The 42868-nt window shown below is 72.4% G+C and carries 44 protein-coding genes and 2 pseudogenes; 25 read left to right on the top strand and 21 right to left on the bottom strand.

What is annotated here, in order from left to right; genetic code table 11:
- Positions 1–1576, top strand: a pseudogene (locus J7E93_RS25090) (hypothetical protein); the annotation flags it as partial.
- A gap of 82 nt (positions 1577–1658) precedes the next feature.
- Here the strand turns inward: J7E93_RS25090 and J7E93_RS25085 are convergent.
- Positions 1659–1883 (bottom strand): hypothetical protein, encoded by a 225-nt coding sequence (locus J7E93_RS25085; RefSeq protein WP_215072205.1) that lies wholly within the window; start codon positions 1881–1883, stop codon positions 1659–1661.
- Between the two features lie 170 nt (positions 1884–2053).
- Between J7E93_RS25085 and J7E93_RS25080 the strand changes: the two genes are divergently transcribed.
- Positions 2054–2959, top strand: a complete 906-nt coding sequence (locus J7E93_RS25080; protein WP_215072204.1) for a hypothetical protein — start codon at positions 2054–2056, stop codon at positions 2957–2959.
- Between the two features lie 162 nt (positions 2960–3121).
- Here J7E93_RS25080 and J7E93_RS25075 read toward each other — a convergent pair whose 3' ends face one another.
- The gene (locus tag J7E93_RS25075) at positions 3122–3958 is read right to left on the bottom strand and encodes a transglutaminase-like domain-containing protein (RefSeq protein WP_308368776.1); all 837 of its coding nucleotides are present in this window, start codon (positions 3956–3958) and stop codon (positions 3122–3124) included.
- Positions 3955–4956: a GNAT family N-acetyltransferase gene (locus J7E93_RS25070; RefSeq protein WP_215072203.1), complete on the bottom strand. Its 1002-nt coding sequence runs from the start codon at positions 4954–4956 to the stop codon at positions 3955–3957. Before J7E93_RS25070 ends, J7E93_RS25075 begins: the two co-directional genes overlap by 4 nt.
- A 112-nt stretch (positions 4957–5068) precedes the next feature.
- Between J7E93_RS25070 and fdxA the strand changes: the two genes are divergently transcribed.
- Positions 5069–5389 (top strand): ferredoxin, encoded by a 321-nt coding sequence (gene fdxA / locus J7E93_RS25065; RefSeq protein ID WP_003985062.1) that lies wholly within the window; start codon positions 5069–5071, stop codon positions 5387–5389.
- Between the two features lie 83 nt (positions 5390–5472).
- Positions 5473–6579: a bifunctional succinyldiaminopimelate transaminase/glutamate-prephenate aminotransferase gene (locus J7E93_RS25060; protein ID WP_215072202.1), complete on the top strand. Its 1107-nt coding sequence runs from the start codon at positions 5473–5475 to the stop codon at positions 6577–6579.
- A 66-nt stretch (positions 6580–6645) separates the two neighbouring features.
- On the opposite strand, the gene J7E93_RS25055 is transcribed toward J7E93_RS25060, so the two are convergent.
- Both J7E93_RS25055 and J7E93_RS25050 read right to left on the bottom strand, forming a co-directional pair.
- Entirely contained in the window at positions 6646–7026 is a 381-nt protein-coding gene (locus J7E93_RS25055; RefSeq protein ID WP_215072201.1) for an ATP-binding protein, read from the bottom strand.
- A gap of 400 nt (positions 7027–7426) precedes the next feature.
- Entirely contained in the window at positions 7427–8350 is a 924-nt protein-coding gene (locus J7E93_RS25050; RefSeq protein WP_374105429.1) for a hypothetical protein, read from the bottom strand.
- A 29-nt stretch (positions 8351–8379) separates the two neighbouring features.
- On the opposite strand from J7E93_RS25050, the gene dapE reads away from it, so the two are divergent.
- Together dapE and J7E93_RS25040 are read left to right on the top strand one after the other, a co-directional pair.
- Entirely contained in the window at positions 8380–9474 is a 1095-nt protein-coding gene (dapE, locus tag J7E93_RS25045; RefSeq protein ID WP_215072200.1) for a succinyl-diaminopimelate desuccinylase, read from the top strand.
- Between the two features lie 84 nt (positions 9475–9558).
- Entirely contained in the window at positions 9559–10308 is a 750-nt protein-coding gene (locus tag J7E93_RS25040; protein WP_215072199.1) for a TIGR00730 family Rossman fold protein, read from the top strand.
- Positions 10309–10339: 31 nt separating this feature from the next.
- On the opposite strand, the gene folP is transcribed toward J7E93_RS25040, so the two are convergent.
- A complete protein-coding gene (gene folP / locus J7E93_RS25035) occupies positions 10340–11200 on the bottom strand; it encodes a dihydropteroate synthase (protein WP_215072198.1) in 861 nt (286 codons plus the stop codon).
- A 102-nt stretch (positions 11201–11302) separates the two neighbouring features.
- On the opposite strand from folP, the gene J7E93_RS25030 reads away from it, so the two are divergent.
- Positions 11303–11638, top strand: coding sequence for a DivIVA domain-containing protein (locus tag J7E93_RS25030; protein ID WP_215072197.1), 336 nt, complete (start codon positions 11303–11305; stop codon positions 11636–11638).
- Positions 11635–12222 (top strand): DNA-3-methyladenine glycosylase I, encoded by a 588-nt coding sequence (locus J7E93_RS25025; RefSeq protein WP_215072196.1) that lies wholly within the window; start codon positions 11635–11637, stop codon positions 12220–12222. Before J7E93_RS25030 ends, J7E93_RS25025 begins: the two co-directional genes overlap by 4 nt.
- A 151-nt stretch (positions 12223–12373) precedes the next feature.
- Here the strand turns inward: J7E93_RS25025 and J7E93_RS25020 are convergent, their stop codons facing one another.
- A complete protein-coding gene (locus tag J7E93_RS25020) occupies positions 12374–13177 on the bottom strand; it encodes an enoyl-CoA hydratase/isomerase family protein (protein WP_215072195.1) in 804 nt (267 codons plus the stop codon).
- A gap of 334 nt (positions 13178–13511) precedes the next feature.
- On the opposite strand from J7E93_RS25020, the gene J7E93_RS25015 reads away from it, so the two are divergent.
- Positions 13512–13679: a DUF3117 domain-containing protein gene (locus J7E93_RS25015; protein WP_006346801.1), complete on the top strand. Its 168-nt coding sequence runs from the start codon at positions 13512–13514 to the stop codon at positions 13677–13679.
- A gap of 175 nt (positions 13680–13854) precedes the next feature.
- On the opposite strand, the gene J7E93_RS25010 is transcribed toward J7E93_RS25015, so the two are convergent.
- Complete coding sequence (locus J7E93_RS25010) at positions 13855–14520, bottom strand: O-methyltransferase (RefSeq protein ID WP_215072207.1); 666 nt, start codon at positions 14518–14520, stop codon at positions 13855–13857.
- A gap of 139 nt (positions 14521–14659) precedes the next feature.
- On the opposite strand from J7E93_RS25010, the gene sigE reads away from it, so the two are divergent.
- The 5 genes from sigE (at position 14660) to J7E93_RS24985 (ending at position 19384) form a co-directional block, all read left to right on the top strand.
- Positions 14660–15418: an RNA polymerase sigma factor SigE gene (sigE, locus tag J7E93_RS25005; protein WP_215072194.1), complete on the top strand. Its 759-nt coding sequence runs from the start codon at positions 14660–14662 to the stop codon at positions 15416–15418.
- Positions 15415–16365, top strand: coding sequence for an anti-sigma factor (locus tag J7E93_RS25000; protein WP_215072193.1), 951 nt, complete (start codon positions 15415–15417; stop codon positions 16363–16365). The genes sigE and J7E93_RS25000 overlap by 4 nt, the downstream gene beginning before the upstream one ends.
- Before the next feature lie 75 nt (positions 16366–16440).
- On the top strand, positions 16441–18075 hold the full coding sequence (locus tag J7E93_RS24995; protein WP_215072192.1) for a trypsin-like peptidase domain-containing protein: 1635 nt from the start codon (positions 16441–16443) through the stop codon (positions 18073–18075).
- 91 nt (positions 18076–18166) lie between these two features.
- On the top strand, positions 18167–18661 hold the full coding sequence (locus J7E93_RS24990; protein WP_215072191.1) for a sec-independent translocase: 495 nt from the start codon (positions 18167–18169) through the stop codon (positions 18659–18661).
- 93 nt (positions 18662–18754) lie between these two features.
- The gene (locus J7E93_RS24985) at positions 18755–19384 is read left to right on the top strand and encodes a hypothetical protein (RefSeq protein ID WP_215072190.1); all 630 of its coding nucleotides are present in this window, start codon (positions 18755–18757) and stop codon (positions 19382–19384) included.
- Between the two features lie 49 nt (positions 19385–19433).
- Here the strand turns inward: J7E93_RS24985 and J7E93_RS24980 are convergent, their stop codons facing one another.
- From J7E93_RS24980 to J7E93_RS24970, 3 genes are read right to left on the bottom strand one after another with little or no spacing between them, the layout of a single operon-like run.
- Entirely contained in the window at positions 19434–20567 is a 1134-nt protein-coding gene (locus J7E93_RS24980; RefSeq protein WP_215072189.1) for an Mrp/NBP35 family ATP-binding protein, read from the bottom strand.
- Positions 20568–20611: 44 nt separating this feature from the next.
- Complete coding sequence (locus J7E93_RS24975; protein WP_215072188.1) at positions 20612–21196, bottom strand: DUF1003 domain-containing protein; 585 nt, start codon at positions 21194–21196, stop codon at positions 20612–20614.
- A complete protein-coding gene (locus tag J7E93_RS24970; RefSeq protein ID WP_215072187.1) occupies positions 21186–22457 on the bottom strand; it encodes a magnesium transporter MgtE N-terminal domain-containing protein in 1272 nt (423 codons plus the stop codon). The genes J7E93_RS24975 and J7E93_RS24970 overlap by 11 nt, the downstream gene beginning before the upstream one ends.
- 224 nt (positions 22458–22681) lie before the next feature.
- Here J7E93_RS24970 and J7E93_RS24965 point away from each other — a divergent pair, with 224 nt between their 5' ends.
- On the top strand, positions 22682–23446 hold the full coding sequence (locus J7E93_RS24965; RefSeq protein WP_215072186.1) for a hypothetical protein: 765 nt from the start codon (positions 22682–22684) through the stop codon (positions 23444–23446).
- A 9-nt stretch (positions 23447–23455) separates the two neighbouring features.
- Here the strand turns inward: J7E93_RS24965 and J7E93_RS24960 are convergent, their stop codons facing one another.
- On the bottom strand, positions 23456–23965 hold the full coding sequence (locus J7E93_RS24960) for a hypothetical protein (RefSeq protein WP_215072185.1): 510 nt from the start codon (positions 23963–23965) through the stop codon (positions 23456–23458).
- A gap of 24 nt (positions 23966–23989) precedes the next feature.
- A complete protein-coding gene (locus J7E93_RS24955) occupies positions 23990–25117 on the bottom strand; it encodes a magnesium and cobalt transport protein CorA (RefSeq protein ID WP_215072184.1) in 1128 nt (375 codons plus the stop codon).
- A 413-nt stretch (positions 25118–25530) separates the two neighbouring features.
- Here J7E93_RS24955 and J7E93_RS24950 point away from each other — a divergent pair, with 413 nt between their 5' ends.
- Positions 25531–26115 carry a suppressor of fused domain protein gene (locus J7E93_RS24950; RefSeq protein ID WP_215072183.1) on the top strand — a complete coding sequence of 195 codons (585 nt, stop codon included), beginning with the start codon at positions 25531–25533 and terminating at the stop codon, positions 26113–26115.
- A gap of 44 nt (positions 26116–26159) precedes the next feature.
- Here J7E93_RS24950 and J7E93_RS24945 read toward each other — a convergent pair whose 3' ends face one another.
- Complete coding sequence (locus J7E93_RS24945; protein WP_215072182.1) at positions 26160–27395, bottom strand: MFS transporter; 1236 nt, start codon at positions 27393–27395, stop codon at positions 26160–26162.
- 158 nt (positions 27396–27553) lie between these two features.
- Between J7E93_RS24945 and J7E93_RS24940 the strand changes: the two genes are divergently transcribed.
- From J7E93_RS24940 to J7E93_RS24930, 3 genes are all read left to right on the top strand, one after another.
- The gene (locus J7E93_RS24940) at positions 27554–28192 is read left to right on the top strand and encodes a DUF6758 family protein (RefSeq protein ID WP_215072181.1); all 639 of its coding nucleotides are present in this window, start codon (positions 27554–27556) and stop codon (positions 28190–28192) included.
- 121 nt (positions 28193–28313) lie between these two features.
- On the top strand, positions 28314–29174 hold the full coding sequence (locus J7E93_RS24935) for a PHP domain-containing protein (protein WP_215072180.1): 861 nt from the start codon (positions 28314–28316) through the stop codon (positions 29172–29174).
- A 561-nt stretch (positions 29175–29735) separates the two neighbouring features.
- Positions 29736–30341, top strand: coding sequence for a MarC family protein (locus J7E93_RS24930; protein ID WP_215072179.1), 606 nt, complete (start codon positions 29736–29738; stop codon positions 30339–30341).
- A gap of 103 nt (positions 30342–30444) precedes the next feature.
- Here the strand turns inward: J7E93_RS24930 and J7E93_RS24925 are convergent, their stop codons facing one another.
- Positions 30445–30597, bottom strand: a complete 153-nt coding sequence (locus J7E93_RS24925; RefSeq protein ID WP_215072178.1) for a hypothetical protein — start codon at positions 30595–30597, stop codon at positions 30445–30447.
- A 175-nt stretch (positions 30598–30772) separates the two neighbouring features.
- Between J7E93_RS24925 and J7E93_RS24920 the strand changes: the two genes are divergently transcribed.
- Complete coding sequence (locus J7E93_RS24920; protein ID WP_215072177.1) at positions 30773–31699, top strand: NYN domain-containing protein; 927 nt, start codon at positions 30773–30775, stop codon at positions 31697–31699.
- A gap of 18 nt (positions 31700–31717) precedes the next feature.
- Here the strand turns inward: J7E93_RS24920 and J7E93_RS24915 are convergent, their stop codons facing one another.
- Together J7E93_RS24915 and J7E93_RS24910 are read right to left on the bottom strand one after the other, a co-directional pair.
- Positions 31718–32575 carry an alpha/beta fold hydrolase gene (locus J7E93_RS24915; protein ID WP_215072176.1) on the bottom strand — a complete coding sequence of 286 codons (858 nt, stop codon included), beginning with the start codon at positions 32573–32575 and terminating at the stop codon, positions 31718–31720.
- Between the two features lie 96 nt (positions 32576–32671).
- Positions 32672–34777 carry a DEAD/DEAH box helicase gene (locus tag J7E93_RS24910; protein ID WP_251067044.1) on the bottom strand — a complete coding sequence of 702 codons (2106 nt, stop codon included), beginning with the start codon at positions 34775–34777 and terminating at the stop codon, positions 32672–32674.
- Between the two features lie 487 nt (positions 34778–35264).
- On the opposite strand from J7E93_RS24910, the gene J7E93_RS24905 reads away from it, so the two are divergent.
- A complete protein-coding gene (locus tag J7E93_RS24905) occupies positions 35265–35999 on the top strand; it encodes a ferritin-like fold-containing protein (protein ID WP_215072175.1) in 735 nt (244 codons plus the stop codon).
- 38 nt (positions 36000–36037) lie between these two features.
- Here J7E93_RS24905 and J7E93_RS24900 read toward each other — a convergent pair whose 3' ends face one another.
- The 4 genes from J7E93_RS24900 to J7E93_RS24885 all read right to left on the bottom strand — a co-directional run bounded on the left by J7E93_RS24900 (position 36038) and on the right by J7E93_RS24885 (position 37868).
- Positions 36038–36307: a hypothetical protein gene (locus tag J7E93_RS24900; protein ID WP_215072174.1), complete on the bottom strand. Its 270-nt coding sequence runs from the start codon at positions 36305–36307 to the stop codon at positions 36038–36040.
- Between the two features lie 176 nt (positions 36308–36483).
- A complete protein-coding gene (locus J7E93_RS24895) occupies positions 36484–36711 on the bottom strand; it encodes a DUF3107 domain-containing protein (RefSeq protein WP_215072173.1) in 228 nt (75 codons plus the stop codon).
- A gap of 135 nt (positions 36712–36846) precedes the next feature.
- Positions 36847–37506 carry a TetR/AcrR family transcriptional regulator gene (locus J7E93_RS24890; protein WP_215072172.1) on the bottom strand — a complete coding sequence of 220 codons (660 nt, stop codon included), beginning with the start codon at positions 37504–37506 and terminating at the stop codon, positions 36847–36849.
- A 146-nt stretch (positions 37507–37652) separates the two neighbouring features.
- Positions 37653–37868 (bottom strand): hypothetical protein, encoded by a 216-nt coding sequence (locus J7E93_RS24885; RefSeq protein ID WP_215072171.1) that lies wholly within the window; start codon positions 37866–37868, stop codon positions 37653–37655.
- A 135-nt stretch (positions 37869–38003) separates the two neighbouring features.
- Between J7E93_RS24885 and J7E93_RS24880 the strand changes: the two genes are divergently transcribed.
- The 4 genes and pseudogenes from J7E93_RS24880 to J7E93_RS24865 form a co-directional block, all read left to right on the top strand.
- Complete coding sequence (locus tag J7E93_RS24880; RefSeq protein WP_215072170.1) at positions 38004–39074, top strand: alpha/beta fold hydrolase; 1071 nt, start codon at positions 38004–38006, stop codon at positions 39072–39074.
- Between the two features lie 8 nt (positions 39075–39082).
- Positions 39083–40315, top strand: coding sequence for a DUF3152 domain-containing protein (locus J7E93_RS24875; RefSeq protein ID WP_215072169.1), 1233 nt, complete (start codon positions 39083–39085; stop codon positions 40313–40315).
- Between the two features lie 263 nt (positions 40316–40578).
- On the top strand, positions 40579–42216 hold the full coding sequence (locus J7E93_RS24870; protein ID WP_215072168.1) for a DUF3492 domain-containing protein: 1638 nt from the start codon (positions 40579–40581) through the stop codon (positions 42214–42216).
- A 13-nt stretch (positions 42217–42229) separates the two neighbouring features.
- A pseudogene (locus tag J7E93_RS24865) lies at positions 42230–42868 on the top strand (hypothetical protein); the annotation flags it as partial.

The raw sequence follows: 42868 nt of genomic DNA, 5'->3' as shown, positions 1-42868 counted from the left end.
GCGCAGGCCCGGCGGCGGGGCTCCGGCCCGGGGCTCCGGTTTCGCCGGCCCCGCGACCGGCGGCATCCCGACGGTCGGCGGCGCCTCGATCGCGGCCACCCCGGCGGGCGGTACGCCGATGTTCCTGAACACGCCGCCGCAGGACGAGGCCGCGTACGGCCCGGACGGCGACCCCTACTTCGGGGGCGGTCCGCAGGCCCCCAGCGGCCCGACGAGCGGCCCCGTCACCGGCAGCAGCCCGATCGGCTCCGGTCCCGCGGGACCCGGACCCGTGGGCTCCGGTCCTGCGGGCTCCGGTCCTGCGGGCGGCAGGCCGCCCGGCGGCGGTGCCCCCGGCGGCGGTCCCTTCGGGGGCGATCCCTTCCGTGCGCCCCGCATGTCCGACGACACGGCCGTCCTGACGCCGCAGAGCCCCGGCCCGGTCGCCCCCGCCCCGCCGGCCGGCGGTCACGTCTCCGGTGACACGCTCACCAGCGGCATCCCCGTCGTTCCCTCCGGGCCCACGGGCGGCCCCGACCTGAACCCGAGGCGCCAGGAGGGGTTCTCGACCCCCGAGTTCGTCGGAGGGCAGCCGGCTCCGGCCCCCGGGCCCCGCCGTCCCGCTCCCACCTCCTCCGCCCCGGCGAAGAAGGGCCGCTCCAAGCTCCTCCTCGCGGGCGTCGGCGTGTTCGTCCTCGCCGGCATCGCCTACGGAGCGGGCCTCCTGCTCAACCACTCCGACGTCCCCAAGGGCACGACGGTCCTCGGAGTCGACATCGGCGGCGGTACGAAGGAAGAGGCGGTCAACAAGCTGGAGGCCGCACTCGGGAAGCGGGCCCACGCCCCGCTCCAGCTCAGCGTCGACGGGAAGCGGGTCGCGCTCTCCCCGGACAAGGCCGGCCTCTCCCTCGACAGCCAGGAGACCGTCCGCGCCGCAGCGGGCAGCGACTACAACCCCGTCTCCGTGATCGGCTCGCTCTTCGGCGGCGAGCGCGTCGCCGAGCCGAAGTTCCCGATCGACGAGGAGAAGCTGGCCGTCGCCCTGAGGGACGTGTCCGGCACGTCCGGCTCGGCGACCGAGGGCACGATCGTGTTCTCCCCGGGCAAGGCCACCGCCGTGGAGGGCAAGCCGGGCAAGGGCCTGGACGTCGGCCGTTCGATGATCTTCGTCAGGGACGCGTACCGCGCCCAGGTCGAGACCGGACAGACCAAGGCCGTCGAGCTGCCCGTCGTCACCCGCGAGCCGACGATCACCAAGGCAGAGCTGGACCGGGCGATGAACGAGTTCGCCAAGCCGGCCATGTCCGACCTGATCACGATCAAGGCGGGCACGAAGGAGATCAAGTTCGGCCCGGCGAGGTCCCTGCCGAAGATCCTCTCCATGAAGGCGGTCAACGGCCGCCTGGTGGAGGTCTACGACAAGAAGGCGATCGACGAGCTCCTCGACGGCGTCTTCGACGGCATCATGATCACCAAGGCCGACGGCAAGAAGCACCAGGTCTCCGCCGACGACGTCGCCTTCGTGATGCACGACGCCCTGAAGGGCAGGACCACGGCCGAGCGGACGAAGGTCATCGACCTGGACGGCCAGGGCTGACGCTCCCCGACCCTGCGCGAAGCCCCCACCCCGAAGGACCGGGTGGGGGCTTCCGCGTGGACGGATCACCCACGGAGTCCGATCACCACGTGCCCCCGTACCGCTGCCGCTTCGCCCGCAGCCACTCCTGGATCTCCTTGGTCTCGCGGGGCGAGGCCGGGCGCAGATCCGCGGCGCGCACCGTCGCCACGAAGTGCACGAACCGCACCCGCCGGTGGATGCCGTCCGCTCCGATGACCTTGCCGGGGCCGTAGACGTCGGTGCCCGTATGGGCGACGTACGTGCCCGGGCCGTAGGCGGTGTTCAATCCCGTACCTTTCGCTCTGCGTAGGGAGCCGGTCACACAGTGGCGTGGGTCACGTTACGCGCGGGACGGGCCGGGGGCTCCGAGCCTCCCCGCCCGCACCTGGTCGGTTCCCGCGGGCGCTCGAACTCCACCCGGTCGCGGTGTCGGTGACGTGGGGTTGAATCGGCGCCATGACCGAAACCGCGGCGCCGGCCGATGCCTGGGTGGACCTCGGGGCGGTGACCGCCCCGTCCGGGGTCCTCGTCCTCTGCATGGCCGGCTGGATCGACCACTGGCCGGAGGTGGGCCGACCCCTCTCCGAGCGTGCGCGGGAGGCGGCCACGCACGGCGGCGGCCACCTGTACGGGCCCGAGGGCACGGACAGCCGGCCGGAGGCCTGGACGTGCGAGGCGATCGCCGTCCCGGCGGCCGCCGACCGCGTGCTGCCGGTACGGGCCCGGACCTCCCCGTCCCCGTTCGACGGCGAACCGACCGTCTCCGTCCTGGAGGTGGATCTCGGCCTGCCCCGGCCCGAGGGCCGAGGCCCCGAGCCGGTGCTCCTGGGGGACCTGCCGGTCGACCGGTGCGGCATGGTCCTCGGCGACGCCCGGGCCCTGGACTCCTTCGTCGGCCTCGGCGGCCCGTCCCTCGACGGACTGGCCGATCTCACCTACTGGGGCAGGCACGAGGAAGAGGCGCACGCCGAGTTCGGCGGCGAGCGCATCCCGCAGACCTCCTGGGGTGATGGGCCGTACGGCCGGCTCGATCTCCCGCTGGCCGAGGCCGAGGCGATGGCCGAGCGTCTGGAGGCCTGGCTGGACGCGGGGCCGGGCAAGGGCCTCGTGTGGTCGGTCGAGCCGCACACCCACCTCTACCGGCTCCAGCGCGCCGGATGGCCCCGCCCCCTCCTCGACGGCCTGATCGACCTCGCCGGCTGCCGGGTGCTGGGCCTCGGCTGGGACGCCGGAGATCACTCCGTACGCCACCATGCCGAACGGGCCGGCGGCGGGGTCTTCCCGGCGACCCTGGAGGCCCATGCGGGCACCACGGTCCTGCGCTGGACCATCCCGCCCTGGTCCGACGACGACGAGGAGTGAGCCTCACGGGAGGCCGGGTTGCGCCCTGCCGGTCCCGCCGGGTTTCCGGCGTCCGGGTCCGGCCCAGCCCGCTGGGATCCGATCCGATCGGCCTGTTCAGACCTGTTCAGACCTGTTCTCGCCTGATCAGGCCTGATCGGGTCTGAACCGAAAGAGCACGTCCTAGTTCAGCAGCGCGCGTGCCGCCTGCGCACGGTTCCTGATCGTGGCCGCCGCGCTCGGTTCGACGGCGTCGACGACCGAGGCGTACGCCTCCATCTCCGCCGCCCCCGCCAGGAACTCGCCCCGCTGCACCAGCAGCTCCGCGTGCTCGTAGCGCAGCCGCGCCGGGTGGGAGGGCAGCAGCAGGGACAGTTCCACCGCCCACAGCGCGACGCCCGAGCGCTCCGGCCGCGGTGAGGCCCAGCCGCGGATGTTGTTCAGGATGCGCAGGACGATCTCCAGCGGGCTCGCCGGGCGCAGCATCGAGGGCTCCAGGGGCTCGCCCGTCGCGCCCGCCACCAGCAGCTCCGCGTCCATGCCCGTCATCGCCCGGCCGCCCGCGAACGGGTCCGAGAGGAGCTGGTCCGCCGGGTCGCCGAAACCCACGACGAAGTGCCCCGGGAGGCCGAGCCCGTACACCGGCGCACCGGCCCGGCGGGCCACCTCCATCCAGACGACCGAGAGCAGGATCGGCAGGCCCCGCCGGCGGCGCAGGACCTCGTGCAGCAGCGAGGACTCCAGGCGCAGGTAGTCGGCCGGTGTGCCGTGGAAGCCGTACCGCCCGCCGAGCAGCCGGGCGAGTGCCGTCATCCAGCCCGCCGGATCCCGGACGCCGTACGGCAGTTCGCCGGCGAGCCGGTCCAGTTCGATCTCCGCCGCGTCCAGGTCCGCCCGGGTCACCGACGGATCCGCCTCCGCGCCGATCAGCAGGCAGAGCCGCGCCAGGTCCGGCCGCTCCGCCCGGGCCTCCTCCGCGAACTCCTGCCGCCAGTCGGTCGCGTCGGTCACCTCGCTCACGCCTCCGCCGCTCGGTAGTGGTGGTAGTGGTGATGGACCGCGAAGTCCATGCCCTCGTACAGCGCCCGCGCCCCGCCGTTGTCCGTCTCCACCTGGAGCCAGGCCGCCGAGGCGCCCTCGTCGAGGGCGCGCCGGGCGAGCGCCGTCATGACGGCCGAGGCCAGCCCCTGGCGCCGGTACGCCGGGTCGACCTCCACCGCCATGAAGCCGGCCCAGCGGCCGTCCACCACACAGCGTCCGATGGCGGCCGGTATGTCACCCGTGCCCGGTACGGATGCGAACCACACACTCGGCCCGCTTTCCAGGACCTTGAGCACATGGGGTCCGGGCACACCCGCGCGGTTGTAGCGCCGTAGCCAGGACTCGTCCAGGGAGCGGGACAGCCGTACCCGGTCCACGTCCGCGTCCAGGTCGCCGATCGGGGCGAGGCCCGCGATCCGTACCTCCGCCGTGACCTCGCTCCGCCAGCCCCGGCGCTCCAGCTCCGCGCAGAGGAGTTCCTGCGTGCCCTCGGCGCCGGTCGCCGTCTGCACGTACGCCGGAAGACCCCGTACGGCGTACCACTCCCGCACCCGGTCGAGGGCGGAGTCCAGCGGCAGGCCGGGGTCGCCCAGCGGAAGCACCGAGTTCGCCCGCCGGGTGAATCCGGCGGCCGCCCGCAGCGTCCACCCGCCGAGCGGCTCGCTCTCCACCGGCTCCCAGGCGCGCGCGGTGGCCCGGGCCAGCTCCTCGAAGGAGGCCGCGGGACCGCGCCTGCGGGCCGGCGCGGCGGGGACGGCCTTGCCCGCGACCAGGGCGGATTCCGCGATCCGGACGCTCTGACCGTCGCGGCGTGTGATCAGCAGCACACCTTCGTCCCAGGATGTGAGAACGCCGACCGCGTCGGTGAACCTCCCGCCCGGATCGGCCGCCTCCGTCACGTACCGAACTGAGACACGTTTCCCCACGTCAGCGCGGGTGATGCGCACCTCAAGGCGCCCTCCGGCGGTGAATTCCACAGCTTGTCCGCCCCTCCTGTTCGGATCGTCCCCAAGAACGGAGATACTAGGGGCGGGCATCGACGACGCCGCGCTCCCGCGCAGACCAGCCCTACCGAGGAGGAACGACAGCGTGACCTACGTCATCGCGCAGCCTTGTGTCGACGTCAAGGACAAGGCATGCATCGAGGAGTGCCCCGTCGACTGCATCTACGAGGGCTCCCGGTCCTTGTACATCCACCCGGACGAATGCGTCGACTGTGGTGCTTGTGAGCCGGTCTGCCCGGTCGAGGCCATCTTCTACGAGGACGACACCCCGGAGGAGTGGAAGGACTACTACAAGGCGAACGTCGAGTTCTTCGACGAGCTCGGTTCGCCCGGTGGTGCCTCCAAGCTCGGCCTGATCGAGCGCGACCACCCCTTCATCGCCGCTCTGCCGCCGCAGAACGGCTGATCAACCGCCCTCGGTCCCGTACGGCCTCGCCCGCTGTACGGGACCGACGCGTTTTCCGTACGTACGAGGAAGTGAGCCAACTCGTGAGCGCAGTCTCGGGCGCCGTCTCTTCGCGCCTGCCCGTCTTCCCCTGGGACAAGCTGGAGCCGTACAAGAAGACGGCCGCCGCCCACCCGGACGGCATCGTGGACCTCTCCGTGGGCACGCCGGTCGACCCGGTTCCCGAGCTGATCCAGCGGGCGCTCGTCGCGGCCGCCGACTCGCCGGGCTATCCCACGGTGTGGGGGACCACCGCGCTGCGGGACGCGCTCACGGGCTGGTGCGAGCGGCGCCTGGGCGCGGTCGGCTTCGGCCACCGGAACGTGCTGCCGGTGGTCGGCTCCAAGGAGCTGGTGGCCTGGCTGCCGACCCAGCTGGGGCTGGTCGCCGGGGACCGGGTCGCCTACCCGCGCCTCGCCTACCCGACGTACGAGGTCGGCGCCCGGCTCTGCGGCGCCACCCCCGTCGTCTACGACGACCCCACGGAGCTGGACCCCAGCGGCCTGAAGCTGCTCTGGCTCAACTCGCCCTCCAACCCCACGGGCAAGGTCCTGGGCAGGGACGAGCTGACCCGGATCGTGGCCTGGGCGCGCGAGCACGGCGTCCTCGTCTTCTCCGACGAGTGCTACCTGGAGCTGGGCTGGGAGGCCGACCCGGTCTCCGTGCTCCACCCGGACGTCTGCGGCGGTTCGTACGAGGGCATCGTCGCCGTCCACTCGCTCTCCAAGCGCTCCAACCTGGCCGGCTACCGCGCCGCCTTCGTCGCGGGCGACGCGGACGTCCTGGCGGAGCTGCTGCTGATCCGCAAGCACGGCGGCATGATGACGCCCGCGCCCGTGCAGGCCGCCACCGTCGCGGCCCTCGGTGACGACGCGCACGTGGCCGAGCAGCGCGAGCGGTACGCGACCCGGCGCACGGCGCTGCGGGCGGCCCTGGAGGCGCACGGCTTCCGGATCGAGCACAGCGAGGCCAGCCTCTACCTGTGGGCGACCCGGGACGAGCCGTGCTGGGAGACGGTGGCCCACCTGGCCGAGAAGGGCATCCTGGTCGCGCCCGGGGACTTCTACGGGGAGGCGGGGGAGCGGTTCGTGCGCGTGGCCTTCACCGCGACCGACGAGCGCGTCGAGGCGGTGGTCAAGCGGCTCGGCTGACGGCGTGGACGCGCGAGGGCCCGGGGAGCGGACGCTCCCCGGGCCCTCGCACGTGGACGGTGGCGGTCAGCCGCCGATGGGCAGGCCGCCCAGCGACGCCACGCCCTGGGTCGGCAGGGCCTCGCCGACGGCGTCCGTCGCCGGGGCCCCGGCGGTCTCGGTGGCCTTCTTGCTCAGCTTGCCGACGGTCTTGCCGGCGACCGGCGCGGCCTTGCCGACGACCTTGCCACCGGCGTCGCCGGCGACACCGGGGGCAGCCTGCGACGCGCTGCCGACGACCTTGCCGACAGCGGCGCCGTCGAGCGAGCTGATGCCGGAGAGCGCGCCGGTGGGCGCGAGGCTGTGGTCCAGGGCGCTTGCGGAGCCGGCCGCACCGACCACGGGGGCTGCGCCGGCCGCGACGAGGAGGGCGGCGCGGGCGATCCGACGGGTCAGGGGGAGGGACATGGTGCTCCTTCGACGGAGAGGACATTGCGGTGTCCGGCGTTCGGACGCAGTGACAACCGCCGTGAGGGCGGGGGAGGTTGCGGCGACCGAAGGTAAAGAGTTGGCAATGCGTCGTATTGTCGGGCGGGGAGGAAGGCGGACGGAGACGCCGGTCCGCGGTCCGTTGCCGAACCGTCACTTCCCTTGCCCCACAACGGATCTGCCGTGGCCCGACAGGTCGGTGGGAGACCGGGTCGAAGCGGTGTCGCATGCTCCGGCCCGGGTTTACGACGTCTGACGCGACCGGGTGAATTCCCGTACGGGTGCTCGACCGTTGTGCGAGTCGCGTGCGAAGGACCGCGGCGCTTCACCGCGCCTTCCTCGGCTGCCGAGGCTTCCGCGACCGCCGGACCGACCGTGCCTAGCGCGCGAGGCGCATCCGGACGGTTCCGTCGCCCCCGTCGGCCGCGTTCATCCAGTTCCCCGAGGCATCACCCGCACGCCAGACCTTGTCCGCGTACGAGACCTCCACGATCCGCAGCTCGTCCGCCCGCGCCACCGCCCAGTGAGCGAGCTCCCAGCCCCGCTGCGCGTCCGTGCCCGTGGTCGCGCGGACGGGCACGGACAGGACGACCGAGGAGCCGCTCGCGTGCGCCCCGGCGCTGCCGGCCGTCGTCGCCGACGCCTTGGGGGCGGCCTTCTCGCCGAAGGCGCGGACCAGCTCCGCCCTGACCTTCGCCGGATCGCCCGGCCGTCCTTCCCGCGCCGCGCTCGTCGTACAGCGCAGGGCGGCCGCCGAGCGGCCCGTCAGCGCCGCCGAGAGCAGCACCGCGTCCGGCTCGTGCTTGGCGTACGCCTGCGGGAAACCACTGCGCTGCACCTTCTGCGCCGCCACGGTCAGCGGGAGCCGCGAATAGCCGGGGACCTTCGCCAGACCCTCGTAGAACTTCCCCGAGGAGTACACCGGGTCCAGGATCTGCTCCGGGGTGCCCCAGCCCTGCGAGGGGCGCTGCTGGAAGAGCCCGAGCGAATCACGGTCGCCGTGCTCGATGTTGCGCAGCGCCGACTCCTGGAGCGCCGTCGCCAGTGCGATGGTCACCGCCCGCTCCGGCATCCGGCGGGTGGTGCCCACGGCCGAGATCGTGGCGGCGTTCGAGGCCTGCTCCGGGGTGAACTCGTACGTGTTCTCGCCACTGCCCACACTGCACCCGGGAGCACCCTTGGAACCCGTGATGTAGTGCACGGCCACATAGGCGGCCAGGCCGAGGAGCACGGCGAAGGCGGCCGTGAACCTGGCGAGGCGGGCGCGGGGGGCGGGGCGCATGGGCTCGGACACGCGCCCCACCGTACTGGAGCCCGCGTTAGGGTCGGCACATGGCTGACTTCGCTCCTCTCGACACCCCGCTCGACCTCACGCTGGACGGTCCGGCGCTCACCGCCGCGCTCATCGACTTCCCCTCCGTCAGCGGGACCGAGAAGCCGCTCGCCGACGCGATCGAGCAGGCGCTGCGCCTCCTGCCGCACCTCACCGTCGACCGGTACGGCAACAACGTCGTGGCCCGGACGAACCTCGGCCGCGCGGAGCGCGTCGTCCTCGCCGGACACATCGACACCGTCCCGATCGCCGACAACGTGCCCTCGCGCCTCGACGAGAACGGCATCCTGTGGGGCTGCGGCACCTCCGACATGAAGTCGGGCGTCGCCGTCCAGCTCCGCGTCGCCGCCACCGTCCCCGAGCCCAACCGCGACCTCACCTTCGTCTTCTACGACAACGAGGAGGTCGCCGCCCACCTCAACGGCCTCGGGAAGGTCGCCGAGGCGCACCCGGACTGGCTGGAGGCCGACTTCGCCGTGCTCCTCGAACCCTCCGACGCCCAGGTCGAGGGAGGCTGCCAGGGCACCCTGCGGGTCCTCCTGCGCACGGAGGGCGAGCGCGCCCACTCCGCCCGCTCCTGGATGGGCTCCAACGCCATCCACGCGGCGGCCCCCATCCTGGCCAGGCTCGCCGCCTACGAGCCGCGCAGGCCCGTCATCGACGGCCTGGAGTACCACGAGGGCCTCAACGCGGTACGGATCGAGGGCGGCGTAGCCAACAACGTCATCCCCGACGCCTGCACGGTCGTCGTCAACTACCGCTACGCCCCCGACCGCTCGCCGGCCGAGGCCCTGGCCCACGTCCACGAGGTCTTCGCCGACTGCGGTGTCGCCGAGTTCGTGGTCGACGACGAGAGCGGCGGCGCCCTGCCCGGCCTCTCCCACCCGGCGGCCGCCGCCTTCATGAAGGCCGTCGGCGGCACCGCCCAGCCCAAGTTCGGCTGGACCGACGTCGCCCGCTTCAGCGCCCTCGGGGTGCCCGCCGTCAACTACGGCCCCGGTGACCCGTTGTACGCGCACAAGCGCGACGAGCACGTGAGCGTCGACAGGATCAGCCACTGCGAGGCGCGGCTCCGCGACTGGCTCACCGCCTGACAGCCGTCATTTCGCTCTTTGTCACGTCAATGGACCTACCCTGACCGGACCGGAAGATCAGTGGATCGCTGGAGGGAGCAGGGCATGGGTAATCCCGAGGGAGCGTCGAAGCCGGAGGAGCAGCGTTTGGGACCGGTGTTGAGGCGCCGGGACCAGATCCAGCCGGGCACCACGGATCAGCGTCTGCTGGACACCGAGGGCGACTCGGAGTGGGTGCACACCGACCCCTGGCGGGTCATGCGGATCCAGTCCGAGTTCGTGGAGGGCTTCGGCGCGCTCGCCGAACTGCCGAGCGCGATCAGCGTCTTCGGCTCGGCCCGCACCAAGCCGGACTCGCCCGAGTACGACGCGGGCGTGCGCCTCGGCCGCGCGCTGGTCCAGGCCGGCTTCGCGGTGATCACGGGCGGCGGCCCCGGCGCGATGGAGGCGGCGAACAAGGGCGCGCGGGAGGCCAAGGGCATCTCGGTGGGCCTGGGCATCGAGCTCCCCTTCGAGCAGGGGCTCAACCCGCACGTCGACATCGGCGTGAACTTCCGCTACTTCTTCGTCCGCAAGACGATGTTCGTGAAGTACGCCCAGGGGTTCGTGGTGCTCCCCGGCGGCCTCGGCACCCTGGACGAACTCTTCGAGGCCCTCACCCTCGTCCAGACCCGCAAGGTGACCCGCTTCCCGATCGTCCTGTTCGGCTCGGAGTACTGGAAGGGCCTGGTCGACTGGCTCCGCGACTCGGTGGTGGCGGGCGGCAAGGCGTCGGAACGGGACCTCCTGCTGTTCCACGTGACGGACGACGTGGACGAGGCGGTGGCGCTGGTGTCGAAGGAGACCGGGCGGTAGCTGCCGGGCGCGGGGCGCCCGGCGCCCCGCGCTACGCCAGCCCTCGGCGCGCCACAGCCGGCGGGCGGTGGCCCGCGATGGACGCCACCATGTCGAGCACCTGGCGCGTCTCCGCCACCTCGTGCACCCGGTACACCCGCGCACCGAGCCACGCGGACACGGCCGTCGTCGCCAGCGTCCCGAGGACGCGCTCCTTCACCGGCCGGTCCAGGGTCTCCCCGACGAAGTCCTTGTTGGACAGGGAGACGAGCACCGGCCACCCCGTCTCCGCCATCTCCCCGAGCCGCCGGGTCGCCTCCAGGCTGTGCCGGGTGTTCTTCCCGAAGTCGTGACCCGGGTCGATCATGATGCCGTCCCGCCGCACCCCCAGCCCGACCGCCCGCTCGGCCAGCCCCAGGGTCACCCGGAGGATGTCGGCCATCACGTCCTCGTACGCGACCCGGTGCGGCCGCGTCCGGGGCTCCGCGCCGCCGGCGTGGGTGCACACGAGCCCCGCGCCGTAGCGGGCCGCCACCTCGGCGAGGCGGGGGTCCACCCCTCCCCAGGCGTCGTTCAGAACGTCCGCACCGGCCTCGCAGACCGCCTCCCCGACATCGGCGCGCCAGGTGTCGACGCTGATGACGACGTCCGGATGGCGCCGTCGTACCTCCGCCACGAAACCGACCGTGCGGCGCGCCTCCTCCTGGGCCGTCACCTCCTCGCCGGGTCCGGCCTTGACCCCGCCGATGTCGATGATGGCGGCGCCCTCGGCCACCGCCTGCTCGACACGGGCCAGAGCGGGCTCGTCGCGGAAGGTGGCGCCCTGGTCGTAGAAGGAATCCGGCGTCCGGTTCACGATCGCCATGATCACCGGCTCGTGCGGCCCGAATTCACGCCGTCCCAAGCGCAGCATCCCTTATGTCCTCCCTCGCGTCCGTTCGCCTGCGACCCTAACTGTCGGTGGCACGTGGCACGATCGGCACGGGACGATTTCCACTCCGGGGAGAGGCGCGCTGTGTTCTGGTTCTTGCTGATCGCGATGGTCGTGGTCGTCGCGGCCGTCACCCTCGCGGTGGTCGGCGGTGGTGACAGTGAGGTGCTGCCCGAGGTGGCACCGGAGCAGTTGGTGGACCCCCTCCCGATGAACCGCCCGGTCGACCGCGCCGACGTCGAGGCGCTCCGCCTGCCGGTGGCGCCGCGCGGCTACCGCATGGCGGACGTGGACGACGTCCTCGGCCGCCTGGGCGCCGAGATCGAGGAGCGGGACGCGCGGATCGCCGAGCTGCAGGCCGCCCTCGCGGGCGGACGCCAGGAGCCGGACCCGTCGCCGCGGACGGACGAGGACCGATGACCGGCGCGGCGATCCCCGGCCCGGACGGCCTGCTGCGCTGCCCGTGGGGCCTGTCCGCCCCGGACTACGTCACGTACCACGACGAGGAGTGGGGCCGGCCCGTCCACGGCGACGACGCGCTGTTCGAGCGGCTGTGCCTGGAGGCGTTCCAGTCCGGACTGTCGTGGATCACGATCCTGCGCCGTCGCGAAGGTTTCCGCCGGGCCTTCGCCGACTTCAAGATCGCCTCGGTGGCGGAGTTCGGCGAGCGGGACCGGGAGCGTCTGCTCGCGGACGAGGGCATCATCCGCAACCGGGCGAAGATCGACGCGACCATGGCGAACGCGAAGGCGCTCGTGGAGTGGGCACCGGGTGAACTGGACGCGCTGATCTGGTCCTACGCCCCGGACCCGGCGACCCGCCAGGCCCCGCCGACGACGGCGGACGTCCCCGCGGTGACGGACGAGTCGACGGCCCTGTCCAAGGCGCTGAAGCAGCGCGGCCTGCGGTTCATCGGCCCGACGACCGCCTACGCACTGATGCAGGCGTGCGGTCTGGTCGACGACCATGTGCAGGGCTGCGTGGCGAGACGCCCGTCCCGCTAGCCGCCCGCGCCGGATGCCCGGCGTCCGGACGCCCCGGGCCGGGGCGCCGCCCTGCGCGCGGGCCCGGCCCGATCGAGGAGACGGCCTTCCAGAGGGCGCCTCGCCGATCTTGCCGGGCTCGCTGATCCGGCCCGATCGACGAGAGAGCCCTCTAGCGGCCCACGTACTTCGGGCGCTCCTTCGCCAGGAACGCCTGGACCGCGATCGTGTGGTCCTCCGAGGCGCCCGCCTTCGTCTGGAGCTCGTCCTCCTTCTCCAGCGCCTCCGCCAGCGAGTGGTCCGCCCCGAACGCCAGCGACTCCTTCAGCGCCGCGTACGCCACCGTCGGGCCCTCGGCCAGCGCGCGGGCCACGGCCTTCGCCTCGGTGGCCAGATCGGCGGCGGGGACCAGCTTGTTCACGATGCCCAGCTCGTACGCCTCCTGCGCGGTGATCGAGCGCGGGAAGAGCAGCAGGTCCGATGCCCGGCTCGCCCCGATCAGCCGCGGCAGCGTCCACGACATGCCCGAGTCCGCGGTCAACGCGACACCCGCGAAGGAGGTGTTGAACTTGACCGTGTCGGCGACCACCCGGTAGTCCGCCGCCAGCGCGAAGCCGAAGCCCGCCCCCGCCGCCACCCCGTTCACGCCGGCCACGACCGGCTTCTTCATACCGGTCAGCGCCTTGACGATCGGGTTGTAGTGGTCCCGGACCGTGTTCATGGTGGCCTGGGTGCCGGACTCCTTGTCCGTCATCAGCAGCCCCACGTGCTCCTTGAGATCCTGGCCCACGCAGAAGGCCCGATCGCCCGCGGCCGTCAGCAGCACCGCCCGAACGGCCGTGTCCGCCGCGGCCGCCTCCACCGCGTCCCGAAGCGCGACTTTCGCCTCGACGTTCATCGCGTTCATGGCCTCGGGCCGGTTGAGCGTGATCGTGGCGAGCCCGTCGCTCACTTCGTACAGCACGGTGTCGGCCATCGCGGCTTCCCTTCGCGTCTTTGCGTCCCTGACCCTCCCCCAGCTTCGCGGAGGGACCCCCAGCATGGCGGAGATCACGCACCCCGTGCATGTGACCTGCGTCAAAGGCAGGCCGTGAAGTGGGGGCGAAGTGGCGGCGAAGTATCGCAGCCCGATCGCCGAAATAGACGGTTTTGCGGGAGCGCGTTGCGCAAGCGATGCCTACCGATGTTGGTCATCGGGTCCTGTGATGCGGGATAATGACCTGGAAGCAATGTGTTCGATGCCGGTGACGTGTGCTCCTCATCAGGGGCCGTCGGCTGACGATGAGCTGGTTTCAGGAAGGGGAACGAGCATGGCGGCCATGAAGCCGCGGACGGGCGACGGCCCGCTCGAGGTGACAAAGGAGGGGCGGGGCATCGTCATGCGCGTTCCGCTCGAAGGCGGCGGTCGGCTTGTCGTCGAGCTGACGCCGGACGAGGCCGAAGCCCTCGGCGACGCCCTGAAGCAGGTAGTCGGCTGACGCGACAAGCCAGGATTGTCCACTCCTGCCCCGGCACGGTACGCACCGTGCCGGGGCAGGAGTGTGTAAAGGCTCGGGACGTGGCCCAGAACTGCGTTGCACGGGCCGTACGGCCCTTTGAGGCCCTTGGGGCCCGTGTGGCGGCAGGGCCCCCGTCCGGGCCCCGTGGACCCCGTCAGCCGAGCCGCACCGCACACAGCAGGCCGTCGCCCACCGGCAGCAGTGACGGCAGCAGCTCCTGGCTCTCCCGGACCGCGCGCAGCAGCTCCCGTACCCGCAGCACCTCCGCGGGCTGCGCCGCCCCGTCGACCGTGCGGCCCTCCGAGAAGACGCCCTCGAAGCAGACCAGACCTCCCGGTCGCAGCAGGCGCAACGATTCAGCGAGATAGTCCAGGGACTCCAGCCGGTCGCCGTCGCAGAACACCAGGTCGTATCCGCCGTCCGCGAGCCGGGGCAGTACGTCCAGGGCGCGGCCGGGGATGAAACGCGCCCGGTTCCCGGCGAAGCCGGCCGCCCGGAACGCCGTCTTGGCGAACTGCTGGCGCTCCGGCTCCAGGTCCACCGTCGTCAGGACCCCGTCCGGCCGCATCCCGTTCAGCAGATAGATGCCGGACACGCCCGTGCCGGTACCGATCTCGGCCACCGCTTTCGCGTCCGCCGCGGCCGCCAGCAGGCGCAGAGCGGCGCCGGTGCCCGGTGACACCGAGGGCACCCCTGCCTCCCGGGCCCGGTCACGGGCCCAGCGCAGCGCTTCGTCCTCGGCGACAAAGGCGTCGGCGAACGCCCAGCTCGTCTGCCGGTTGGCGGTAATGGCCCTCTCCTGTCCCCATAGTTGGCGCAACGGTGACTGTATCCGCTGCACGCGGGAACCCGCAGATGGGACCGCGCGTTCACAGAGGGCAGGACGCGACACGCGGCGCCGTTGGCCCGGCCCAAATTCGCGTAAAGATTCTTATCCGGAGCTAACGGGCGAGGTGGCTATGGTAGGGGCTCCACTGGACACCACCAGAGCCGACAGGGGAGGTGCGGCTGCGCCTGTGGATCGGAGAGGAGTGCTGCGGCGCCTTCTCGGGTCGGCGGGTGAGCCGAAATCCGTGACCGACACCGCTGACCGTTTCCACACCGCCGACTCCGCTCCCACCACGGCGACCTTCGCATCGGATGCGGAATCGCAGGCGTGGACTCCGCCCACATGGGAGGAGATCGTCAGCACGCACAGTGGCCGGGTCTATCGCCTCGCCTACCGGCTGACCGGCAACCAGCACGACGCCGAGGACCTCACCCAGGAGGTCTTCGTCCGCGTCTTCCGCTCGCTGTCGACGTACACGCCGGGCACCTTCGAGGGCTGGCTGCACCGCATCACCACCAACCTCTTCCTCGACATGGTCCGCCGCAAGCAGCGGATCCGGTTCGACGCGCTCGCCGACGACGCCGCCGAGCGGCTCCCGAGCCGCGAGCCCTCGCCGCAGCAGGTGTTCAACGACACCCACTTCGACGCCGACGTCCAGCAGGCCCTCGACACGCTCGCGCCCGAGTTCCGGGCCGCGGTCGTCCTCTGCGACATCGAGGGACTCTCCTACGAGGAGATCGCCGCCACCCTCGGCGTGAAGCTCGGCACGGTCCGCAGCCGTATCCACCGGGGTCGTTCGCATCTGCGCAAGGCGTTGAAGCACCGTTCGCCCGAGGCCCGGGCGGAGCGCGCGCTGGCCGCAGTCGGCTGGGAGGGCGGAACGGCGTGAGCACCACTCCTGCCGGCCCGACCCCTGCGGAGCAGCACCTCGGGGACCGGCTCGCCGCGCTGGTCGACGGGGAGCTCGGCCACGACGCCCGCGAGCGGGTCCTCGCGCACCTCGCGACCTGCGCCAAATGCAAGGCGGAGGCCGACGCCCAGCGCACGCTGAAGAGCGTCTTCGCCTCCACCGCACCCCCTCCGCCCTCGGAGGGGCTGCTCGCCCGTCTCCAGGGGCTGCCCGGGGGGCCCGGTGGTCCGGGGGGTGACGATCGACGGGGGGGACCCTTCGACGACCTCTTCGGGCTGGGCCCGGCGGGCGGGGTGAAGTCCGACGGCTTCGCCACGGCTGCGGTCTCCCCGCACACCGGCTTCCGTATCCACGACGTCGGACGGCCCGACCACGACCGCTCCTCCTGGCGCGGTCGGCGCTTCGGCATCGCCGCGGCCAGCGCGGTCTCCTTCGCCGCCATCGCTCTCGGCGGCGCCCTGCCGCTGGAGTCGACGGTGAGCGCGGGCGCCCGAGGCGAAGGCACGGGCAGCAATGTGACCCCGCTGCGGGCCGCGGCCACCGGCGGCGGTACCGGTGGCCTTTCGGGTCAGGGTGCGGGTACGGGCGCGAACGTGGGCACGTCCACCGGGCGGGGCCAGCGATCGGGGGACCGGGCGGTCTCCGACACCTCGGGGACCCCGATCGGCGTGGGCTCGACGCCCGGCACCGTGGTGCCCGGACCCCTCGTGCCCGGTGTGGCGACGCCCGCCGTGGCCGTCCGGCTCCAGGGTCCGGTCCCGCACTCGCTGCTGGCGTTCTCTCCCTTCATACGCCCCACGGGACCCGCACTCCAGCTGGGCCTCACACCCGGGGCGAGCACGTTCGGCGGGCATGCGACCGGGCCGGCGCCGACCCAGCGCACGGCTCCGAGCTCGTCGGCGATGCCGCTCACCTCCCAACGCTGACCGCGGACCTGGTTGAATCCTGGTCACGGGCGCCCGACGCAGGGGCGCGGACCGGCCAGCTGTTGCGGGGAGAGCATGAACGACGGGAAGCCCACCGGCCAGAAGCCGAAGTGGTGGAGCCGGCCTACGAGTACGCCGCCGGCTGGGGGTGCCCCCGGGCGGAGCCCGGGGCCGATAGCGGGGCCGCCGGTCGTGGACGAGGGAGACTTCACCCTGGCCGCGCCCGTGGCACCCGACACCCCGCCCGGCGCCCCCGAGGGGGCGCAGGCTCCCGAGCTCCCCGAGGCGGCGGAGGGTCCCGAGGCCGCGGGGGCCGCCGAGGCCCCTGAGGCCCAGGTCCCGGCCCCCGCTCCCGTACCGCAGCAGCAGTCGCAGGCGCAGCCGCTTCACGAGCCCGACGAGTACCGGACCCCGCCCTACGGTGGGCCCGGCCCGTGGGCGCCCGCCCCACCCGTGCAGCGGCCGGTGGCCGCGTCGGCCCACGGTGCCCCCGTGCCCCCGCAGCCCGTGGCGCCCGCGCAGTGGGTGCAGTACGACCCCTGGGGGGCGCCGGGTGCCCCGCTGACCCTCGCGGCCGAGTCGCCCGCCAAGCCCCGCCGGTCGCGGCGCGGGCTGGTGCTCGCCGGCGCGCTGGCCTTCGCCCTCGTCACGGGCGGCCTCGGCGGCGCCGTCGGCGCGTACGTCGAGCGCAACGGCGGCATCACCACCATCGAGCTGCCCCAGGCCGGTCCCGAGGACTCCGGCCGCGCACCCGACAGCGTCGCCGGGATCGCGGCCAGCGCGCTGCCCAGCGTGGTCACCCTCCACGTCAGCGGCGGCGGTGCCTCCGGCACCGGTACCGGCTTCGTCCTGGACACCCAGGGCCACATCCTGACCAACCATCACGTGGTGGACGCGGCGGCCGCCTCCGGCGACATCTCGGTCACCTTCAGCAGCGGCGAGACGGCGAGCGCCAAGCTGGTCGGCAAGGACAGCGGCTACGACCTGGCCGTCGTCCGGGTCACCGGGGTCTCCAACCTCAAGCCCCTGCCGCTCGGCAACTCCGACAACGTCCGGGTCGGTGATCCGGTCGTCGCCATCGGCGCCCCCTTCGACCTCCAGAACACCGTCACCTCCGGCATCATCAGCGCCAAGGAACGGCCCATCACGGCCGGCGGCGAGAAGGGCGACGGCAGTGACGTCAGCTATGTCGACGCCCTGCAGACCGACGCACCGATAAACCCGGGCAATTCGGGCGGGCCGTTGGTCGATTCCAAGGCCCGGGTGATCGGGATCAACAGCGCCATCCGCGCCGCAGGTGACGGCTCGGGCGGCGAGGGCGGCGGCCAGTCCGGTTCCATCGGGCTGGGTTTCGCCATCCCCATCAACCAGGGCAAGCGCGTCGCCGAGGAGCTCATCAACACCGGCAAGGCCACGCACCCCGTCATCGGTGTGAGCCTCGACATGCAGTTCAACGGCGACGGCGCCCGCGTCGGTGAGAAGGGCAAGGACGGCACCGCCTCGGTCACCCCCGGCGGCCCGGCCGCCCAGGCGGGCATCCGGCCCGGCGACGTGATCACCAAGGTCGACGGCCAGCGGGTCCACAGCGGCGAGGAGCTGATCGTGAAGATCCGCGCCCATCGCCCGGGCGACAAGCTGGAGCTGACGCTGTTGCGCGGAGGCAAAGAGCAGACCAAGACGTTGACGCTGGGTTCCTCGCAGGGCACCTGAGTGCCATGTGGGAGACGCCGCAAGGTACCCGCCCGGCTGTTTCGGCGGGTACCGTGGAGCGGGCCCCGGACCCGGTGTAAGGAGCAGCAAGGTGTTCAACGACCTAGGCATACTCGAGCTCGTGACGCTCGTGGTCCTCGCCGTGCTCATTTTCGGCCCGGAGAAGCTGCCGAAGGTCATTCAGGACGTCTCGCGCTTCGTCCGCAAGGTCCGCGACTTCTCGGAGAGCGCGAAGCACGACATCCGCACCGAGTTGGGGCCGGAGTTCAAGGACTTCGAGTTCGAGGACCTCAACCCGAAGACGTTCCTCCGCAAGCAGCTGGAGGGGAACGAGGACCTCAAGGAGCTGAAGGAGCTGCGCAGCAGCTTCGACCTCAAGAAGGAGATGAACGAGGTCGCCGACGCGGTGCACGGCCGTGACGCCGAATCCGCCGTGTCCTCCGCGCCCGCAGTGTCCTCCGTTCCGGCGGCCGTCGGGGGCACCTCCGGTGCCGAAGGCCACGGGGGAGGCTCGCCCGACCTGCTCAAGAAGCAGGACAAGCCGGCCGCCGGCGAGCGGCCGCCGTACGACTCCGACGCGACCTGACGACCTGGGCTGACACGACCTGACGGGGGTCGGTGGCTATCCTCCATCTGTTGTCCGCCGACGCGGGCACGACGGAACGAGGAGGCGGCCGAGATGGAGACGACGAGTCGGGTGGAGGGACTGCCCGCAGCCCGGCGTACGGCCGAGGGCTATCTGCGCGCACCCTTCGCCTGGTACGGACTCGACGAGGCGTTCACCGGCGCCCGCTGGCTGATGCAGGTGGGCACGGCGGCGGACGGGACCGTCCAGCACGGGTCGATGGGGCACGGCGACGAGCCGTCCATAAAGTCCGACGCGAGTGCGGCCGAGAAGGAGCGCTTCGCCGTCGTCGTGACCGTCGCGGCGAGCCCGATGCGGCGTACGGGTGACGGCACGGGCGTGCTGGACGCCACCACCGTCTCCTCCGCCGCCTGGCTGGCCGGCTCGGGGCTCCTGGCGTACACGTGGCCCGCGCAGCTGGACCACGCGCTGCGGGACGACTGGCTGGACCAGCAGACCGAGACCGCGTTCGAGCTCGCGGACGACCTGGAGGGCCCTGAGTGGTCCACGCTGTCGCTTCCGGTGGACGGGGTGCCGATGCCCTTCCACTACCGGGAGTCGGAGTTCGGCTGGGTCCTGGCGGGGGCGACGCAGGCGGGCGTCCACATCGGGGCGTACGGGCGGGGGATGAGCGCGTACGGGCTCGGCTTCGCCGTGGTCGAGGATCTCGGGCTGTACACCTGACGGCATGAGGAAGGGCGCCGCTCGTCGTGAGCGGCGCCCTTTCCCGTACTCAGAACTTGTTGCGCGGGGTGATGCCCAGGCTCATGCCCGAGAGGCCCCTCGCCCGACCGCCGAGCTTGCCCGCGATGGAGCGGAGGGCCGAGCCCGCCGGGGACTCGGGGTCGGTCAGGACGACCGGCCTGCCCTCGTCGCCGCCCTCCCGGAGGCGGACGTCGATCGGGATCGAGCCGAGGACCGGAACCGTCGCGCCCGTGGTCCTCGTCAGGCCGTCGGCGACCCTCTGGCCGCCGCCCGAGCCGAAGACGTCGACCATCTCGTCACAGTGCGGGCACGGCAGGCCCGACATGTTCTCGACGACACCGACGATCTTCTGGTGGGTCTGGACGGCGATCGAGCCGGCCCGCTCGGCGACCTCGGCCGCCGCCTGCTGCGGGGTGGTGACGACGAGGATCTCCGCGTTCGGGACCAGCTGGGCCACCGAGATCGCGATGTCGCCGGTGCCCGGGGGCAGGTCGAGCAGCAGGACGTCCAGGTCGCCCCAGTACACGTCCGCGAGGAACTGCTGGAGCGCGCGGTGGAGCATCGGACCGCGCCAGACGACCGGGGCGTTGCCGGGGGTGAACATACCGATCGAGATGACCTTCACGCCGTGCGCCGACGGCGGCATGATCATGTTCTCGACCTGGGTCGGACGGCCGTCCGCGCCCAGCATCCGCGGCACGCTGTGGCCGTAGATGTCGGCGTCGACCACACCGACCTTCAGGCCGTCCGCGGCCATCGCCGCGGCGAGGTTCACGGTCACGGAGGACTTGCCCACGCCGCCCTTGCCGGACGCGACCGCGTACACGCGGGTCAGCGAGCCCGGCTTGGCGAAGGGGACCTCGCGCTCGGCGGTCGTGCCCCGCAGGGCGGCGGCCAGCTCCTTGCGCTGTTCGTCGCTCATCACGTCGAGTGTGACGTCGACGCCGGTGACGCCCTCCACCCGGGAGACGGCGTCGGTGACGCGCTGGGTGATCGTGTCGCGCATCGGGCAGCCGGAGACGGTGAGGTAGACCGTGACGGCGACCGTGCCGTCGGATCCGATCTCCACCGATTTGACCATGCCGAGCTCAGTGATCGGTTTGTTGATCTCGGGGTCGTTCACCGTCGCCAGTGCTTCGCGCACCGCGTCTTCCGTAGCCATACCGACGATGGTACGGCGCGAACCACCCGGCCCGGAAAGACCCGTCAGCGGTCGGGTACGTCACTTCCGCGATCGTCACCGGAAGGGAATAGATCGCGGTGGTCGCGGTGGCCGTCCCGGCGCTCCTCCATCTCCTTCATCAGGTCCTGGAGCTCCGAACGGATCCAGTCGCGCGTCGCCACCTCGCCCAGGCCCATCCGCAGCGCCGCGATCTCCCGGGTCAGGTACTCGGTGTCGGCGATCGACCGCTCGTTCTGCTTCCGGTCCTGCTCCAGATTGACCCGGTCCCGGTCGTCCTGCCGGTTCTGGGCGAGGAGGATCAGCGGGGCCGCGTAGGAGGCCTGCAGCGACAGGGCGAGCGTCAGGAAGATGAACGGGTACTCGTCGAACTTCAGCGACGGCGGGGCGAAGACGTTCCACAGCACCCAGACGATGACCGTCAGGGTCATCCAGACGAGAAAGCGCCCCGTCCCCAGGAACCGGGCGATCCGCTCCGAGAGCCGCCCGAACGCCTCGGGGTCGTACTCCGGCAGCAGCCGGGCGCGGCGCTCACGCGGCAGGTCGAGCCGGATCCGGGGCATGGACCGCTCCCGCTCCCGCTCGCGGTCCTGGATGCGCTCAGCCGCCATTCGCAGCCCCCTCCTCGTGGAACTCCGTCTCCCGCCAGTCCTCCGGCAGCAGGTGGTCCAGTACGTCGTCGACGGTGACGGCCCCCAGCAGCGACCCGCTCTCGTCCACGACCGGCGCCGCGACCATGTTGTACGCGGCGAGATAGCTGGTGACGGCGGGCAGCGGGGTGCCCGGCGCGAGTGGCGGCAGATCGCTGTCCACCAGCGAACTGACCAGCGTGAACGGCGGGTCCCTGAGCAGCCGCTGGAAGTGGACCATCCCCAGGTACTTGCCCGTCGGCGTCTCGTCCGGCGGCCGGCACACGTACACCTGCGCCGCGAGCGCCGGGGAGAGGTCCTGCTGCCGTACGCGGGCCAGCGCGTCCGCGACCGTGGCGTCCGGCCGCAGCACGATCGGCTCGGTGGTCATCAGACCGCCCGCGGTCCGCTCCTCGTACGCCAGCAGCCGGCGCACGTCGGCCGCGTCGTCCGGGCGCATCAGGGTGAGCAGGCGCTCCTTGTCCTCCTCCGGCAGTTCGGAGAGCAGGTCGGCCGCGTCGTCGGGGTCCATCGCCTCCAGGACGTCCGCGGCCCGCTCCTCCTTCAGCTTGCCGAGGATCTCGATCTGGTCGTCCTCCGGAAGCTCCTCCAGGACGTCGGCGAGCCGGTCGTCGTCGAGGGCGGCGGCGACCTCGGCCCGTCGCTTGGGGGAGAGGTGGTGCAACACGTTGGCCAGGTCGGCGGGGCGCAGCCGCTCGAAGGTGGCGACCAGGTTCTCGGCGCCCTGGCCGTGCTCCTCCAGCGAGAATCCGGTCACGGCCGACCACTCGACGGTCAGCGTCTCCCCCTTGCGGCGCAGCGCCCCGCCCTTGCCACGCCGTACGAAGACCTTGTCGATCTCCCAGTCGCGGCGGGCCGGCAGCTGCTGGATGGCCACGTCGAGGACGGTGACCTCCTCGTCCGACTCGACGAGGCGGACCCGGCGGTCGAGCAGCTCGCCGAGGACGAGCCGCTCGGTCGGGCGCTGCTCGAAGCGGCGCATGTTCACCACGCCGGTGGTGATGACCTGACCGGACTCGACACCGGTGATCCGCGTCATCGGGACGAAGACCCGGCGGCGGCTGAGCACCTCGACCACCATGCCGAGGAGCCGGGGCGGGCGACGGCCCACCCGGAGCATGGCGACGAGGTCGCTGACCCGGCCGACCTGGTCGCCGTTGGGATCGAAGACGGGGACACCGGCGAGGTGGGAGACGAAGATCCGGGGGGCGCCTGCCGCCATGCCACGCGCCTCCTGGGTGCCGCACGATTCGGGTCATTGCTGAGGTATGCCGGGTTCAGGCTAGCCGGTGCCCTTGCCCGGCGCCCCGGCAGAGCCCCCGTACGGCTGCCCGCACCGCTGTGCGTACGGGCGGCCGGGTGTGCGGCTGCCTGCGGAGGCGGCTCCCGGCCCGGGTACGCTGCGGACTGCCCCGTTCCCCCACTCCGACACGAGAGGCAGCGCAGGTGACCGCTCTTCCCCCGTCATCGCGTATCCGCAGGGCCGTCCTGCCCGTGGCGTTCTGCACCGGCCTGACGGCGGTGCTGAGCGGCTGCGCCGCGGATCCGGACGAGGGGACCAACGGGGTCGGGAAGCTCTCCCCGACCGCCATCGAGCAGAAGGCGCAGTCCGCGGCGGACTCGGCGAAGGCGGTCCGTCTCGCCGGGACGCTGGTCAGCAAGGGCGGCACGTACAAGCTGAACATGCGGCTCAAGCAGGACGGCGCGAGCGGCTCGGTGACGACGAAGAACAGCACCTTCGAGCTGCTGCGGATCGGTGACGCGCTCTATCTCAAGGCCGACGCGGGCTTCTGGGCGCACGACGACAAGCCGTCGCAGGCGTCGAGCGACGCCGACGCCGACAGCGAGGCGGCCGACAAGCTCGACGACAAGTACGTCAAGGTGCCCCAGGACGACCCCTCGTACAAGCAGCTGCGCGGCTTCACCGACATGAACCTGCTCCTCGACGGGCTCCTCGGCCTGCACGGCGAGGCCGTCAAGGGCGACCGCGACCGGATCGGCGGCATCCGCACCGTCAAGGTCAAGGGCGGCGAGGACGGCGAGGGCGGCACCCTGGATGTCGCGCTCGAGGGGACGCCCTTCCCGCTCCGGTTCGCGCGGGGCGGCGGAGCGGGCGTGGTGGTCCTCTCCGAGTGGGACAAGGACTTTCCGCTGCGGGAGCCGTCCGCGGGCCAGACCCTCGACTACGGCAAGCAGCTCCCGCGGACCTGACGGCTCGGCTCAGCGCTTGCGGCGCTTGAACAGCAGGCGGGGGAGCGCCGCCGGAACGGCGCGCCGGGTGGTCGCGTCCGAGGCGCGCGGGACCGCCGCGAGGGACCCGTCGGGCAGGTCGGTCGTCGAGTCGCGGGGTTCCAGCCTGAGCACCCGGCACTCGCGCGCCCACCGCTCCGGCATCGCCTCGCCGTCCGTCGCGTTCAGGCGCTTGCCCTTCAGCTCTGCGACCGCGGCGTCCCACTCCTGCGTACCCGGGGCCAGCTCGGTGACCGCGGCCGTCCAGGCGACGATCCGGCCGCCCTTGTCCTTGCTGCGGACCGTCACCTCGGCCGTGGAGCCGGCGACGAGCCCCGGGAGCGGCTGTTCGCCCGGGCCGTCGCCCACGACATGGGCGGCGCCCTCGTGCCAGACGTGCCACAGCGCCCGGGCGGCCGGGGCGTCGCCCCGGACCCAGATGAGACCGGACTTCTTCGTGGCCTCCTCGACGAGCGCGGGGCCGAACAGCGTTTCCGTCATACCCCTGAGCCTATCCGGACAGCTCTAGAGCCAGCCGTTGCGCTTCAGAGTGCGGTGGATGGTGAAACAGATCGCCGTGATGCCGAGGAGTACCATCGGATAGCCGTACTTCCAGTGCAGCTCCGGCATGTGGTCGAAGTTCATGCCGTACACACCGCAGACCGCCGTCGGGACAGCCACGATCGCCGCCCAGGAAGTGATCTTGCGCATGTCCTCGTTCTGCGCGACGGTCGCCTGCGCCAGGTTGGCCTGGAGGATCGAGTTGAGCAGCTCGTCGAAGCCGACGACCTGCTCCTGCACGCGCGCGAGGTGGTCGGCGACGTCACGGAAGTACTTCTGGATGTCCGGGTCCACCAGCCGCATCGGGCGCTCGCTGAGCAGCTGCATGGGGCGCATCAGCGGGGTGACCGCCCGCTTGAACTCCAGTACCTCGCGCTTGAGCTGGTAGATCCGGCCGGTGTCGGCGCCGCGCGTGGAGCCTTTGGCGGGCGGCGAGAAGACGTCGATCTCGATCTGGTCGATGTCGAGTTCGACCGCGTCGGCGACCGCGATGTAGCCGTCGACGACATGGTCGGCGATGGCGTGCAGGACCGCGGAGGGGCCCTTGACCAGCAGCTCGGGCTCCCCCTGGAGGCGGTGGCGGAGGTTGCGGAGCGAGCCCTGCCCGCCGTGCCGGACCGTGATGACGAAGTCGGGGCCGGTGAAGCACATCACCTCGCCGGTCTCGACGACCTCGCTGGTGGCGGTGAGCGCGGCGTGCTCGACGTAGTGGATCGTCTTGAAGACGGTGAAGAGCGTGTCGTCGTACCGCTCCAGCTTGGGCCGCTGGTGGGCGTGGACGGCGTCCTCGACGGCGAGCGGGTGGAGCCCGAACTCCGCGGCGATACCGGCGAATTCGGCCTCGGTCGGCTCGTGCAGACCGATCCAGGCGAAGCCGCCGCTCTCCCGCACCTGGTGCATCGCGCCGCGCGGCGTCAGACAGTCGCGGTCGTCCACCCGACGGCCGTCGCGGTAGACGGCGCAGTCGACGACCGCGCTCGACGCGGAGGGGTCGCGGGTCGGGTCGTACGCGGTGTAGACGGTGGGGGTCTTGCGCAGGGAGGGCCGCAGGGACGGGCGGACCGCGGCGCGCAGGTCACGGATCATCGACATTTGGCATGCTCCTTCACGGAGAAGCCGCCGGCGAGGCGTGGCACAGCCCGGAATGGGGGCGTGGACCTGATGTCCTACGTCCGCAAAGCGGGCGGCACCGCGAGATCGCGGTGACGGCGTTCGCTACAGACAGGCAAAGGCGAAGTGCTCTTCCGTCGTGCGAGATGCCGGATGACGGGACCGGGTGGGGAAGGTCTCAGTTCACCGGGAGGAACGCACCGGGCTCGGGTGCGGGGCGGAAGAGCGGTTGGTACTGCCCGATCGACTTCGATCCACGCAGCCCCACCTCCTCCAGCCGGTCCCCCTTGGGGGATGACGAGTAGTCGGGAGTCCCGACCAGCGGCCAAGACTATCAGCCGACTGAGGGTCAATCCCTTCCTTTGCCCCTTCCCCACGCGCTTTATGCTCACCGCATGGGACAAGTTCTTGCTCTGGTCGAGGCCCGGCTGCGTACGGCGCTCGGTGAACCGGACGCGCGCGCCGCGGTGACGTTTCTCGGCACGGAGCGGATCGAAGTGCTCCGCTTCATCGACGGCGAGGTGGTCCGGTACGCGACGCTAGGCATGTCCGCCCACCCCATGACCGATCCGACGGCGGCTCTGGCCGACCCCGTGAAGGGGCCGCGCGCGGAACTGCTGCTCTCGGTACGGGCCGGGGTCGCCGACACCGACAAGGTGTTGCGCCCGCTCGCCGTGCTCGCCTCGACCCCGCAGGTCGAGGGCGTGGTGGTGGCCGCCGGTGCCTCCCTCGACGTGGGCGAACCCCTGTGGCCGGGAGCCCCGTTCACCTCGGTGCTCGTCGCCGAGCCGGGCGGTCTGGTGGAGGACCTGGAGCTCGACGACCCGATGGATCCGGTGAGCTTCCTGCCGCTGCTTCCGATGACGTCGAACGAGGCGGCCTGGAAGCGGGTCCACGGGGCGCAGGCCCTGGAGGAGCGCTGGCTGACGAACGGCACGGACCTGCGCGATCCGCTGCGCAGGTCCGTACCGCTGGACTGACGACCGCTGGACTGACGACCGCGCCCGGCGCGGCCGGGTGCGCCCTACCTCGCGAAGACCGCGACGCCGTCCTCCGCTGCGTGCCGCGGCGCCAGTTCCCCGGCCTCGTGCGTGAGCGCGGCCCGGCGTACCCGGACGATCGCCGCACCGACGAGCGCCGCGAGGCCCGCGACCACGAACGGCATGTGGACGTCGCTCCACTCCTCGATCTTCGGAGCGAGATACGGCGCGGCGGCGGCCGCGAACCAGCGCACGAAGTTGTAGCCCGCGCTGGCGACCGGACGGGGAGCGTCGGAGACGCCGAGCGCCAGCTCCGTGAAGACCGTGTTGTTGACGCCGATGAACGCGCCGGACAGGACCGTGCAGACGATCGCGGTCGGGTGGTTCCCGTAACCGAGCACCACCACGTCCACCGCGAGCAGGATCAGCGAACCGCCCAGCACCCGCAGCGAACCGAAGCGCTTCTGCAGCCGCGGCGCGACCAGGACCGAGAACACCGCGAGCAGCACGCCCCACGCGAAGAAGACGGCACCGGACTTGTACGGCGTCATGTCGAGCACGAACGGAGTGAAGGCGAGCACGGTGAAGAACGCGTAGTTGTAGAAGAACGCGGAGGCGGCCGCCGAGGCGAGCCCGCCGTGACCGAGCGCCTTGATCGGGTCCAGCAGGGACGTCTTCCGGGCCGGCCTGGGCTGCTCCTTGAGGAAGACCGTGATGCACAGGAAGCCGACCGCCATCAGCGCCGCCGTGCCGAAGAACGGGTAGCGCCAGCTCGCGTCGCCGAGGACGGCGCCGAGCAGCGGGCCGCACGCCATGCCGAGGCCGAGCGCCGACTCGTAGAGCAGGATCGCCGCCGCGCTCCCGCCGGCCGCTGCGCCGACGATCACGGCGAGGGAGGTCGAGACGAAGAGCGCGTTGCCGAGTCCCCAGCCGGCCCGGAAGCCGACCAGTTCGCCGACCGAGCCGGAGGTGCCGGCGAGCGCGGCGAAGACGACGACGAGGGCGAGACCGGCGAGGAGGGTCTTCCTGCCGCCGATGCGGCTGGAGACGAAGCCGGTGACGAGCATCGCGACGGCGGTGATGAGGAAGTACGAGGTGAAGAGCAGCGAGACCTGGCTGGGTGTGGCCCGCAGGCCCTGGGCGATCGACGGCAGGATCGGGTCGACGAGGCCGATGCCCATGAACGCCACCACCGAGGCGCCCGCCGTGGCCCAGACCGCCGGTGGCTGCCTCAGGAGGGTGCCGCCGCTCGGTTCTTCGAAGAGGTCTTCTCGCTCCATGACCGCTGCTCCTCCACGTCTAAATGGTTGCTCTATACACAGAATAAGTTAGACAGGCTAATGAGTGCAAGATGCATCTACCGCGCAGGGTGAAACGGTCGGTCCGGACGGGTGATCGTCCTTGACGCGGGGGCCCAGCGGTAGGACCGTTGGGCTCTATGAGGGGCGAACCCAGTTGCCCGAAGTGCGGTGGCCGGGTCAGGGCGCCCGGTCTTTTTGCCGACTCCTGGCAGTGCGACGCGCACGGCTCGGTGCACCCGCTGCAACCCGTGATCCCGCCCAGCGTCGAGGCCCTCGGTGTCGTGGTGCACCGGGCCCAGGTGCCGGTGTGGATGCCGTGGCCCCTGCCGGTCGGCTGGCTCTTCACCGGGGTCGCGTACGCCGGTGACGATCGCAGCGGCGGACGCGCGACGGCCGTCGCCTGCTCGGGCCCCGGGCCGCTCGGCGGGATCGGAGAGCTGCTGCTCATCGCCGAGGAGCTCGGCGTCGGACTCGGCGCGCGGTACGCGGGGATCGACGGCCCCGACCCCGGCGCCGGGCTGTCCATCGACAAGCCCGCCCAGACCAAGGTGCTCGCCGCCGGACGCCCGACACCGCTGTGGCATGTGAACGGCGCCCCGCACGACCGCGCCGTCTTCGCCGGAGAAGCGCGCGGGCTGTGGCTGTGGGCGATCGTGTGGCCGGAGCAGTCCGGGCTGCTGATGTACGACGAGCTGGTCCTCACCGACCTGCGGGACGCGGGTGCGGAGGTCGAGCTCCTGCCCTGCGGGGCGCTGACGCCGCGTCTGCTGTCCTGACGGGGCTCCGGGCCCGGGCCGCTCGGCGGGGCGGGGGTGTTTGGCGGGGCGGGGGTGTTCGATTCGCCCGTTATGCTGGAGCGTCCCCTTCGTCCGCCCCGAGCCCCTGGAGTACCGCGTCGTGCGCATCGACCTGCACACCCACTCCACCGCCTCGGACGGTACGGACACCCCGGCGGAGCTGGTACGCAACGCCGCCGCGGCGGGCCTCGACGTCGTCGCCCTCACCGACCACGACACGACGCGCGGGTACGCCGAGGCGATCGCGGCGCTCCCCGAAGGGCTGACCCTCGTCACCGGGGCCGAGCTGTCCTGCCGGATCGACGGGGTCGGTCTGCACATGCTCGCCTACCTCTTCGACCCCGAGGAGCCCGACCTGGCCGCCGAGCGCGAGCTGGTCAGGGACGACCGCGTGCCGCGCGCCCGGGCAATGGTCACCAGGCTTCAGGAGCTCGGCGTCCCGGTCACCTGGGAGCAGGTCGCCCGGATCGCCGGGGACGGCTCGGTCGGGCGCCCGCACGTCGCGGAGGCGCTGGTCGAACTCGGAGTCGTATCGGACGTGTCCGGCGCCTTCACCCCGCAGTGGCTCGCCGACGGCGGCCGTGCGCATGTGCAGAAGCACGAACTGGACCCCTTCGACGCGATCCGCCTGGTCAAGGCGGCCGGCGGCGTCACCGTCTTCGCGCACCCGCTCGCCGTCAAGCGCGGCGAGGTCGTGCCCGAGGCCGCGATAGCCCGGCTCGCCGCGGCCGGCCTCGACGGCATCGAGGTCGACCACATGGACCACGACGAGGCGACGCGGGCGCGGCTGCGGGGGCTCGCCAAGGAGCTCGGACTGCTCCCCACGGGCTCCAGCGACTACCACGGCAGCCGCAAGACCTGCGCCCTCGGCGACTTCACGACCGACCCCGAGATCTACGGCGAGATCACCCGGCGTGCGACGGGGGCCTTCCCGGTCCCCGGCACCGGGGGACGCGTCTAGGGCCTGATCCCGGAGGCAGACTCCGGGCCGTGCCTGCGGATCGCGTCCGGGGTGCCCCCGTGGCGCCGCCGTGTGCCGCACGCGGGGCTCGGCCGTGGCCGACTTCTGCGGTGTTCGCCGGCTCGGGCCGACGGGCAGGCCGCCGGCCCGGGTCCGTGCACGGGTGAATCCACCGGTCGCCACCGGTTCGCCCGTGCGGTGTGTCCGGGGCCTGCCTCTGGCGGCTGTGGGGCGCCCACGGTTGTCGCCGGTTCGCCCGGGGCCCTGCCCGGGGCGGTGCCTCTGGCAGCCAGGGGGCGGCCCGCGCCGCTGGATCGCTGCCGAGTGGGCCTTGTCCCCGGTCGGCGCCTCGTCGGGCGGGGACCGGTGGCAGGCGTCATCGGGGCGCGGACCGGCGGCTCCCCGTGGCACGCACGCGCCCGGTGGGGAGCGCCGCCTTCCCGGCCCCGGCCGTCGAGGGCACACCGCGTCCCGCCCCGCCCCGCCCCGCCCGGACCCCGGATCACGCCCCTCCCGTACCACCCACACCCCTCTGTTCAACCCTCTCCCGCAAGGCTCACCGTGTTCGACGTCGCCGTCTTCGGCTCGCTCTTCCTGACCCTCTTCGTGATCATGGATCCCCCCGGGATCACCCCGATCTTCCTCGCCCTCACCTCCGGCCGCGCCGCCAAGGTCCAGCGCCGGATGGCCTGGCAGGCCGTCGCCGTGGCCTTCGGCGTCATCACCGTCTTCGGCATCCTCGGGCAGCAGATCCTGGCCTACCTGCACGTCTCCGTCCCCGCGCTGATGATCGCCGGTGGTCTGCTCCTGCTGCTGATCGCGCTCGACCTGCTCACCGGCAAGACCGACGAGCCCAAGCAGACCAAGGATGTCAACGTCGCCCTCGTCCCCCTCGGCATGCCGCTGCTCGCCGGGCCGGGCGCGATCGTCTCGGTGATCCTGGCCGTCCAGCACGCCGACGGCGCCGGAGCGCAGATCTCGGTGTGGGCCGCGATCGTCGCCATGCACGTGGTCCTGTGGCTGACCATGCGCTACTCGCTGCTGATCATTCGCGTCATCAAGGACGGCGGCGTCGTGCTGGTGACCCGGCTCGCCGGCATGATGCTGTCGGCCATCGCCGTGCAGCAGATCATCAACGGCGTGACCCAGGTCATCCAGGGCGCCTGAGCCCCACCCGCGGCCCCCGCGACCACACCACTGCGCCCCCGTACGGATTCCGGTTCACGGAGTCCATGCGGGGGCGCGGTGCTTGCGTCGGTGCCTTACGGCGTTATGAGGCCGAGGTCTCGGCCGGGCGGATCCAGATGCGCTGGCCGATCGAAGCGGCCTGCTGCACGATCCGGTTGACGGAGGCGGCGTCCACGACGGTCCGGTCGACGGGCGAACCGTCGATGTCGTCGAGTCGCAGGATTTCGAAGCGCATGGGCTTCTCCCTTCGTCTGAGTTGATCCTCCTGGTGGAGAACTGCGTGACGTAGTGCTTCAACGGCATGCATCCGGCAAACATTCCCTACGCTAAGGAAATTTTTTGGATGCCTAACTACTACCGGGTAGGGGACATTGGCGGCAGGGCCGGTACCGGCGGAGAATGAGCCCCGTATGAACGACGCAGAGATCCCTCAGACGACGCCCGCCGACCCGGTCCGTGAGCTCGGCACCCGCCTGGAGCGCACCAATGAGCTCCTCCAGCGGATGCTGGCCGAGGTGGCCAAGACTCCTTCTACCCACGCCATCTTCGTCGACGCAGGTTACGTCTATGCTGCGGCCGGGTTGCTGGTCGCGGGCACCGAGGACCGGCGCTCCTTCGACCTCGACGCCGAGGGCATCATCGAGGCCTTCATCGACAAGGCCCGCACGATCTTCGCGGACAGCCGACTGCTGCGCGTGTACTGGTACGACGGCGCCCGACGCCGCATCCACACCCCCGAACAGCAGGCGATCGCCGGGCTCCCCGACGTCAAGGTCCGCCTCGGCAACCTCAACGCCAACAACCAGCAGAAGGGCGTCGACTCCCTCATCCGCACCGATCTGGAGTCCCTCGCCCGCCACCGCGCCATCAGCGACGCCGCCCTCGTCGGCGGCGACGAGGACCTCGTCTCGGCCGTCGAGGCGGCCCAGGGCTACGGCGCCCGCGTCCACCTCTGGGGCATCGAGGCCGCCGAGGGCCGCAACCAGGCCGAGCCGCTGCTCTGGGAGGTCGACAGCCAGCGCACCTTCGACCTCGACTTCTGCCGCCCGTACGTCACCCGGCGGCCCGTCACGACCTACGAGAACGAGGGCGAGCCGCCGCCCTCGCGCGACGAGGTCCGCTTCATCGGCGCCCAGATCGCCGCGACCTGGCTCGGCGAGCGCGGCCGCGACACGATGGCCGAGCTGCTCCCCGGACACCCCTACCTGCCGGGACCGGTCGACCAGGATCTGCTCATCGAGGCCGAGAAACTCCTCAGCCGCTCCCTGCGCGGACACGCGGCGCTGCGCCGGGCGCTGCGCGACGGCTTCTGGCAGCACCTCCAGGCCCAGTACTGACCCCGGGGGCACCCGGCCCTAGCAGCGCTCCCAGAAGGCGGTCAGCCGGTCCGCCAGCTCCTGCGGGTGCGAGACGTTGGGGGAGTGGCCCGCGCCCACGACCACCGTGTGGTGGGCTCCGGTCCGCAGGGCCACCGCCGCGAGCCCCGCCACCGGCCAGACCATCTCCCCGTCGCCGTACGCGATGTGCAGCGGCACGGTCAGCTGGGCGAGTTGGTCCGTACCGTCCCGTTCGCGGCGCAACAGCCGCCCGGCCGCGGAGAGTTGGACGATCCGGGTGAGCATCCAGCGACGCCGCAGAAAGCTCACGATCTCCGGCGGGTCCGTCACTCCCGGCTCCTCGCCGCGACTGTCCAGCCAGCGCGTGGCACGCCACACCCGCTCCTTGGGCAGCAGCGCGAGCGCACCCCGCAGCATCCGGACCCGGATGCGCTGCGGCCGGGCGACACGGCCGGGACCGGACGAGAGCAGCGTCAGCGAGCGGAACGCCTCCGGCGCCAGCCAGGCCGCCGAGCGGGCCACCAGGCCGCCGAAGGAATGCCCCAGCAGATGCACCGGGCCGTCGTCGAGCGCGTCCGCCTGGGCGATCACGTCGAGTGCGAGCGCCCGCCGGCTGTACGCGGTCCGGTGCCGCGGTCCGAAGGTCTCGTGCTGACCCCGGCCGTCGACCGCGACCGCCCGGTACCCGGCGTGGCTCAGCGGTCCGAGCAGCGCGAGGAAGTCCTCCTTGCTGCCGGTGTAGCCGGGCAGCAGCAGCACCGTGCCGCGCGCCTCGCCCTCGGGTGCGGTGTCCAGTACGGCGAAGCCCCCGCGCGCGGTCACGAGCCGGTAGGCACGGGTGCGGGGCGGCAGCGCCAGGGACCGGGGCTTGCTCATGGAGGGACTGTAACCGCTGTTCAGAGGTGGTCGAACGACACAGCGGCCCGGCCCCTGGGAAGGGACCGGGCCGCTGTGGGGCGGTGCGGTGGGGCGTCAGCTCTCCGGCTGGGCGACCGCGGCCTTCTTCGTCGTACGGCGGCGCGGGGCCTTGGGGGCCTCGGTCGCCTCGACGGCCTCCGCCGGAGCGGCGACCGCCTTCTTGGTCGTACGGCGGCGCGGGGCCGCCTTCGGCTCCTGCGGCTCCGACGCGTCGGGGGCCTCGGCGGCGACGGCCTTCTTGGCCGCGCGACGGCGGGGAGCCTTGGGGGCCTCCTCGACGACCTCGACGGCCGGGGCGGCCACGGCCTCGGTGGCGACCGGCGCCTCGGCGGCGACGGCCTTCTTGGCCGTACGACGGCGGGGAACCTTGGGAGCGGCCTCGGCCACCTCGGCGGCCGGTGCCTCGGCGGTCACGGGGGCCGTCTCGACGACCTCGGCGACAGCCTTCTTGGCCGTGCGGCGGCGAGGAGGCGCCTTCTTGGGCTCCTCGACCGTCTCGACCGGTGCGACCGGGGTGACGGTCGCCGCGGCTGCTGCTGCCGCCGTCTCCACCGTCTGGAAGGTCACGGTCTCGGCCTCGGGCCGTGCGACACGGGCTCGGCGGCGGCGCGGCTTGGGCGCCTCCTCGGCGACCGGAGCCACGGGAGCCACCGGGGCAGCCGCGACGGCGACAGCCGCGGCCGGGGCCGGGGCGGTCTCCACGGCCGGGGTGACGGCCCTCTCCACGATCGGCGCGCTCGACGCGCCACCGGTACGGGTACGGCGACGGCGACGCGGCGTACGCGGCTCCGCGGGGGCGTCCTCCGCCACCGCGGCCACCGGGGCCGAGGCAGGGGTGGAAGAAGCCGGGGCCGCCGAGGTCACGCCCTCGTCCAGCGTGCTCCCGCCCCGCGTACGGCGACGCTGGCGCGGGGTGCGGGCCGGACGCTCCTCGACCGCCGGAGCGGCCTTCTTGCGCCCACGGCCACCGGGCTCGCCCAGGTCCTCGAGCTCCTCGGCGCCCAGACCCGCACGGGTCCGCTCGGCGCGGGGCAGGACGCCCTTGGTGCCGGCCGGGATGTCCAGCTCCTCGAAGAGGTGCGGGGAGGTGGAGTACGTCTCCGGCGGGTCCGGGAAACCGAGGTCCAGCGTCTTGTTGATCAGCTGCCAGCGCGGGATGTCGTCCCAGTCGACGAGGGTGACGGCGATGCCCTTCGCCCCCGCGCGGCCGGTGCGGCCGATGCGGTGGAGGTAGGTCTTCTCGTCCTCGGGCGACTGGTAGTTGATCACGTGCGTGACGCCGTCGACATCGATTCCACGGGCGGCGACGTCGGTGCAGACGAGCACGTCGACCTTGCCGTTGCGGAACGCGCGCAGCGCCTGCTCGCGGGCGCCCTGGCCGAGGTCGCCGTGGACCGCGCCCGAGGCGAAGCCGCGCTGGGCGAGCTGGTCGGCGATGTCGGCCGCCGTGCGCTTCGTACGGCAGAAGATCATCGCGAGCCCGCGGCCGTTGGCCTGCAGGATGCGGGAGACCATCTCCGGCTTGTCCATGGAGTGCGCGCGGTAGACGCGCTGCGTGGTGTTGCGCACGGTCGCGCCCTCGTCGTCCGGCGAGGTGGCGTTGATGTGCGTGGGCTGCGACATGTAGCGACGGGCCAGGCCGATGACCGCACCCGGCATGGTCGCCGAGAAGAGCATGGTCTGACGCTTCACCGGAAGCATCTTGATGATCTTCTCGACGTCGGGCAGGAAGCCCAGGTCGAGCATCTCGTCCGCCTCGTCGAGCACCAGGGCCTTGACGTGGGACAGGTCGAGCTTGCGCTGGCCGGCCAGGTCGAGCAGGCGGCCGGGGGTGCCGACGATCACGTCGACGCCCTTCTTGAGCGCCTCGACCTGGGGCTCGTACGCGCGGCCGCCGTAGATGGCGAGGACGCGGACGTTGCGGACCTTGCCGGCGGTCAGCAGGTCGTTGGTGACCTGCGTGCACAGCTCACGGGTGGGGACGACCACCAGGGCCTGCGGCGCGTCGGTCAGCTGCTCGGGCTGGGCCCGGCCGGCCTCGACGTCCGCGGGGACGGTGACGCGCTCCAGGATCGGCAGACCGAAGCCGAGCGTCTTGCCGGTGCCGGTCTTGGCCTGGCCGATGACGTCGGAACCGGAGAGCGCGACCGGAAGGGTCATCTCCTGGATGGGAAAGGGGGACACGATGCCGACGGCTTCGAGCGCCTCGGCCGTCTCGGGAAGGATCCCGAGCTCTCGGAAAGTCGTAGTCAGGGTGCTGCCTCTTCTGTGAGACGCGGCGCGAGGCGAACGCTGGGGGTCGTACCGTGCCGAATCACTTCCGGCCGGATCGACGAATGGATCACAGCCGGGTGGCGCGGGACCACTGCCGTCGCTCGAGCGTCGTGCCGCTGAGGGTCCCTCCTGCGGGTACGCGGGGAGGGCTGTCGGGTCGGAGCCAGTCGGGCCACCGACCGGGCATCCTCATTCATGAGATGGCCCACCGGGTACGTCCGAACGTGCGAAAGCATGTCCGCATACTCAGCAGGCGCTTTACCACTGTACCCCGGATTCGCGCATGTGTGTCGGGAGAATTCGTGATGAGGGCGCGGTCACAGTGACTGACCAGGGCCTTCCTTGGGTCGGAGAGCGGGCTATTGTGCGCTTCATGGAGACGCCTGACAACGCCACAGCAGCCGAAGAGCCCACCGGGATCGCCGCCCAGGACTGGGCCACGGCATCCGCCGAGCCCCAGTACCGCGCCGCGGTCGTCGACCTGCTCGGCGCGCTGGCCTACGGCGAGCTGGCGGCCTTCGAGCGGCTCGCCGAGGACGCCAAGCTCGCGCCGACGCTCGCGGACAAGGCGGAGCTGGCGAAGATGGCCTCCGCCGAGTTCCACCACTTCGAGCAGCTGCGCGACCGGCTGGCCGCCGTGGACGCCGAGCCGACGGCCGCCATGGAGCCGTTCGCGAAGGCGCTGGACGACTTCCACCGCCAGACCGCCCCGTCGGACTGGCTGGAGGGCCTGGTCAAGGCCTATGTCGGCGACTCGATCGCCAGCGACTTCTACCGCGAGGTCGCGGCCCGTCTCGACTCCGACACGCGTGCGCTCGTGCTCTCCGTGCTCGACGACACGGGCCACGGCAACTTCGCCGTGGAGAAGGTCCGCGCCGCGATCGAGGCCGACCCGCGGGTCGGCGGGCGGCTCGCGCTGTGGGCCCGCCGACTGATGGGCGAGGCTCTCTCCCAGGCCCAGCGGGTGGTCGCCGAGCGCGACGCCCTGTCGACCATGCTGGTCGGCGGCGTGGCGGACGGCTTCGACCTCGCCGAGGTCGGCCGGATGTTCTCCCGGATCACCGAGGCCCACACCAAGCGCATGGCGGCGCTCGGCCTGGCGGCGTAGCCGCCCCGGGCGCGCCCGGGGGACCGGTCGGCGGCGGGTCACACCGCCGGTGATCGCCGCAGACGGCGGGAGGCCGGGCGGAGCAGCAGCGAAAGCAGGACCGCCGCGATCGTGAGAGCGCCGATCAGCGTCGCCAGGACATGGCCGGGGCCCAGGGCCCCGTGGGTCACCAGGGCGCCGAAGACGGCGCCGAGCGAGCCCGCCGTGAGGACCACCCCACGTGCGGGAAGGCGGTCGGGCAGCCGGTGCAGGGCCGCCCAGGCCAGGGCCAGTCCGAGCAGGGCGGAGCCGAAGGCTTCCAGGAACACGGGATCACCTCGCGTGCGGTGCGGGGCGGGCAATTCGGTCGTAGGCCGTCCTACCCGGACCGCCCGGAACGCAATCCTCCCCAGCCGTCCTCACCTGGGCCGACGGCACCGGGAAAGGCGGAAGGCCCGGCGGATTCGATCCGTCGGGCCTTCCCCCGGATGGACGTACGTACGTCTCAGAGCGCGCCGAAACCGACCCGGCGGACCGCCGGCTCGCCGATCTCCACGTACGCGATCCTCTCCGCCGGGATCAAGACCCTGCGGCCCTTCTCGTCCGTGAGGCTGAGCAGCTGCGCCTTGCCGGCCAGCGCGTCGGCCACCGCGCGCTCGACCTCCTCGGCGGACTGCCCGCTCTCCAGAACGATCTCCCGGGGCGCGTGCTGCACGCCGATCTTGACCTCCACGGCTATGTCCCTCCGAACGGTCAGCGTTGCGCGGTCCCCCGCGCCGTACGCTGCACACATTAGCCCGGTGAGGGGACACGCACGGCGCAGCGGCAAAACGCCAGGAGCGAACAGAAGGCGGGAGGCCGCTGAGGGTCAGTGGCCCTCGGCGCTCAGCTGTCCGTCCGTGGGATGCAGCGGGAAGCCCGCGATACCGCGCCACGCCAGCGAGGTCAGCAGTGCCACCGCCTTGTCGCGCGGGATGGCGGACTCGCTGGAGAGCCAGTAGCGCGCCACGACCTGCGAGACACCGCCCAGGCCCACGGCGAGCAGCATCGACTCGTCCTTGGACAGACCGGTGTCCTCGGCGATCACGTCGGAGATCGCCTCGGCGCACTGCAGGCTGACCCGGTCCACGCGCTCGCGCACGGCCGGCTCGTTCGTCAGGTCGGACTCGAAGACGAGACGGAACGCGCCGCCCTCGTCCTCCACGTACGCGAAGTACGCGTCCATCGTCGCCTCGACCCGGAGCTTGTTGTCCGTGGTCGAGGCCAGCGCGGTACGCACGGCCTGGAGCAGCGCCTCGCAGTGCTGGTCCAGAAGGGCGAGGTAGAGCTCCAGCTTGCCCGGGAAGTGCTGGTAGAGCACCGGCTTGCTGACACCCGCACGCTCGGCGATGTCGTCCATCGCGGCGGAGTGGTACCCCTGGGCGACGAACACCTCCTGGGCCGCACCCAGCAGCTGGTTCCGTCGGGCTCGGCGCGGCAGGCGCGTGCCCCGAGGGCGTGCTGCCTCTGTCTGCTCGATGGCTGTCACGCCGCCTCCCAAAAATCGATCCATGCGCGCTGTGGCGCCGCGCCGCCATCGTACTTTTGGGTAACCCGGCTGTGCGCCGTGCGGACGCAGAATTTCACGGACCGGACGCCCGGGGCGGTCGGCGATTCAACGTTAAACAGAACAAATCAGCGGTAGTCGTCTTCGTCCAGGGCAACCACGCGTGCCTGTTCGGAGGCGTCGGCCTCGTTCGCCGACTCCTGTTCCAGATGGGTGTGCGGCTCGTCCTCGCGCTGCTGCACTTCGGTGTGCTGCTCGGCCGCGTCGGCCTCGGGGATTTCCTCGTCGAGCACTACGGCCTCTTCCTCGGCGAATGTGTCCGGCTCGTTCGGATCGACAGTCATGCGGTTCCTCTCCGGCATGCGGTTCCTCTCCGATGACCCTCCCTTCGAGCGTAGGAGCACACTCCGCGCGGCGCACCCGAACCTGTGACGCCCCACACACGCACCCCCGCGTGATCGTCTCGTAATATTGCGGCCATGTCGTCGACCGAGCCGCCGGAAACCCGGACCGCCGCCGCACCGCCCTCGTCGCGGACCCGCGCCGTACGGGTCGCCGACGGCGAGGAGTTGCGCTCCGTCGCGCTCCCCGGCCTCACGCTCACCGTGCGCGCCCGCCCGGGCGACCGGCCGGGCCTGGCGCCCGCGCTCTACGTCCACGGGCTCGCCGGCTCGTCCCAGAACTGGTCGGCGTTGATGCCGCTGCTCGGGGACCTCGTCGACGGCGAGGCCGTCGACCTGCCCGGCTTCGGCGACTCCCCGCCGCCCGACGACGGCAACTACTCGGTCACCGGCCACGCCCGCGCCGTCATCCGGCTGCTCGACGCGGAGGGACGCGGACCGGTCCATCTGATCGGCAACTCGCTCGGCGGCGCCATCTCCACCCGCGTCGCCGCCGTCCGCCCCGACCTGGTCCGCACCCTGACCCTGATCTCCCCGGCCCTGCCCGAGCTGCGCGCCCAGCGCAACGCCTGGCCGACCGCGCTGATGGCCCTGCCGGGTGTCTCGTCGCTCTTCGCGCGAATCACCAAGGACTGGACCCCTGAGCAGCGTGTCCGTGGGGTCATGGCCCTCTGTTACGGAGATCCCGGCCGGGTCACGGACGAGGGCTTCCGGCACGCCGTGGAGGAGATGGAGCGGCGCCTGGAGCTCCCGTACTTCTGGGACGCCATGGCCCGCTCCTCGCGCGGCATCGTCGACGCCTACACGCTGGGCGGTCAACATGGGTTGTGGCGGCAGGCGGAACGAGTGCTCGCGCCGACGCTGCTCGTCTACGGCGGCCGTGACCAGCTCGTTTCCTTCCGGATGGCGCGCAAGGCGGCCGCCGCGTTCCACGGCGCGCGGCTCCTTACGCTCCCGGACGCCGGACATGTGGCGATGATGGAGTACCCCGAGACGGTCGCGCAGGCCGTCCGGGAACTGATCGAGGACAGCGGCGCCGACGGCGGGAGCGGCGGCGACGGCAACACCGACAACAGCAACAGCAACAGCGACACCAGTAACAGCGGCAGCAAAAACGGCGACAACAGCGGCGACAGTGGCGGGAGCTGATCCGGGGCGTGGGACGACATAGTCGGAAGGGCTCGGCGCCCGCGCCCGCCGCCCCCGTCGATACGGGGCAGCGGGAGGGCGGTGTCGGGCCCGGGACGGGGCGCCGCAGGCGGGCGCCGGGCGAGGACGCCCATCCGCCGAGGGACGCGAGCGCGTACGGGCGGGGTGCCGGACGTCCGGTCTGGGACACGCCGATGCACGGCACGCCGGTGTACGCCTCGCCTCCCGACACCTCCGTACGGAGCGGGCATCCGGAGCACGCCGAGGACGTCCCGCGGCCCGAGCGGTACGGCGACCGGCAGGGCGCACACCGTTCGGCCGGGCACGCCGCCGCCTCGTTCATCCCCGCCCCGCGACGGGAGAGCGTCCCCGAGGATCCTCCCGAGGACCTTCCCGAGCGGCCGCCGGCCAGGCCCGCAGGCAAGGGCCGCACCCTCACCGGCATCGCGGCCGCCGCCATCACCACCGTCCTCGCCGTCGTCGTGGCGGGCCAGGTCGCCGACCGGGACTCCGGCGCCCCCCTCGCCCGCTCGGCCGAAGGCTCCGCCGACCGGGCCGTGGGCGACGGCACCGCCTCCCGCTCCGACGCCCGGCCGGCCCCGGCCGCGCCTCCCGTGCAGGTCGCGCCCGCCGCGCCGCTCAGCTACGAGCAGTTGATGACCCGCCAGTTCCCCATCGACCCCGAGCTGAAGGGGTCGGGCGAGTTCGAGGCCGTGCCCGGCTTCGACAGGGCGCCCGGCAAGGGGCGCAAGATCCGCTACCGGGTCGACGTGGAGAAGGGCCTCGGCCTCGACGCGCGGCTCTTCGCGCGAGCCGTGCAGGAGACCCTGAACGACGAGCGGAGCTGGGCCGGCCAGGGCGAGATGACCTTCGAGCGGATCTCCAGCGGCGAGCCGGAGTTCGTGATCACCCTCGCCAGTCCCGGCACCACCGGCGTCTGGTGCGCCAAGTCGGGCCTGGACACCACCGTCGACAACGTCTCCTGCGACTCCGCCGCCACCTCCCGGGTGATGATCAACGCCTTCCGCTGGGCGCAGGGCTCGGAGACCTTCGGCGACAAGGCCATGCACGCCTATCGCCAGATGCTCATCAACCACGAGGTCGGGCACCGGCTCGGACACAGCCATGTGAGCTGCCGTACGCCCGGCGCCCTCGCGCCCGTCATGCAGCAGCAGACCAAGTCGCTCGACGTGGACGGCATCGCCTGCCGCCCCAACCCATGGGTGCACCCGGGTCGTTGACGGCCGCTTCGGCGCCGCCGTCGCCACGCGCGCGGGCGCCCGGGCCGGCCGCCAGGGGATGGCCTCGGCCTGACGCTCCGTGAGCGGACAGCCCCGTACCGCGACGGAACGCGACCGGGGCGGGAAAGTTACGTGCATTCACCCCTTCCGGTGGCGCGACGGACAACCGTCCATCGCGCCACCCTCATATCCGCTTACGTTCTTCCCGCTGAGAGTCGCCGGTCCACGGCGACCGTCCACCGACGGAGACCGGGGGTGTGCCCATGCGGATCGGACTGCTTACGGAGGGTGGCTACCCGTACGCGACGGGTGAGTCCAGGCTCTGGTGCGACCGGCTCGTGCGCGGGCTCACGGCGCACGAGTTCGACCTGTACGCCCTCAGCCGCAGCGCCCGCCAGGAGGACGGCGGCTGGGTCGAGCTGCCCCCGCACGTCCGACGCGTCCGCACCGCCCCGCTCTGGGCTCCCGAGGACGACGGCCATACCTACGGAAGGCGCGAACGGCGGCACTTCGCCGGCCACTTCCGCGCCCTGTCGACGGGCATGTGCGCGGAAGGCGATGACGAGGAGGCGGCGGACCTCTTCGCCGAAGGACTCCACGGACTCGCCGAACTCGCCCGGGAGCGCGGCGGACTCTACGCCGCCCTCCGCTCCGAAGTCGCCGTCCGCACCCTGGAGTCCGCCTGCCGCGCCCCGGGCGCACGCCGGGGCGCGGCCGCCGCCACCGTTCCCGACCACCTCGCCGTCGTCGACCGGCTGGAGCGCGCCCTGCGCCCGCTCTCCCTCGACTGGTACGACGAGGACGGGCTCGGCGCCGTCGACCTCTGCCACGCCGCGTCCGGTGGATCGGCGGCGCTGTCCGGCCTGTTGGCCAAACGCTTCTTCGGAACCCCGCTGCTGGTCACCGAGTACGGCGTCCACCTGCGCGCGCACTACCTCGCCGCCACCGAGGCGCCCGACTCCGACCCGGTACGCGCCCTGCTGGCCGCCTTCCACGGCCGGCTCGCCGGCGAGGTCTACCGGCAGGCCGCGCTCCTGACCCCCGGCAACACCCACGCCCGCCGCTGGCAGGAGAGGTGCGGTGCCGACCGGGGCAAGCTGCGCACGGTCTACCCCGGTATGGAGTCCGAGCGGTTCACCGAGGTCGGCGAGGACGAGGAGAGCGGCGACCCGGCCACCCTCGTCTGGGTCGGCAGGGTCGAACCGGCCAAGGACCTCATCGCACTGCTCCACGCCTTCGCGGAGGTGCGCAAGGCCCAGCCCGACGTCCGGCTGCGGATCATCGCCGCGCCGGTGCGCGAGTCCGGCGCGGAGGCGTATCTCGCCCACTGCAGGGCGCTCGCGGCCCAGCTGTTCCCCGACGAGGCTTCGGGCGCGCACGAGGTCGGGGAGAACCCGGTCGCCTTCGAGGAGATCGGCGGACCGGAGGCGCCGACGCTCGCGGAGGCGTACGCGGCCGGTGCGGTCGTGGTCCTGTCGAGCGTCGTCGAGGGCTTCCCGATCAGCCTGGTCGAGGCGATGTTCTGCGCCCGGGCGACCGTCTCGACGGACGTGGGCGCGGTCGTGGAGGTCATCGGCGGCACCGGGCTCGTCGTCCCCCCGCGCAATCCGCGGGCGCTCGCCGACGCGTGCCTGGCGCTGTTGCGCGACCCCGAGCGCCGCTACCGGCTGGGCGCCGCCGCGCGCGCCCGCGCGCTCGAACTCTTCACCGTCGAACAGAACCTCGCGGCATTTCGCGGCATCTACCTGGAACTCCTCTCCCACACGCCGGTGCGGCGGCGTGCCGCCGAGGGCGTGCCCTTCGCCCACCCGGCTGAGGCGTACGTCCCCGGCATCTGGGCGGACCAGCCGGTGAGCGCCGCAGCGGGCGCCGCCGCCGGATCGGGAGACGCCGATGCCTGAAGGAGGCACCCCCATGCGCGGCCCCGCCGCCCCCACGAGCCCCGGCCCTTGGGACTCCCACTCCGAGGCGCTGCTGGAGACCCCGGCGCTGACGGCCGAGGCGCCGCCGGCCGCGAAGGAAACCGCCGCCTGGCCCGACGCCTGGCGCGCCGCCGAGCCCGCGATCGCCCCGGGAGGCAAGCCGGCCACGACGCTCCGGCCGGGAGATGCCGCCGGGCCGCAGGCGGAACCGGACGCCGGCACGGTCGCCGTCTCCTGGCCGTCGGCCGAGGACGTACGGCCGACGTCGGCGACGGTGTCCGCCGCCCTGGAGACGGCTCTGGAGCTGGCCCTGGAGACGGGGCTGAAGCCGGAGCCGGGCCCGGAGTCGGGGGCGGGGGAGCTGTGGTCGGGGTCGGGGCCGGAGTCGGCCCCGGTGCCTGCGCCGGACGGCGAGGGCGCCCGAGTGCCGGCTGTCTCCCCCCGGTCCGCTCGGGACGGCGAGGCCGCCCAGCCGCCGGCCGACTCCCCGGCGCCTGCGCCGGACGGCGAGGGTGCCCGAGTGCCGGCTGTCTCCCCCTGGTCCGCTCGGGGCGGCGAGGCCGCCCAGCCGTCGGCTGGCTCCCCGGTGCCTGCGCCGGACGGCGAGGGTGCCCGAGTGCCGGCCGTCTCC

Source organism: Streptomyces sp. ISL-36 (assembly GCF_018614205.1).
Taxonomy (GTDB): domain Bacteria; phylum Actinomycetota; class Actinomycetes; order Streptomycetales; family Streptomycetaceae; genus Streptomyces.
The sequence above is the reverse complement of the archived record's forward strand: the minus strand, read 5'-3'. Positions and strand labels throughout refer to the sequence as shown.

Coding starts and splice junctions, on each gene's coding strand:
- J7E93_RS25080 (WP_215072204.1), top strand. CDS start 2,054: ATGACCGAAACCGCGGCGCCGGCCGATGCCTGGGTGGACCTCGGGGCG.
- J7E93_RS25055 (WP_215072201.1), bottom strand. CDS start 7,026: ATGTCCCTCCCCCTGACCCGTCGGATCGCCCGCGCCGCCCTCCTCGTC.
- dapE (WP_215072200.1), top strand. CDS start 8,380: ATGGCTGACTTCGCTCCTCTCGACACCCCGCTCGACCTCACGCTGGAC.
- J7E93_RS25040 (WP_215072199.1), top strand. CDS start 9,559: ATGGGTAATCCCGAGGGAGCGTCGAAGCCGGAGGAGCAGCGTTTGGGA.
- folP (WP_215072198.1), bottom strand. CDS start 11,200: ATGCTGCGCTTGGGACGGCGTGAATTCGGGCCGCACGAGCCGGTGATC.
- J7E93_RS25025 (WP_215072196.1), top strand. CDS start 11,635: ATGACCGGCGCGGCGATCCCCGGCCCGGACGGCCTGCTGCGCTGCCCG.
- J7E93_RS25020 (WP_215072195.1), bottom strand. CDS start 13,177: ATGGCCGACACCGTGCTGTACGAAGTGAGCGACGGGCTCGCCACGATC.
- J7E93_RS25015 (WP_006346801.1), top strand. CDS start 13,512: ATGGCGGCCATGAAGCCGCGGACGGGCGACGGCCCGCTCGAGGTGACA.
- sigE (WP_215072194.1), top strand. CDS start 14,660: ATGGTAGGGGCTCCACTGGACACCACCAGAGCCGACAGGGGAGGTGCG.
- J7E93_RS24995 (WP_215072192.1), top strand. CDS start 16,441: ATGAACGACGGGAAGCCCACCGGCCAGAAGCCGAAGTGGTGGAGCCGG.
- J7E93_RS24985 (WP_215072190.1), top strand. CDS start 18,755: ATGGAGACGACGAGTCGGGTGGAGGGACTGCCCGCAGCCCGGCGTACG.
- J7E93_RS24980 (WP_215072189.1), bottom strand. CDS start 20,567: ATGGCTACGGAAGACGCGGTGCGCGAAGCACTGGCGACGGTGAACGAC.
- J7E93_RS24975 (WP_215072188.1), bottom strand. CDS start 21,196: ATGGCGGCTGAGCGCATCCAGGACCGCGAGCGGGAGCGGGAGCGGTCC.
- J7E93_RS24970 (WP_215072187.1), bottom strand. CDS start 22,457: ATGGCGGCAGGCGCCCCCCGGATCTTCGTCTCCCACCTCGCCGGTGTC.
- J7E93_RS24960 (WP_215072185.1), bottom strand. CDS start 23,965: ATGACGGAAACGCTGTTCGGCCCCGCGCTCGTCGAGGAGGCCACGAAG.
- J7E93_RS24955 (WP_215072184.1), bottom strand. CDS start 25,117: ATGTCGATGATCCGTGACCTGCGCGCCGCGGTCCGCCCGTCCCTGCGG.
- J7E93_RS24950 (WP_215072183.1), top strand. CDS start 25,531: ATGGGACAAGTTCTTGCTCTGGTCGAGGCCCGGCTGCGTACGGCGCTC.
- J7E93_RS24945 (WP_215072182.1), bottom strand. CDS start 27,395: ATGGAGCGAGAAGACCTCTTCGAAGAACCGAGCGGCGGCACCCTCCTG.
- J7E93_RS24940 (WP_215072181.1), top strand. CDS start 27,554: ATGAGGGGCGAACCCAGTTGCCCGAAGTGCGGTGGCCGGGTCAGGGCG.
- J7E93_RS24925 (WP_215072178.1), bottom strand. CDS start 30,597: ATGCGCTTCGAAATCCTGCGACTCGACGACATCGACGGTTCGCCCGTC.
- J7E93_RS24920 (WP_215072177.1), top strand. CDS start 30,773: ATGAACGACGCAGAGATCCCTCAGACGACGCCCGCCGACCCGGTCCGT.
- J7E93_RS24915 (WP_215072176.1), bottom strand. CDS start 32,575: ATGAGCAAGCCCCGGTCCCTGGCGCTGCCGCCCCGCACCCGTGCCTAC.
- J7E93_RS24910 (WP_251067044.1), bottom strand. CDS start 34,777: ATGACCCTTCCGGTCGCGCTCTCCGGTTCCGACGTCATCGGCCAGGCC.
- J7E93_RS24905 (WP_215072175.1), top strand. CDS start 35,265: ATGGAGACGCCTGACAACGCCACAGCAGCCGAAGAGCCCACCGGGATC.
- J7E93_RS24885 (WP_215072171.1), bottom strand. CDS start 37,868: ATGACTGTCGATCCGAACGAGCCGGACACATTCGCCGAGGAAGAGGCC.
- J7E93_RS24880 (WP_215072170.1), top strand. CDS start 38,004: ATGTCGTCGACCGAGCCGCCGGAAACCCGGACCGCCGCCGCACCGCCC.
- J7E93_RS24870 (WP_215072168.1), top strand. CDS start 40,579: ATGCGGATCGGACTGCTTACGGAGGGTGGCTACCCGTACGCGACGGGT.